Source organism: Actinoplanes sp. NPDC023801 (assembly GCF_040639655.1).
In the GTDB taxonomy this organism is placed as follows: domain Bacteria; phylum Actinomycetota; class Actinomycetes; order Mycobacteriales; family Micromonosporaceae; genus Actinoplanes.
The window spans coordinates 111,873-169,543 of the sequence record NZ_JBFAAI010000011.1; the positions used below are offsets into that span (position 1 = coordinate 111,873).

At 70.4% G+C, this 57,671-nt stretch carries 52 protein-coding genes, 1 tRNA gene and 1 pseudogene (2 of these 54 cut by a window edge); 34 read left to right on the forward strand and 20 right to left on the reverse strand.

Annotated elements, in window-relative coordinates; translation table 11 throughout:
* The 4 genes from nuoN to AB0G04_RS21040 form a co-directional block, all read left to right on the forward strand.
* On the forward strand, positions 1–87 hold the end of the coding sequence (nuoN, locus tag AB0G04_RS21025) for an NADH-quinone oxidoreductase subunit NuoN (RefSeq protein WP_360984963.1). The gene continues 1,446 nt to the left of window position 1, outside the view; only the last 87 of its 1,533 coding nucleotides appear in the window; its start codon lies beyond the left edge, outside the window; it ends in the stop codon at positions 85–87.
* Between the two features lie 498 nt (positions 88–585).
* Positions 586–1,545, forward strand: coding sequence for a polyprenyl synthetase family protein (locus AB0G04_RS21030; protein WP_360985411.1), 960 nt, complete (start codon positions 586–588; stop codon positions 1,543–1,545).
* A gap of 287 nt (positions 1,546–1,832) precedes the next feature.
* Entirely contained in the window at positions 1,833–2,627 is a 795-nt protein-coding gene (locus tag AB0G04_RS21035) for an IclR family transcriptional regulator C-terminal domain-containing protein (protein ID WP_360984966.1), read from the forward strand.
* Between the two features lie 127 nt (positions 2,628–2,754).
* The gene (locus AB0G04_RS21040) at positions 2,755–3,423 is read left to right on the forward strand and encodes a zf-HC2 domain-containing protein (protein WP_360984969.1); all 669 of its coding nucleotides are present in this window, start codon (positions 2,755–2,757) and stop codon (positions 3,421–3,423) included.
* On the opposite strand, the gene rarD is transcribed toward AB0G04_RS21040, so the two are convergent.
* From rarD to AB0G04_RS21055, 3 genes are all read right to left on the reverse strand, one after another.
* Entirely contained in the window at positions 3,420–4,337 is a 918-nt protein-coding gene (gene rarD, locus AB0G04_RS21045) for an EamA family transporter RarD (protein WP_360984972.1), read from the reverse strand. The two genes, AB0G04_RS21040 and rarD, sit on opposite strands and share 4 nt — an antisense overlap.
* A gap of 93 nt (positions 4,338–4,430) precedes the next feature.
* Positions 4,431–4,805 (reverse strand): phage holin family protein, encoded by a 375-nt coding sequence (locus tag AB0G04_RS21050; RefSeq protein ID WP_360984975.1) that lies wholly within the window; start codon positions 4,803–4,805, stop codon positions 4,431–4,433.
* Between the two features lie 97 nt (positions 4,806–4,902).
* Positions 4,903–6,669, reverse strand: coding sequence for a type VII secretion protein EccE (locus AB0G04_RS21055; protein ID WP_360984978.1), 1,767 nt, complete (start codon positions 6,667–6,669; stop codon positions 4,903–4,905).
* Between the two features lie 264 nt (positions 6,670–6,933).
* On the opposite strand from AB0G04_RS21055, the gene AB0G04_RS21060 reads away from it, so the two are divergent.
* The 4 genes from AB0G04_RS21060 (at position 6,934) to AB0G04_RS21075 (ending at position 11,336) form a co-directional block, all read left to right on the forward strand.
* Entirely contained in the window at positions 6,934–7,251 is a 318-nt protein-coding gene (locus AB0G04_RS21060; protein WP_360984981.1) for a WXG100 family type VII secretion target, read from the forward strand.
* Between the two features lie 16 nt (positions 7,252–7,267).
* The gene (locus AB0G04_RS21065; RefSeq protein WP_360984984.1) at positions 7,268–7,561 is read left to right on the forward strand and encodes a WXG100 family type VII secretion target; all 294 of its coding nucleotides are present in this window, start codon (positions 7,268–7,270) and stop codon (positions 7,559–7,561) included.
* Positions 7,562–7,806: 245 nt separating this feature from the next.
* Positions 7,807–10,974 carry an SseB family protein gene (locus tag AB0G04_RS21070; protein WP_360984987.1) on the forward strand — a complete coding sequence of 1,056 codons (3,168 nt, stop codon included), beginning with the start codon at positions 7,807–7,809 and terminating at the stop codon, positions 10,972–10,974.
* A complete protein-coding gene (locus AB0G04_RS21075) occupies positions 10,971–11,336 on the forward strand; it encodes a hypothetical protein (protein ID WP_360984990.1) in 366 nt (121 codons plus the stop codon). The genes AB0G04_RS21070 and AB0G04_RS21075 overlap by 4 nt, the downstream gene beginning before the upstream one ends.
* A 479-nt stretch (positions 11,337–11,815) precedes the next feature.
* On the opposite strand, the gene AB0G04_RS21080 is transcribed toward AB0G04_RS21075, so the two are convergent.
* The 4 genes from AB0G04_RS21080 to acs form a co-directional block, all read right to left on the reverse strand.
* Positions 11,816–12,742, reverse strand: a complete 927-nt coding sequence (locus AB0G04_RS21080) for an alpha/beta hydrolase (RefSeq protein ID WP_360984993.1) — start codon at positions 12,740–12,742, stop codon at positions 11,816–11,818.
* Between the two features lie 66 nt (positions 12,743–12,808).
* Entirely contained in the window at positions 12,809–13,285 is a 477-nt protein-coding gene (locus AB0G04_RS21085; RefSeq protein WP_360984996.1) for a hypothetical protein, read from the reverse strand.
* A gap of 118 nt (positions 13,286–13,403) precedes the next feature.
* Positions 13,404–15,761, reverse strand: a complete 2,358-nt coding sequence (locus AB0G04_RS21090; RefSeq protein ID WP_360985414.1) for an immune inhibitor A domain-containing protein — start codon at positions 15,759–15,761, stop codon at positions 13,404–13,406.
* 290 nt (positions 15,762–16,051) lie between these two features.
* Positions 16,052–18,043 (reverse strand): acetate--CoA ligase, encoded by a 1,992-nt coding sequence (gene acs, locus AB0G04_RS21095; RefSeq protein ID WP_360984999.1) that lies wholly within the window; start codon positions 18,041–18,043, stop codon positions 16,052–16,054.
* A 223-nt stretch (positions 18,044–18,266) separates the two neighbouring features.
* On the opposite strand from acs, the gene AB0G04_RS21100 reads away from it, so the two are divergent.
* Complete coding sequence (locus AB0G04_RS21100) at positions 18,267–18,998, forward strand: oxidoreductase (RefSeq protein WP_360985002.1); 732 nt, start codon at positions 18,267–18,269, stop codon at positions 18,996–18,998.
* A gap of 18 nt (positions 18,999–19,016) precedes the next feature.
* Positions 19,017–19,493: a PH domain-containing protein gene (locus AB0G04_RS21105; RefSeq protein WP_360985005.1), complete on the forward strand. Its 477-nt coding sequence runs from the start codon at positions 19,017–19,019 to the stop codon at positions 19,491–19,493.
* A gap of 498 nt (positions 19,494–19,991) precedes the next feature.
* On the opposite strand, the gene AB0G04_RS21110 is transcribed toward AB0G04_RS21105, so the two are convergent.
* On the reverse strand, positions 19,992–20,792 hold the full coding sequence (locus AB0G04_RS21110; protein ID WP_360985008.1) for an HAD-IB family hydrolase: 801 nt from the start codon (positions 20,790–20,792) through the stop codon (positions 19,992–19,994).
* 323 nt (positions 20,793–21,115) lie between these two features.
* Positions 21,116–21,484, reverse strand: coding sequence for an STAS domain-containing protein (locus tag AB0G04_RS21115; protein ID WP_360985011.1), 369 nt, complete (start codon positions 21,482–21,484; stop codon positions 21,116–21,118).
* A 230-nt stretch (positions 21,485–21,714) separates the two neighbouring features.
* Between AB0G04_RS21115 and ssd the strand changes: the two genes are divergently transcribed.
* From ssd to AB0G04_RS21155, 8 genes are all read left to right on the forward strand, one after another.
* Positions 21,715–22,770: a septum site-determining protein Ssd gene (gene ssd / locus AB0G04_RS21120; RefSeq protein ID WP_360985418.1), complete on the forward strand. Its 1,056-nt coding sequence runs from the start codon at positions 21,715–21,717 to the stop codon at positions 22,768–22,770.
* Positions 22,767–23,948, forward strand: coding sequence for a TadA family conjugal transfer-associated ATPase (locus AB0G04_RS21125; protein ID WP_360985014.1), 1,182 nt, complete (start codon positions 22,767–22,769; stop codon positions 23,946–23,948). The genes ssd and AB0G04_RS21125 overlap by 4 nt, the downstream gene beginning before the upstream one ends.
* On the forward strand, positions 23,945–24,724 hold the full coding sequence (locus AB0G04_RS21130) for a hypothetical protein (RefSeq protein WP_360985017.1): 780 nt from the start codon (positions 23,945–23,947) through the stop codon (positions 24,722–24,724). The genes AB0G04_RS21125 and AB0G04_RS21130 overlap by 4 nt, the downstream gene beginning before the upstream one ends.
* On the forward strand, positions 24,721–24,894 hold the full coding sequence (locus AB0G04_RS21135; RefSeq protein WP_360985020.1) for a hypothetical protein: 174 nt from the start codon (positions 24,721–24,723) through the stop codon (positions 24,892–24,894). Before AB0G04_RS21130 ends, AB0G04_RS21135 begins: the two co-directional genes overlap by 4 nt.
* Positions 24,891–25,589 (forward strand): type II secretion system F family protein, encoded by a 699-nt coding sequence (locus AB0G04_RS21140; RefSeq protein WP_360985023.1) that lies wholly within the window; start codon positions 24,891–24,893, stop codon positions 25,587–25,589. Before AB0G04_RS21135 ends, AB0G04_RS21140 begins: the two co-directional genes overlap by 4 nt.
* Before the next feature lie 141 nt (positions 25,590–25,730).
* Positions 25,731–25,859: a DUF4244 domain-containing protein gene (locus AB0G04_RS21145; RefSeq protein ID WP_360985420.1), complete on the forward strand. Its 129-nt coding sequence runs from the start codon at positions 25,731–25,733 to the stop codon at positions 25,857–25,859.
* Positions 25,856–26,221, forward strand: a complete 366-nt coding sequence (locus AB0G04_RS21150) for a TadE family type IV pilus minor pilin (protein WP_360985026.1) — start codon at positions 25,856–25,858, stop codon at positions 26,219–26,221. The genes AB0G04_RS21145 and AB0G04_RS21150 overlap by 4 nt, the downstream gene beginning before the upstream one ends.
* Positions 26,218–26,583: an Rv3654c family TadE-like protein gene (locus tag AB0G04_RS21155; RefSeq protein WP_360985029.1), complete on the forward strand. Its 366-nt coding sequence runs from the start codon at positions 26,218–26,220 to the stop codon at positions 26,581–26,583. Before AB0G04_RS21150 ends, AB0G04_RS21155 begins: the two co-directional genes overlap by 4 nt.
* 12 nt (positions 26,584–26,595) lie before the next feature.
* Here AB0G04_RS21155 and AB0G04_RS21160 read toward each other — a convergent pair whose 3' ends face one another.
* Entirely contained in the window at positions 26,596–27,885 is a 1,290-nt protein-coding gene (locus AB0G04_RS21160) for an acyltransferase (RefSeq protein WP_360985032.1), read from the reverse strand.
* A 70-nt stretch (positions 27,886–27,955) separates the two neighbouring features.
* The gene (locus AB0G04_RS21165) at positions 27,956–30,295 is read right to left on the reverse strand and encodes a DEAD/DEAH box helicase (protein WP_360985035.1); all 2,340 of its coding nucleotides are present in this window, start codon (positions 30,293–30,295) and stop codon (positions 27,956–27,958) included.
* 112 nt (positions 30,296–30,407) lie between these two features.
* Between AB0G04_RS21165 and AB0G04_RS21170 the strand changes: the two genes are divergently transcribed.
* The 6 genes and pseudogenes from AB0G04_RS21170 to topA all read left to right on the forward strand — a co-directional run bounded on the left by AB0G04_RS21170 (position 30,408) and on the right by topA (position 38,523).
* Positions 30,408–30,764: an STAS domain-containing protein gene (locus AB0G04_RS21170; RefSeq protein WP_360985038.1), complete on the forward strand. Its 357-nt coding sequence runs from the start codon at positions 30,408–30,410 to the stop codon at positions 30,762–30,764.
* A complete protein-coding gene (locus tag AB0G04_RS21175) occupies positions 30,761–31,201 on the forward strand; it encodes an ATP-binding protein (protein ID WP_360985041.1) in 441 nt (146 codons plus the stop codon). Before AB0G04_RS21170 ends, AB0G04_RS21175 begins: the two co-directional genes overlap by 4 nt.
* Positions 31,202–31,547: 346 nt before the next feature.
* On the forward strand, positions 31,548–33,959 hold the full coding sequence (locus AB0G04_RS21180; protein ID WP_360985044.1) for a sodium-translocating pyrophosphatase: 2,412 nt from the start codon (positions 31,548–31,550) through the stop codon (positions 33,957–33,959).
* Positions 33,960–34,076: 117 nt separating this feature from the next.
* Positions 34,077–34,607 (forward strand): hypothetical protein, encoded by a 531-nt coding sequence (locus AB0G04_RS21185; protein WP_360985047.1) that lies wholly within the window; start codon positions 34,077–34,079, stop codon positions 34,605–34,607.
* 4 nt (positions 34,608–34,611) lie between these two features.
* Positions 34,612–34,905: pseudogene (locus tag AB0G04_RS21190) on the forward strand (hypothetical protein); the annotation flags it as partial.
* 786 nt (positions 34,906–35,691) lie between these two features.
* Entirely contained in the window at positions 35,692–38,523 is a 2,832-nt protein-coding gene (gene topA, locus AB0G04_RS21195; RefSeq protein ID WP_360985050.1) for a type I DNA topoisomerase, read from the forward strand.
* A 68-nt stretch (positions 38,524–38,591) separates the two neighbouring features.
* On the opposite strand, the gene AB0G04_RS21200 is transcribed toward topA, so the two are convergent.
* Positions 38,592–39,890: a D-arabinono-1,4-lactone oxidase gene (locus AB0G04_RS21200; protein ID WP_360985053.1), complete on the reverse strand. Its 1,299-nt coding sequence runs from the start codon at positions 39,888–39,890 to the stop codon at positions 38,592–38,594.
* Between the two features lie 116 nt (positions 39,891–40,006).
* Between AB0G04_RS21200 and AB0G04_RS21205 the strand changes: the two genes are divergently transcribed.
* Entirely contained in the window at positions 40,007–40,636 is a 630-nt protein-coding gene (locus AB0G04_RS21205) for a TetR family transcriptional regulator (RefSeq protein WP_360985056.1), read from the forward strand.
* Between the two features lie 7 nt (positions 40,637–40,643).
* Here the strand turns inward: AB0G04_RS21205 and AB0G04_RS21210 are convergent, their stop codons facing one another.
* Positions 40,644–41,849 (reverse strand): amino acid deaminase/aldolase, encoded by a 1,206-nt coding sequence (locus tag AB0G04_RS21210; RefSeq protein ID WP_360985059.1) that lies wholly within the window; start codon positions 41,847–41,849, stop codon positions 40,644–40,646.
* A gap of 206 nt (positions 41,850–42,055) precedes the next feature.
* Here AB0G04_RS21210 and tmk point away from each other — a divergent pair, with 206 nt between their 5' ends.
* Positions 42,056–44,062, forward strand: a complete 2,007-nt coding sequence (gene tmk, locus AB0G04_RS21215) for a dTMP kinase (protein ID WP_360985423.1) — start codon at positions 42,056–42,058, stop codon at positions 44,060–44,062.
* Here tmk and AB0G04_RS21220 read toward each other — a convergent pair.
* Complete coding sequence (locus AB0G04_RS21220; RefSeq protein ID WP_360985062.1) at positions 44,055–45,320, reverse strand: SGNH/GDSL hydrolase family protein; 1,266 nt, start codon at positions 45,318–45,320, stop codon at positions 44,055–44,057. The genes tmk and AB0G04_RS21220 overlap by 8 nt on opposite strands.
* A gap of 245 nt (positions 45,321–45,565) precedes the next feature.
* Complete coding sequence (locus AB0G04_RS21225; RefSeq protein ID WP_360985065.1) at positions 45,566–46,762, reverse strand: DNA polymerase III subunit delta'; 1,197 nt, start codon at positions 46,760–46,762, stop codon at positions 45,566–45,568.
* 211 nt (positions 46,763–46,973) lie between these two features.
* On the opposite strand from AB0G04_RS21225, the gene AB0G04_RS21230 reads away from it, so the two are divergent.
* Genes AB0G04_RS21230 through AB0G04_RS21240 form a run of 3 tightly spaced genes read left to right on the forward strand, consistent with a single transcriptional unit; the run spans position 46,974 to position 48,212 of the window.
* Positions 46,974–47,300, forward strand: a complete 327-nt coding sequence (locus tag AB0G04_RS21230) for a YbaB/EbfC family DNA-binding protein (RefSeq protein ID WP_360985068.1) — start codon at positions 46,974–46,976, stop codon at positions 47,298–47,300.
* A 1-nt stretch (position 47,301) separates the two neighbouring features.
* Positions 47,302–47,598, forward strand: a complete 297-nt coding sequence (locus AB0G04_RS21235; protein WP_360985071.1) for a hypothetical protein — start codon at positions 47,302–47,304, stop codon at positions 47,596–47,598.
* Positions 47,598–48,212 carry a hypothetical protein gene (locus AB0G04_RS21240; protein ID WP_360985074.1) on the forward strand — a complete coding sequence of 205 codons (615 nt, stop codon included), beginning with the start codon at positions 47,598–47,600 and terminating at the stop codon, positions 48,210–48,212. The genes AB0G04_RS21235 and AB0G04_RS21240 overlap by 1 nt, the downstream gene beginning before the upstream one ends.
* A 465-nt stretch (positions 48,213–48,677) precedes the next feature.
* Here the strand turns inward: AB0G04_RS21240 and AB0G04_RS21245 are convergent, their stop codons facing one another.
* A complete protein-coding gene (locus AB0G04_RS21245; RefSeq protein ID WP_360985077.1) occupies positions 48,678–50,780 on the reverse strand; it encodes a hypothetical protein in 2,103 nt (700 codons plus the stop codon).
* A gap of 147 nt (positions 50,781–50,927) precedes the next feature.
* On the opposite strand from AB0G04_RS21245, the gene ricT reads away from it, so the two are divergent.
* The gene (gene ricT, locus AB0G04_RS21250) at positions 50,928–51,767 is read left to right on the forward strand and encodes a regulatory iron-sulfur-containing complex subunit RicT (RefSeq protein ID WP_360985080.1); all 840 of its coding nucleotides are present in this window, start codon (positions 50,928–50,930) and stop codon (positions 51,765–51,767) included.
* Between the two features lie 177 nt (positions 51,768–51,944).
* On the opposite strand, the gene AB0G04_RS21255 is transcribed toward ricT, so the two are convergent.
* Entirely contained in the window at positions 51,945–52,376 is a 432-nt protein-coding gene (locus tag AB0G04_RS21255; RefSeq protein ID WP_360985083.1) for a MarR family transcriptional regulator, read from the reverse strand.
* Between the two features lie 63 nt (positions 52,377–52,439).
* Here AB0G04_RS21255 and AB0G04_RS21260 point away from each other — a divergent pair, with 63 nt between their 5' ends.
* Entirely contained in the window at positions 52,440–52,979 is a 540-nt protein-coding gene (locus AB0G04_RS21260) for a hypothetical protein (RefSeq protein ID WP_360985086.1), read from the forward strand.
* Here AB0G04_RS21260 and AB0G04_RS21265 read toward each other — a convergent pair.
* Positions 52,946–54,655, reverse strand: a complete 1,710-nt coding sequence (locus AB0G04_RS21265) for a metallophosphoesterase (protein WP_360985089.1) — start codon at positions 54,653–54,655, stop codon at positions 52,946–52,948. The two genes, AB0G04_RS21260 and AB0G04_RS21265, sit on opposite strands and share 34 nt — an antisense overlap.
* 57 nt (positions 54,656–54,712) lie before the next feature.
* Here AB0G04_RS21265 and AB0G04_RS21270 point away from each other — a divergent pair.
* The 3 genes from AB0G04_RS21270 to AB0G04_RS21280 all read left to right on the forward strand — a co-directional run bounded on the left by AB0G04_RS21270 (position 54,713) and on the right by AB0G04_RS21280 (position 56,014).
* Positions 54,713–54,786: transfer RNA gene (locus AB0G04_RS21270), tRNA-Thr, on the forward strand.
* Between the two features lie 242 nt (positions 54,787–55,028).
* A complete protein-coding gene (locus tag AB0G04_RS21275) occupies positions 55,029–55,679 on the forward strand; it encodes a hypothetical protein (protein WP_360985092.1) in 651 nt (216 codons plus the stop codon).
* Between the two features lie 50 nt (positions 55,680–55,729).
* Positions 55,730–56,014, forward strand: a complete 285-nt coding sequence (locus AB0G04_RS21280; protein ID WP_360985094.1) for a hypothetical protein — start codon at positions 55,730–55,732, stop codon at positions 56,012–56,014.
* 66 nt (positions 56,015–56,080) lie between these two features.
* On the opposite strand, the gene AB0G04_RS21285 is transcribed toward AB0G04_RS21280, so the two are convergent.
* Positions 56,081–57,256, reverse strand: a complete 1,176-nt coding sequence (locus AB0G04_RS21285) for an MFS transporter (RefSeq protein WP_360985097.1) — start codon at positions 57,254–57,256, stop codon at positions 56,081–56,083.
* 56 nt (positions 57,257–57,312) lie between these two features.
* Positions 57,313–57,671 carry the 3' portion of a DUF6226 family protein gene (locus AB0G04_RS21290; protein ID WP_360985099.1) on the reverse strand. Its footprint extends 163 nt past the window's final position, so 359 of the gene's 522 nt are visible here — the last part of the coding sequence; its start codon lies beyond the right edge, outside the window — the gene reads right to left on this strand; its stop codon occupies positions 57,313–57,315.

Consider the following 57,671-nt stretch of genomic DNA (forward strand, 5'->3'; position numbering starts at 1 on the left):
CTGGGCCTGATCGTGACGGTGGCGCTGGGTGTCGCACCGGCGCCGCTGATCGAGCTGACCCAGCAGGCGGCGGAATTCGTCCGCTGATTCTGATCAGTGCGTGAAGGCCCCGGCATCCCTCGGGTTCAGGGATGCCGGGGCCTTCGTCGTTGCCGGGTTCCGCCACGGGTTTCTCAGCGACCGGTTCGAGCAGATCGGCGAGGTCCGGGTGCGGCTGTCCTACCTGGACTTGTCGATGACTCCAGTGACCGATTCCTACCACCCCACGACTGAACGTCACGACCACTCCGCCGGGTGCGGCGCCACAGCCCGCAAGAGCCGAGGGCCACTACGAGGCGATGCCCGCAAGGCCACGGAGCCGGCTCCTCCGGCCGTCCCGCACGCCGGGTGCCGGGCGGTCCGTTCCAGGGCTCGTGAGCGCCGCTGCGGCCGTACCGCTGGTGTCGGATTTTTGATCTTGTCGCGTGCCACCCTGGGACTGAAAGCGACAGACCGGTATGGCAAGGTGAAAGCGTGGTGAGCACCGGTGATTCGACCCCGCGCGAACTCGCGCTCTCATCGCTGGGCCTCGACGTCGATCCCGTGATGGACGAGTCGGTGTCTGCGACGCTGGCCGCTGTGGAGGTTGCCCTCCGCGGCCATGTGGCCAGCGCCGATCCGTTGGTGGCCGAGGCTGCCAGGCATCTGGCCGACGCCGGTGGCAAGCGGTTCCGGCCCTTGCTCGTCGCGCTCGGGGCGCAGTTCGGGGACCCGTCCTCATCCCGGATCGTCGATGCGGCGAACGTGGTGGAACTGACCCACCTGGCGACCCTCTACCACGACGACGTCATGGATGAGGCGCTCGTCCGGCGCGGGGCGCCCAGCGCGAACGCGCGCTGGGGCAACTCGGTGGCCATCCTGGTCGGCGACTACCTCTTCGCCCAGGCCGCGGACCTGGCCGCGACGCTCGGGACCGAGGCGGTCCACCTGCAGGCGCAGACGTTCGCACGGCTGGTGCACGGCCAGATCGCCGAGACGGTGGGTCCGCGCGGCACCGATCCGATCGATCACCACCTGCACGTCATCACCGAGAAGACCGCTTCCCTGATCGCGACGGCGGCCCGCTTCGGCGGCCTCTTCTCCGGCGCCCGGCCGGAGTACGTGGAGGCGCTCGCGGGTTACGGCGAGGCGATCGGCATCGCCTTCCAGCTCTCCGACGACCTGTTGGACATCGCGAGCGAGTCGGTGCAGTCCGGCAAGACGCCCGGTACCGATCTGCGCGAGGGCATCCCGACATTGCCGGTGCTCTACGCGCTGGCCGGCGACGACACCGACGCCTCCGCGGTCCGGCTGCGGGAACTGCTGTCGGCCGGCCCGCTCACCGACGACAGCCTGCACGCCGAGGCGCTCACGTTGCTGCGCGAATCCGCGGCGCTGAAGCGGGCCCGCGAGACCGTGCGGAGCTACGCCGAGGACGCCAGGGCCCGTCTGGCACCGCTGCCCGCCGGCGAGGCGAAACGGACGATGGAGGCGCTCTGCAACTTCATCGCCGACCGGACCGGCTGAGTCCGCGACCTGACCGGCTGAGTCCGCGGGCCGGCTTCGCTGCGTAAGCCCGGCGGACCGGCCGGGTGCCGGGAAGACGGATATCGAAGCAACCTCCACCGTGGTAGGCATTTGCAGCATTTTCCCTGGTGGAGTCGATGTTGCGTGTCCGGGACCATCCGGGTCCCGATGCGGACAGTCCCATTGATCACACGCGCTGTGTAAATCGACCGTGATCCACTCCTGTTTGGCATTCCTTCCGAGGCCGATTGTTCATATGGTGTAAGTCCCTGGCCTCGGAGGTAGCTGTGCGTGACCCCCTAGCGGAGCCGTCAGATCTCATCCGGAGCGTGTCGCGTGCCCTGCGCGTGCTGGAGTCCGTGGGCCGGGCTCCGCGCGGGCTGACCGTGAAGCAGATCGCTCGCCGATGCGAGTTGACCGTCGCCACGACGTATCACCTCGTCCGGACCCTCGCCTACGAGGGCTACGTGATCCGTCGGGAGGACGGCACGTACATCGTCGGGCTGGAGATCGCCGATCGGTACCGCGAACTGGTCTCGGCCTTCCGCGGCCCGCCCGCCGTCGGTGAGGCGCTGCGCCGGGCTGCCGTCGACAGTGGATACAGCCACTACCTGGGCCGGTTCGTCGGCGGGCGGATAGCCGTCACCGCGTCCGCCGAGGGCGCCCGGTCCCCTTTCATGGACGACGTGGCACCCGGCTTCGACGAGGGCGGACACGCCACCGCACTCGGCAAGGCACTGCTCGCCACGCTCACCCCGGACCAGCGGTCGCGTTATCTGCGTGACTACGGGATGCGCGCCTTCACCCCGGCCACCCTGACCACGCCCGAGGCGCTGGAGGCCGACCTGACCGCCGGCGAACGGCGCGGCATGCAGATCGAGATGGGCCAGTTCCGGCAGGGCCTGGCCTCCGCCGCGGTGGTCGTCGTCTCCGACCGCGACATGGAACGACGCCTGGTTTTGGCCTGCTCGATGCCGGCCGCGGAGATGCTGACCTCGGCACGTGTGGTCCGGGCCAAGCTCACCGCGGCCGCCCGCAACGTGGCGGAAGCCCTGTCCGGCGGGGAGTCGGCAACCGCCTGAACGGATGGTCGCTCTCCGGATCCGGGCCGCCACGGCATGAGGTGGGGGTTCAAGGAGTCGTTGAACCTTAGAGCCTGATGCCGCGTACCAGAGACCGGGAGCAGTAATCCGGTGGGAGGCGGTACGGATGCGTTGCGAGGACGGGCACGACGACGCCGCCTACGTCCTCGGCGCGCTGTCGCCGATCGAACGGGCCGCGTACGAACGGCACCTGGCGGCATGCTCGTTCTGCCGTGAGGCGGTCGCCGATCTGGCCCTCGTGCCGGACATGCTCGACCGGCTCGACGCGGAAGAGTTCGCCAAGCTGCTCGACCCCAGCCTGTCGTCGCTGTCCCGGCCGGCGCACGCACCCTCGCTGAAGAAGGTGCGGGCGCGTCCGATCCGGATCGTCAGCTCGGCCGTGGCGCTCGTGCTGTTCCTGATGATCGGGGGCGGGCTGGCGTACTGGGGGTTCACCGCGGGGGAGACGTCCGCCCCACCGCCCGGACCCGCGGTCGCCATGACCCGGGTCGACCCGGGCTCGCCGATCTCCGCCACCATCCGGATCACCAGCACCGGTGCCGGCAGCCGGGTCGAGATGGAGTGCGCCTACTCGCCGACGGCCAAGCCGTACACGTTCCGGCTCGTCGCCTACGGACCCGACGAGCAGACCGAACAGCTCGGCTCCTGGCTGGCCCAGCCGGGCAAGGAGTTCCTGCTTCCGGCCGCCACCCACTTCACCGAGGGCAGCCTGTCCCGGCTCGAACTCGTCCGATCCGACGACCGGGTGATGCTCGCCTACGAGCCGCCCAGCTAGACGGTCTGGGGCGTCGCGTTCGCCGCCCGGATGCGGGCCGCGGCCCGGGCATTGCGGATGCCGTCCCCGGTGAACAGGATCAGAGCGAGCCAGACCAGACCGAAACCGGCGAGCCGGGCCGGCGGCATCGGCTCGTGGTAGATCAACACGCCCACCGCGAGCTGGAGGATCGGCGCCACGTACTGGAGGATGCCGAGACCGGCCATCGGCACCCGGTTGGCGGCGCCGGCGAACAGCAGCAGCGGGATGGCGGTGAGGACTCCGGCCACCAGCATCAACACCGTGTGCAGCACCGACACGTGGCCGAACTCGGCGCCGCCGGACAGGTTGAGCCACGTCAGGAACACCAGCGCGGGCAGCATCAGCACCGCCGACTCGACGAACAGGCCCTCGGCCGGGGGCAGCGACATCCGCTTCTTGATCAAACCGTAGCTGCCGAACGAGGCGGCCAGGATGAGAGCGATGTACGGCAGCCGCCCGTAGTCGACGGTCAGGATCGCCACGGCCAGCGCGCCGATCCCCACCGCGGCCCACTGCAGCGGCCGGAGTCGTTCACCCAGCACCGTCACACCGAGCAGGATGACCAGCAGCGGGGTGATGAAGTAGCCGAGAGCCGTCTCCACCACGCGGGACGAGTTCACCCCGTAGATGTAGGTGCCCCAGTTGACGCCGATCAGGACGGCGGCAAGTGTGACACCACCGAGCAGCCGGGGCGTACGGATCAGGCGCCACAGGAAACGCCAGTTGCGTGCCACGGTCAGCAGCAGTGCCACGAAGACGACCGACCAGACGACCCGGTGCGCCAGGATCTCGAGCGGCGGGGACGGACGCAGGTGCTTGAAGTAGATGGGAAAGAAGCCCCACATGACGTACGCCGTGAGGCCGTACACGTACCCGCGCCGCTCGTCACTCATGCCCCTACGGTAAGGGGAGGAGCGTGATCCGGTCCTTGCGACTATGAAGCAGGTCACGAGGCCAATTCCGCCTCACTGGTCTGCTTCAGGCTGTCAGTCGTTGTCGGGGACCAGCATGTTGAGCAGCCAGCTCACAACGCCGACGAGCAGTGCACCGAGCACCGCGGGCAGCACCCCGTCCACGTGGAACGCCAGGTCCAGCTGATCGGCGATCCAGCTCGTCAGCAGCAGGAGCAGGCCGTTGACCAGAATCGCGACCAGGCCCAGCGTGAAGACGTACAGGCCGCAGCCGATGGTTTTGATGATCGGTCGCAGAACCGCGTTGACCAGTCCGAAGATCACCGCGACGGCGAGCAGCGTCCCCGCCTTGGTGGTCGTGGATTCGGAGTTCAGCTCGATGCCGTCGATGACCAGAGTCGCGATCCACAGCGAGACGGCCGTGATCACCAGCCGGATGAGGATGCCCATGGCCGGGAATGGTGCCATGGCCCGTCCACCAGTGGAAACGACACCCCGCGATCTTTTTGAGATCTATGCCGGAGTTAAGGATCAGTGACGGGCGGAATCAGCGGCGAACCGGCTCACCGATCAGGCTCTGCTCGATCGGGGTCTGTGAGAACACCGCCCAGCGGACCGCCCGCCGGTTGATCACCGCAACCATGTCGGTACGCATCCGCGGGAAGTACGTCGCGGTCTCGCCCAGGCCCAGGGTGCCGCCGAGCAGGGTCGCCTCGGCCTGCGTCAGCCGCTGCAGCACCACCACGTCGGCCTCGGTGGCGTGCGGCAGATCGGCGGCGCCGAACTCATCCCTGACCACCAGGGTCGTCTGCCAGCCCGCATCCCTGGCCGGCTCCGGTCCGCCGGGCGCCGATCCGGTGTCGAGAACCGTCAGGGTCGGCTGCCGCACCGATCCGGCCGGAGCGTCGAACGGCCGGCCCGGTGGCAGGATAGTGATCGCCTCACCCGGATTGGCCGCGCCCCGCACGAACGGTTCCCACGCGTGCGGCCGGGTGGTCCGGACCAGGACCCGGGCCCCGGTCGCCATCGCCCGGAACACCAGCAGCTGAGCCCCCGGCAGCCCACCGACCAGCAGCGCCCGCGTCGGCTCCGGCCGGAACAGGCGGATCAGAACCGGCGCACCGCTCTGGTTGCGGCCGATCATCAGGCCGGCCGGGCTGAGGGGCAGCTCGGGAGCGCCGATGGCCCGGCCGTCCATGGCCTGCCCGCCGAGCGGCAGGGTCGCGGCCAGGCTCGGCAGCTGCGCGCCGTCCTGCCGGCTGATCCGGATCCGGTCGGCGGAGAGCTGGCTGCGCAGCGCCCGGATCGCCGTCTCCAGCCCGGTGGCGTCGGGGGCGGCGAGACGCACGAACAGACCCTCCGGGGTCAGGGAGATCGTGGTGGCGGCCGCCGGCAGATGCAGGATCCGGGTGATCAGATTGCCGTTGAGATCGGCATCGGACGCCGGGCGGCACCGGAAGGTGGCCTGCACCAGACCGCCCAGGCGCAGGCCGGACCAGCTTTCCTGGGCGCTGTCGGTGCCGCTGCCAGTGTCCGCGTTCGCCAGGTCGGCGATCGCCCGGAGGGCGGCGACGTCACCCAGCGGGCGCGCCATCGACGGCCCGAGCCGGCGGGTCAGGCGACGGGTCAGGCCGGCCAGGCTGCGGTGCAGCTCCTCGTCCGACCAGCCGCCGGCACGGGAGACCCGCAGCGCCAGCACGGCGCGGAGATGGCCGAGCGAGCTGCCCTCGGCGAGGGTGCGGTAGGAGCTCTGCGCCGGGCCGGTACCACCGCGGGAGGTCGGCGCGGACACCGCGCTCAGCACCAGCTGGACCCGCAGCCGGGGCTGGTCGCCGACAGCCTGGTCGCGGCCGGTGGCGTGCAGCAGGGCCGCGAACGAAGGGATCCGGGACGCCTCGTCGGCCGGATCGCCGAGCTCGATCAGGACCGTCAGGCCCGAGTCGTCGGCGAGTGCCGCCGCGGTGCCACCGGGCAGATCCAGGGGCGTCAGGCGGACCCGGGGCGCCGCGTAGACGAGCAGGGCGGTGGGACTGTTGATCGTGGCGCTCCGGCGACGACCGGCATAACGGACCGCGACCCCGAGCCACTCGAAGGCCCATCGGCCGCGCAGCCGGAGCCAGGTCAGCGCGAGCAGAACGGCCGCACCCGCCACGGCCGGGACCAGAGCCAGTCCGCCGACCGCCAGGCCGGTCAGGATCAGAACCGCCGCGACCTGGGTGGCGACGATCTGCTCCGGACGGGCGCCGAGCAGCCGGCCGCCCCGGCGCGGGCGGATCAGGGACTCGGCCATCGGGACCGCGACCTCGGTGCTCACGATCCGCCCCTCTCCGTCACCCGGGTCCATTCACGCTCATGCGCGGCTCATCGTAGGGCAGTTATCCACAGCTCGGCTGCCCGGACCGGACAGTTATCCACAGGTTGCCGGTGCGGGGCAGACGAGGCTCGTACCGGACGGCTAACGTCGTCGCTGTTGTGTCGCGGCGGGCGGTGTGCCCGATCGTGAGCGGCTAACCTGGTGGCCCGCGTCGATGCGTGCGTGGTCTACAACGGATCAGATTGCGAAAGGGGTGACGTCCAGATGTCGCAGACTGAGAGCCAGTCCGCACAGATGGCGAGTACCGCCAACGAGTTCGACCGGATCAACGGCTCGCTGCAGAACATGCTCAGTCAGCTGATGACCGAGTTGTCGATGCTCAGCGGGGCCTGGAAGGGTCAGGGTGCCAGGGCGTTCGATGACGTCAAGATCCGCTATGCGAACGACCTGAAGCGGCTCAACGAAGCCCTCGCCGAGACCGCGCAGGGTATCCGCACCTCCGGTGCGAGCTACGAGCGTTCCGACGCCGAGGCCGCGTCCAGCATCGGCCGGACCGGCGGCCAGTTCACCCTGCCGCTCTGACCTACCGGAGGAAGTCATGAACGACGGTCACCTGCTCGTCAACTTCAACGCGCTCGACCAGGCCCGCATGGAAATCGCCAAGGCGGTGAACAAGCTCACCGCGGACCTGGAATACCTCGAGGGTGAGGGCAAGAAGCTCCTTGGGACCTGGTCCGGCACGGCTCAGCAGTCCTACGAGGCCCGCCAGAAGCAGTGGCAGGCCGCCTCCCAGGATCTGCAGATCATCCTGACGGAGATCGGGTCGGCGCTCGAGCGGTCGAAGGACGACTACCACGACACCGAGCGGGCCGCGGCCCAGCGGTTCCAGTAACCCGATACGCGAGCCGGGTCGCCCGTTCGCGTAGATGGCTTCGCCGGTTCCCGCGGTTACCATCGGTTGTTTGGTGATCACATCTAGCTATCGGTGCCTGCCCGCGGGGCCCGGACGGCCTCTCCTCATAGGTGCCGTCGGTCCAACCTTACGGTCAGCATGCCGCCGCCCATTGTGATTGTGGCCTGACCTTGTAGGTTATACGCGTTGAGTAGGCTCGTTGACACGCGTGGGGAGAGGTGGACGTGTCCGAGTGGGAACCGGCTACGGACGCCGAGGTTGCGATGCGCGATGCGTTGCGCACCGACGACCAGGAGTCCTACTTCCGCATTCTCGCCGGTGTCGACCTTCTGTTACCGGTTTCCGCTGACGTCCTGGCCGGCACCGCGCCGATGGGCTGGGGAACGTGGAGCACCGGCGGTCGCACCCACGTGCTGGCGTTCACGTCGAACGCGGCGCTGCAAGCGTGTCTTGCCGACTATTCGGGTTCGGCGCGCCGCGTGCCGTATTCGGAGCTCGCGAACACCTGGCCGAACCTCGAGTGGTGGCTTGCCGTCAACCCCGGGCTCCCGATCGAGGGATATCTACCGGCCTGGTTCGTCGCTCAGCTCGCCCGTGGTGACCTGAGGCTGCCAACCCGCGGTCCCGGTCGTGAGCCCCACGGCGCCTCCAAGATCCAGGAGCTCGGTGCGGCCGCCCTCGCGGCGAGCCGGAACGGTGACAGTGCAGTGGGTGGCCCTACCTACGACCCGGCCACGGCCGGTGCGCCGGCTGCCGCGGCCGCCCGGCCGCTCTCCCCGGCCCCGGCGGCGGTTCCTGCGCCGGCTCCGCAACCGGCTGCCCCGGTCGCGCCCGCTGTCGCTCCGATCCCGCCGGTCGGCAACACGCCACCGATGGGTCCCGGTGGCCTGCCGATCCGTACCCCGAGCGGCACCTCGCCGAGCGGCCTGCCGGTCCGGAGCCCGGTCGCCCCGGCCGCGTCCTCCGCGTACCAGCCCCCGACTCCGGCCGCCTACGCTCCTCCGGCGATTCCGTCCGCCGATGTTCCGCGCAGCCCGGCTGCCCCGCCCGCTCCGGCCGCGCCTCCGCTGCCGAGCCGGGGCAGCGGCGCCGGTTCCGCGATGGCGACTCCCGGGTGGGACAAGCCGGTTGTGCCCTTCCGTCCGGAGGAGGACCCCCGCGGCCCGCTTCAGGACCTGAGGGCGCCGCTGCCGGTCCGCACCCCGATGGCGAACACGCCGCCGGTGCCGGAGCACGTCGCCCCGTACAACCCGGCCGAGGCCCTCGTCGACCCGAACTGGGCCGGCAAGCAGAGCCGGAAGCCGGCCGGTGCCCCGCCCGCTCCGCCCGCCGCATCTGCCCCGCCTGCTCCGCCCGTCGCGCCGGCCGGCCCGGTCTCCAGCGGCGCTCTGCCCCGGCGGCAGCCGGGTCAATCCACCGGCGGCGGATCGATGTCGAGCATGGCGGGATTCGTGCCGGCCGCGACCAACGCGGCGAACACCGGCGGCAACGCCACCCCGCCGCCGCCCGCCATCCGCCCCGCCACTCCGGCGCCCGGTGCTCCGGGCAGTGGGTTCGACACTCCGGCAGCGGCGCCGGTGTCCGGGTACGGTGGTCCGTCCTCGGCCCCGGTGTCCGGTTTCAGCGGTCAGTCCTCGGCTCCCGTCTCCGGTCTCGGTAGTCCCTCCCCGGCTCAGGAGTCCGGGTTCGGTGGTCCCTCTCCGGCTCAGGGATCCGGGTTCGGTGGGCCGGCGCCCGTTTCGGGCCTCGGCGGCCACAGCGGCCAGCCGGTGAGTCCCGCCGTGCCGCCGGTACCGTCCGCGCCTCCGCTCGCCGCCGCACCGCCGCCCGTGCCCCCGCTCTCCGCCGGCCCTCCGCTCTCCGCCTCCGGTTCCGGTGGGCCCGCCGGCACCCTGCCGCGTCGCCAGGTGACCCCGCCGTCGGAGCGTCCGCCGTCGATGGCCGCCGCCGCCCAGGCGCTCGGCGCCCGGCCTCCGGCGACCGAGCAGGCCCCGCCTGCCTGGGACCGTGCGGCGCCGCCGCCGAGCGCCGACCGCTTCGGCCCGTCCGGGCCCGCACCGTCGATAGCCCCGCGCACCGAGGCCGACTCTCCCGCCGCGACGACCATGACGAACCTGCTGCCCCCGGTGATCCCGGGTACCTCCGGTGCCGGCCGTGGCGCGGAGCCCTACCCGTCCGGCCCGGGCTACGGCTCGGCGGTGCCGACGTCGTCCGCGGCCCCGGCCGCTCCTGCGCTGCCCGCTCCGGGCCCGTCCTACGGCCTTCCGCCGCAGGGCAGCCCCGCGTCGGCGTACGCGACACAGTCGCTGGCCGGCTCACCCTTCGCCACCCAGGTACTGCCCGTGGCGACCGGCGGTTACACCCCGGCGGGAGCGACCAACCTCGGTGTCTCCGGCTCGGCCACCGGTTCGCGCGGTCCGGCCTCCGAGGAGTTCGTCCCGGCCAACGATGTCGAGCGCGAGCTGCAGGACGCTGCGGACACCGGCAACAACGACGTCTTCCTCTCCACGCTGCTGCTGGCACAGGTCCTGGTGCCGGTCGCCAGCCACTCCCGTCCGGGCAGCGCCCCCGGCGAGTCCGGCTTCGCCTTCCTGCCCGAAGACTTCGGCGGCGAGCGCTTCCTCATCGTCTTCACCAGCAAGGACCGGCTGTCCGAGCACTTCGGCGAGCCGACCCGGACGGTCGGGGTCCGCTTCTACGAGCTGATCCGTAACTGGCCCGACCCGGCCTGGTCGTTCGCGGTGAACCCGGGCACACCTGTCGGCGCGAAGTACCCGGGCGCCCAGATCATCGCTCTGGCCAACTGGGCCACCGAGGCCGGTCTCGGCGCTGAGCCCGTCGAAGCGCCCGCTTCCGACGCGCAGGTCACCCCGGTGCCGGCGCCCGAGCCGGCCAGCGACGAGGCCCAGCAGGCCACCGTCATGCAGAAGACGATCGCCGCCGAGCAGGTCGACTACTACCTGGAACGGGGTTACGACCGGGTCGCCGGATTCGTGCACCGGGCCTCCGAGGTCGAGCACCTGCGCACCCCTGGCGAGCTGTTCGGTGCCCTCGGGCTCTACTTCGACTCGTCGCCGTTCCAGCCGGACGCCAAGGAAGCGTTCGTGCTGCGCTGGCCGGCGTACCGGCCGAGCCTCTACCGCATCCCCTACGGCGGGCAGAACGAGCAGGCCCTGCGTGCCATGGACGGCTGGGTGATAGAGCGTCCGCCGTTCCGCGGCAACGGTTTCGCGCCTGGCGAGGGTCGTGACGTCATCGCGGAGTTCAAGGTGGACAGTGTCCGGTTGCCGCACGGCGCCCAGCTGTGGAGGATCGACGCGGACGGCAACGAGCGGATGATGGCGATCTTCAACGCGGACGGCCCGCAGTGGCGCCGGGTGGGTGAGCAGTGATGCGCGACGGTTACGTGGTCACCTGGCAGGGCCGGGAGTACGACGCGGCTCCCGACGGCGACAAGGTCCGCATCTACGCCGGCAGTCCCGCCGAGGGCTTCCACGAGGCGAAGCCGGGCCGTTACGTCCGGGTGCTCGAACCCGACGAATACGACGACATGGCGTACGTCCGCACTCTCTGCACCTGGCGTGGGGAGCCGTTCATCATCCTCGCCGAGGCTGACTCCTGGCTGCGGCTCGAGTACACCGGCGGACGAGCGCCGGTGGCCCGGCAGTTGGGCCTCGAGGAGTTCGACTATGGCGTCTACCAGGGATGGGCACCGGCCCACGAGGTTCGCGACCGCTACGAACACCGGATCTGACTCTCCCGACCGCCCGGCCGGGTGGATGACGCCCGCGGTCCGGGCAGTGGACGGTGGCTGTGGGAAGGGCTCCCCGCCCAGTGGGCGGGGAGCCCTTCGGCCGTCCTGGTGCCCGGTGGCCTGGAGGAGAGAAGGGATGGCCTCCCGGGCGCCGGTGCGGCCGGACCGGTCGTCGTTCGCGGCGGGGCAGGGAAACGTTCCGGAGCGACGAGTTGGCTGTGCCGGGTGCCGGGGCCGGCCGCGAAAGGGGTTCGAGGGCCGGCCCCGGCATCCGGAGATCGTGACCGGCTGACGGCGGGGGATGTCAGCCGGCTGGATCCGGTGGGGAAGGGTGGGTGAGGGACGGGTGGAACAGCAGTGCAATGACTACGCCTGGTTACGGTCCGGCCGGGGTTGCCGTGACCAAACGTGATATTAGGACAGATCCAAGGCGCAGTTGATCTAGATAAAGATCACTTAAGGCGACGGTAAGGCGAAGATCAGGAAGGTGTCTTCAGCCAGCGGAGGATCTCGCCGGTCACCACGTCCGGTGCTTCCTGGTGAAGGAAGTGACCGGTCTCGGGGATGAGCCGCCACTCGTACGGGGCGGTCACATAGCGTCCCGAGCCCTGCGCGGTCCGGGGCAGCACGGCCGTGTCCAGGGCGCCGTGCAGCTGCAGGGTCGGCACGCTCGACGGGCGCTGCATCAGCTTGACGAACCGGTAACCCTGCAGGCGCAGCGCACTACGGGCCACCCATCGGTACGCCTCCAGGGCACAGAACGACGCCTGCGGGATCTGCATGGCCTCCCGGCAGCGTGCCGAGTACTCCGCGAACTCACGGGTGGCCGCCCACCGCGGGCTGCTCCACCGGGTCATCAGTTCACCGACGAGGGCGGCATCGTCACGGGTCAGCTTGTGCTCGAACCGCGGCACCTGGAATCGGACCACGGTGGACGAGGCGGAGAGCTGGCCGCGCGGGTCGGCGAAGACGGCCGCCCGCAACCGCAGCGGATGCGCCGCCCCGAGCACGACCAGGCGGTTCACCAGTTTGGGATGGAACGACGCCGCGGCCCACCCGACCATGCCGCCCGCCCCGGCGCCGACCACGGTCGCCGAGCGTTCGCCGAGAGCCCGGATGAGACCGGTGACGTCGGCGGCCATCGTGTAGCCGTCGTACCCCCGGGGTGGTTTGTCGCTCGCGCCGTAACCACGCAGGTCCATCGCGGCGGCCCGGAAGCCCGCGTCGGCGACGCGGAGCATGATGTCGTTCCAGGCCCACCAGAACTCGGGAAAGCCGTGCAGGAACAGCACGAGCGGGCCGGTGCCGACCTCAGCGACGTGGAAACGGCTGCCGTTGGCGCCGACGAAACGGTGACTCCACGGTCCCTCCGTCAGCACGCACGACTCGTCCACCCGACCGCCCATGCCGTCAGCCTAGGCGGCGCTGTCACACATGCAGCCGGGCAGTGGCGAAATGGAGCCGCACCGTGATCATTTGATGGTCTCGGCGTCGGTCATCGACATCAGGTCGCCGGGGCCGCAGTAGATCCGCAGGGGAGAGGCCTCCAGCTGCACCTTCACCCGGTCGCCCTCCTTCAGGTCGATGCCGGCGGTGGAGTAGAGGGCGTACCGGTTGCCGTCGTCGGCGATCAGGCCGTAGCAGGGGCCGGTACCCCCTCGGGTGACCATGCCGGCCACCCAGCCGGTGGCCGGCAGCTTGTCGGTGGGCTCCTTGGGCGGCTTGTCGGTCAGCGTGATCGTCGGCAGCGGCTTGTCAGGCCGCGTGGCGGGGCTGCTCGGGGTGCTGCCGCTCTCCGGGGACGGACTGGTTGCCGACGGCTCGGGAGCGACGGAGGCGGAGGGCGCCGGGGACGACGCGGGGGGCGCCTCCGCTCCGTTCGCACAGCCGGCGATCACGGCTCCGGCCGCTACGGCCAGACCGATTCGGAACGTTGCTCGAGTGCGCATGGAGCTGATCCTTCCCGCTTGGGGCGTCAGAGATTGGACGAATCGCAGGGCGGTTCGGTTCCGTACACACGAACGGCGCCCGGGTTGCCCCGGGCGCCGTCCTGGTGTCGTGCGTGGATCAGTACACGGCCACGCTCATCGAGGTGCCGATCTGGCTCAGCACCGCGATCTTGACGCCGACCGCGGGGAGCTTGACGCCGTGGTTCGGCAGCTCCTCGTAGAAGTACTTGCCCTTGTCGTTGAAGACCGGGTTGCCCAGCTGCGGCTTGATGACCGACTCCGCACCGTTGAGGTGCAGCTTCATGCCATCGGTCGGCAGGAAGCCGAACGGGGCGTCGTACACCTGGACCCGCGAGCGCCACGGAACCCCGGCCGGGTTCAGGAACGGCTTCGGGTGGGCGTCGATGTAGAGGTTGCGGCCCTCACCGGGGTGCTCGTTGGTGTTGTTGTCCACCTGCGAGGTGTCCCAGTAGGAGATCAGCAGACCGGTCTGGTAGTTGTAGTGCTCCACCCAGTCCGGCTTGGTGTTCGCCCAGCCGAAGTTGTACGGGCCGGTCGCCAGGTACTTGTCGTACGAGGTGTAGCTGCGGTACCCGGCGATGTAGTAGTGCGGGAAGAGCTGGGTGACGGTGGCGCCCACGATCTTGAACCCGTCCAGGGTCCAGGTCGAGGTGCCCTCGGCGCCCTCGGTCGAGACGACCGCGCCGTCGGCGGTGACGGTCAGGTCGTCACCGAAGAAGCCACCCTCCGACACACCACCGTCGGTCACGTAGTGCAGGCGGAAGTCGACCTTCTGGCCGGCGTACGCGTTGAGCGGCACGTTGATGTCGACCCAGGCGCCGGCGGTGGTGCCGCTGATCGCCGGGTTGCCCGCGCCGTCCTTGACGAACGGAGCGCCGGCGGCGGTGCCGTCGAGCTTCGTCCAGTTGGCGCCGCCGTCGGTGGAGACCTCGGCGTACAGGTAGTCGTAGTCGGCCTCGATGGCGTACCGGCCCTTGAGCGAGACGCTCGCGGAGGTCTTGCCGGTCAGGTCGATCGCCTTCGACAGCGAGACGTTCAGGTCGTCGGCGTTGCCGGAGAAGAACTGCTTGCTGCCGGCGAACGGCGCACCCAGGTCCTGGGTGACCTGCTTGTCCGGGAGGTTCACCACCAGAGCCTGCTTCTTCTTGGTGTTGTACTCCTCCGGACCGAGGTTGACGACCTTCTTGGCACCGGCCTTGACGGACTCGTAGTTCAGCCAGCCGAGCTGAAGCTTGTTCCACGCGCCGAGGTCGCCCGGACGCGTACCGATGCCCTGGTCGTTCTTGGCGCTGAGACGGCTCTGCGCCATGAGGGTCCAGTACTCGCTGTTGTTGTCGCCGAGACCACTGGTGTCGTAGTCGTCCGGCAGACCGAGGTCGTGGGCGTACTCGTGAACGAAGACGGCGAGGCCGCCGTTCTCGGGCTGGACGGTGTAGTCACCGACCCACAGGTCGCTGTTGCCGACCTTGGCGCCGCCGAGCTTGTTGTTCGCCGGGCCGGTCGCGCCGGCGCTGTTGACGAACGCGTACCAGCGGTGGCTCCAGATCGCGTCCTCACCCTGGTGCGGGTCACCGTCGGCCTGGTCGCCGCCGGAGTGGACGATCTGGAAGTGGTCCAGGTAGCCGTCACGCTCGTTGAAGTTGCCGTCACCGTCGAAGTCGTAACGGTCGTAGACGTCGTACTCCGCGAGCGCGGCGTTGATCTCGGCCTCGGTCTTGCCGGCCGCCTTCTGGTCCGCGTACCACTGGTTCACGCCGTCCTTGACCAGCTCCCACACGTTGGTGCAGTTGCTGCTCGCGCAGACGGCGGGGTCGTCACCGTTGGCGTCGGTCGGGTTGTCGCTCGACCGGCCGTACCGGGCCTCGTTGTAGGGCACCTTGACCCAGTCGGAGACCTGGCCGTCGACGCTGTAGCGGCCGGACGACTGCTCTTCGAAGTAGGTCTTGACCGACTCGACGTTCTTGCCGGTGCCGAAGTACAGCTTCTTGAAGTACGCGGGCGAGTAGTCCGCCTGCCAGATGGTGGAGTTGTCCACCGACCGGTCCGGCTCCGGGATCGCGTTGTGCAGCGGGCCCTCGAAGGTGGAGGGGCCGGCGAACTGCGGTGTCGTGTCCTGGTCCGGGAACGACGGGTGACGCTGGTTACCGAACTCGGTGAGGATGACGAAGATCTTGTCCGTCTTCTCGCGCTGGAGCTCGACGTACTGGTTCTTGCCCGGGTGCCCGAAGCCGCCGTTGCCATAGGTCTTGCCGAGGTTGACAACCCGGCTTCCGTTCACCGTCTCGACCTTGGCCTTGCCACTGACCACCTCGGAGACCGCCTGCTCGCGCAGGGCGCGGCGCTTCTCCTCGAGCGGGTTGGGCATGTCATGGTCGTCGAGGTGAGCGGATTCGCTAGCGGGCGCAGCCGGGGCTGAGTCCGAGGGTGGCGCCGCCACGGCCATCATCGGTGCCATTGCACCGACGCTGGTCACAACCGCGGCGCCGAGCAGTCCTGCGACCACCTTGCGCACTACGTTTACCTCCGCTTTCGCCAGCCGGATCACAGGGGTTACGGGCGTCCGGCGTGAAACGGTCCCGTCGTTCGGGACTCAGGTGAACGTATGCAAACCAAACGATGTTCGGGGATCGTCGAGGATATTGATGGCCAACGGTTATTCGATATGGTCCGGCCATAACACGAGGACCGGCAAATACGACAAAAGGCTGGTGGCACAAAGGTGCCACCAGCCTTTATTAATATTCGTCAGTCTTCGGGCTTGGCCGTCTTCAGCCCCGACGAGATGAGGTCCATGACCGTCGAGTCCTGAAGGGTCGTGACGTCGCCGAGTGACCGGTTCTCCGCCACGTCACGCAGCAGCCGCCGCATGATCTTCCCGGATCGGGTCTTCGGAAGCTCGGCGACGAGCATGATCTGACGCGGCTTGGCGATCGGGCCGAGCGTCTTGGCGACATGATTGCGCAGATCCTTGATCAGCGCCTCGCCCGCATCGCCCGCGGTGTCCACATTGCCCCGGGGGATGGTGAATGCGACGATCGCCTGACCGGTCGTCGGGTCGGTCGCGCCGACCACCGCCGCCTCGGCCACCGACGGGTGCGACACCAGCGCCGACTCCACCTCGGTGGTCGAGATGTTATGACCGGAGACCAGCATGACGTCGTCGACCCGGCCGAGCAGCCAGAGCGCGCCGTCCTCGTCCTTCTTTGCCCCGTCACCGGCGAAATAGATCCACTCGTCCGAAGTACCGGAGTCCGAGCCGGCGCCGAACCGGGACCAGTACGTGTCCAGGAAGCGCTGGTCGTCGCCCCAGATCGTACGTAGCATCGACGGCCACGGGTCGCGCAGCACCAGGAAGCCGCCGCCGCCGTTCGGCACCGACTGCGCCTGGTCGTCGACCACGTCGGCGCCGATGCCGGGCAGCGCCGTCATCGCGGAACCGGGCTTCGCGGCGGTCACACCGGGCAGTGGCGAGATCATGATCGCGCCAGTTTCGGTCTGCCACCAGGTGTCCACGATCGGGGTGCGCTCGCGGCCGACGTGCTCCCGGTACCAGATCCAGGCCTCCGGGTTGATCGGCTCGCCGACGCTGCCGAGAACCCGCAGCGACGACAGGTCGTACTTGGCGGGGATGTCGTCGCCCCACTTCATCATGGTGCGGATCAGCGTCGGCGCGGTGTAGAGGATCGACACCTTGTACTTGTCGACGATCTGCCAGAACCGGCCGCGGTCCGGAGTGTCCGGCGTGCCCTCGTACATCACCTGGGTCGCGCCGTTGGAGAGCGGACCGTAGACGATGTACGAGTGACCGGTCACCCAGCCGATGTCGGCGGTGCACCAGTAGACGTCGGTCTCCGGCTTGAGGTCGAAGACCGCGTGATGCGTGTACGACGTCTGGGTCAGGTAGCCGCCGGTGGTGTGCAGGATGCCCTTCGGCTTACCGGTGGTGCCCGAGGTGTAGAGGATGAAGAGCGGGTGCTCCGAGTCGAACGCCTGCGCCTCGTGGTCGGGGCTGGCCTGCTCGACCGTCTCGTGCCACCACTTGTCCTTGTCGGTCCAGTCGACGTCCTGGCCGGTACGCCGTACCACCAGCACGTGCTCGATACGTCCGGTCCGGGCCACCGCCTCGTCGACGGTCGGCTTGAGCGCCGACGGCTTGCCCCGGCGGTAGCCGCCGTCCGCGGTGATCACCACCTTGGCGTCGGCGTCGTCGATCCGGGTGGCCAGCGCGTCGACCGAGAAGCCGCCGAACACGACACTGTGCGTCGCGCCGATCCGGGCGCAGGCGAGCATCGCCACCGCGGCCTCGGGGATCATCGGCATGTAGATCATCACGCGGTCGCCCGCGGTCACACCGAGATCGGTCAGTGTGTTGGCGGCCTGGCTGACCAGCTTCAACAGGTCGGCGTACGTGACCGTGCGGGTGTCGCCCGGCTCGCCCTCCCAGTGGATCGCCACCTTGTCGCCGTGGCCGGCCTCGACATGACGGTCCACGCAGTTGTACGCGATGTTCAGCTCGCCGCCGACGAACCACTTCGCGAACGGCGGGTTCGACCAGTCCAGGATCTGATCCCAGGGCTTGGTCCAGGCCAGCCGCTCGGCCTGCTTCGCCCAGAAGGCCAGCCGGTCACCGGCGGCCTCCTCGTAGGCGTCGGCCTTGACGTTCGCGTTCGCCGCGAGGTCGGCGGGCGGCGGGAACTGCCGCGTCTCCGACGACAGGTTCTCCAATGTCTCGCTCATGAGGGCGGCTCCTCTGCCGTGACCGGGGTCTCTTCAACTGCACACTAGTTGCGCCGGTAAGCCCGGCGAAGGTTTGCGTGCCAGCCCGCGCCCGATGGTGTGGTGCGCGCGCCGACTGGTGAATCGATGCTCACTACTGCGCGAATCTTGCCAGTTCCAAGCTCATTTGTGCACCCCGTGTTTCCGCTGTTTTACCGTCGGCCGCGTTCACTACCGTGGTCATGTGGATCCACTGGCACCCCTGCTTGATCTCGCCGACATCGCGCCCGCCTTCGCCGACGCCCGGCACGCCGTCGACGCCGCCCACCGGCACCGCGCACTGCGCCGGCACGGCGGCCAGGTCGCGGCCGAGGCGAGCCTCCGGGCCGCCGTCGCCAGCGCCGCCCTCGAAGGCAGCGCCTACGACCTCGAGGAGGTACGCGGCGGCACCGTCACCGATCCGGTCGTGCAGGGAGCCCTCCGGGTCGCCGAGTCGCTGCCCGGCCTGGTCGACCTCTGGTCCCGCGCGCCCCGGCAGGTACTGGCGAAGCTGCATGTGCTCGCGGCCCGCGGTGTCGTCCACGACCACGACCTCGGGCGGCTCACCGGCGGCGCCGAACGTATCGACGCCCTCGCCGGGCTCGTCGCCGGCAACGAGACCACCCCGCCGATGCTGCTCGCCGCGATCGTGCACGCCGAACTGCTCACCCTCCAGCCCTTCGCCGGGCCGTCCGGCGTCGTGGCCCGGGCCGCCGCCCGTCTCACCCTCATCGGGCGCGGCTTCGACCCGCGCGGTCTGGTCACCGTCGAGGTCGGTCACCATTCCCGCGAGCCGGAGTACGTCGGGTCGGCCGGCGCCTACGCGACCGGAACCACCGACGGGGTGCGGTCCTGGCTGCGGCATTACGCGGCGGCGATCACGACGGGTGCCGAGGAGATCACCGTCATCGGAGACGGCGTACTGGCCGCCGCCTGACGCCTGCATACTTTGAACGTGGGTTCGTACTGGGTCCGTCCCTATCCGCCCGGCACCGGGCGCTGGCTCGTGATCGCCTGGGAGGCCGCCGCGCTGCTGTTCCTCACCTGGGCAACCGTCCGGCAGTTCGACCTGATCGGCCACGGGATACGCGCGGTCGCCGGCACCGGTGCGGCGGTCTGGGTGATCGGCGCCTGGCGGATCATCCAGCACGGTGTCTACGTCAGCCCCGACGGTGTGCTGATCCGCGGCCTGGTCCGCTCCCGGACCATGCGCTGGCGTGACATCGCGGGCGTCCGCCTGCACCACACCATCCACCGCCTGGGCCGGTGGGAATTGCAGCGGGACATGACCGTGGTGATCGAACGACACGACGGAGCCGCGGTCGGGACCGAGATGTGGGCGCAGGGCGTCGACTTCCACGCCCGGCCGAAGCTCTTCCGAGCTGTCTACGAGGAGATCCGCCGCCGTCACCGGGCCGCTGCGGACGGGTGAGGCGAAACGCGCAGCCGCCGGTGGCAGGAGGCGGGAGGCGGGCAGGCCTGAGGACAGGAAGAGCCGGCGTCCCGCGCGGGGGCGCCGGCTGTGCGCGTCCGGACCGGGTTATCAGGCGTGCACCTGAGTTCGTTGTCGACGGTCCAGGCCCTCGCGGGCGGAGGTCCCGTCGCAACGTGCCTGCCGTGGCTGATCGCGCGTGGGTTCCCGGTGGCCGTGCACGGTGCCCGATGTTCCGGGCCCGCAAATCATTTCTACGCCGTGCCCGGCTTGATCGCCAGCCATCCGGCGGAAACGCCACCGAAAGCTAAAAGATCAGACCAAATCCGGCACGCCCGGGTACGTGCAGTCGGGCACCGCCGGCCGCGCACCGCCGCATCTCACCGCGCGGGTCGGTGAGGCTCGCACGAGCCCGGCGGCGGCGCTGCGACCTTGCCGTCGCCGCCACGTCGCATCGATGCCACGGGGCTTACGCAGCCGTACGAAAGGAGAGGTTTTTCAGGCGACCGCGGCGCGGGTGCGGCGATGGCGGCCGTAGAGCGCGAATCCGATGGCCACGCCGACGCCCACACTGATCGCCGCGGCGACCGGGACCGCCGGGCGGTCGCGGAGACGCCGGCCGAGCGGAACCGGGTGCCGGAACTCGAGAACCGGCCAGGAGCGCAGCGACGCGACACGACGCAGTGTCCGATCAGGATTGACCGCGCTCGGGTGGCCCACCGCCTCGAGCAGCGGAAGATCGCTGCTGGAGTCCGAGTAGGCGTAGCACTCGGTGAGGTCGTAACCGCGTTCCTCGGCGAGCCGCCGCACCCCGATGACCTTGGCCGCGCCGGCCGAGTAGAACTCCACCGCACCGCTGTAACGCCCGTCGACGATGGCCATCCGTGTCGCGATGACGTCGGTGATGCCGAGCAGCGCCCCGATCGGGCGGACCATCTCGTCACCGGAGGCTGAGACCAGCACCACATCGCGGCCGGCCGCCTGGTGCTCGGCGATCAGCGCGGCCGCCTCGGCATAGACGTACGGGTTGATCAGATCGTTGAGTGTCTCCGCGACGATCTGCTGCACCTGCTCCACGCGCCAGCCCTTGCAGAGGGCGGCCATGTAGTCGCGGGTCCGGGCCATGGACTGTTCATCGGTGCCGCCGCCGAGCCGGAACATCAACTGGGCATAGGCGGTCTTCACCACATCGCGGCGGCTGATCAGGCCATCCCGATAGAAGGGCCGTCCGAAGGCCAGTGCACTGGACTTGGCGATGACGGTCTTGTCGAGGTCGAAAAATGCGGCGCTCAGGCCCACGGGCCGAAAGTGTAGCCGCAACACGCTCGCGACGGTTGCCCCGTGCAGCCGACCCACCCGGCGGTGACGCGGCGTGAAATCGGGCACACGGGTATGAGGTACCCAGTGACGTGACAATCGGTACTCGACGGGGGCAGTGATTCTGAGGCAAACTTGTGTTTGTTACGAGGTGTGTGTTGTTCCCGCTTCACTCAGTTACCCAGCCCCCGGGCTGCAAGCCTCGGTGATCGCGCCCCCCGCGGTTGCCGAGCGATTCGGCTCGACCCCCCCGGAGCCGAATCCCAGGACGGCCCCCGTCGCCCCCCGGCGGGGGTCGTTCCCTTTCAGGTGCCGGTCGCCTGACTTGCCGCACTGTCACGCGCGGACACGTCGCCCGCGTCGATCAGCCCGAAGAAGTCGGAGAGACCGGTCACCGTCAGCACCCGGCGGAACGTCTCGCTCGGGTTGATCACCCGGAAGGCGACGCCCGCCGCGGTGGCCACACGGTATCCCTCGATCAGCGCGCCGAGGCCGGTGGAGTCGATGAACGTGGCGGCACTCAGATCGACCTCGACGGCCGGCGGTGCCCAGTCGGTGACCGCGTCACGGAGTCGCCGGGCGACCTCGTCCGAGTTCGAGTAGTCGACCTCGCCCGACACCATCACGATGACCGTGCCGCCGTCAGCGAGCGTCGTACGGATCGAACTCTGCATGCGAACTCCAGCGCTTGACCAGAATCACCAACATACCCAATCGGGCCGGAGACATGCCCGCGCCCGTAGCAGATCATCACCGCGGCCGGCGCGTTGTCCACGATTCCACGTTGTCCACAGCCCGGAAGCGGCGGGGTTTGGCCGTGCCGGAGCGGCCCGGCCACGGTAGGCGCCTCAACCCGCCGTCCCGCTGGAGGTCAGCGATGCCTGCCCCGCGTCGTCCCCTGATCGTGACCGCCGACCCGGACCTGCTCGACGAACTGCTACGTCTCGCCGCGGTGAGCGGCGTCGAGGCCGAGGTGTCACCCGATCCGCCCGGTGCCCGCGCCCGCTGGTCCACCGCGCCACTCGTGCTCATCGGCGCCGATCAGGCCGTTGCCTGCCTGCGGGCCCGCCTGCCGCGCCGGCCCAGAGTGGTCCTCATCGGGTTCGCCGGCGCCACCGATCCCGCGTTCAACGTGGCCGACCTGATCGGCGCCGAGAACGTGGCGGTCCTGCCCGACGCCGAACCGTGGGTCGTCGACCATCTCGCCACCGATGGACCGTCCGCCCCACGAGGTGACGGCCGGACCCTGGCGGTGATCGGCGGACGGGGCGGCGCCGGAGCCAGCATCCTCGCCGCGGGGCTGGCCACCACCGCGGTCCGCACCGGCCACCGGACACTGCTCATCGACGCCGACCCGCTCGGCGGTGGCCTCGACCTGGTGCTCGGCTGGGAACAGGTCGGCGGACTGCGCTGGCCCGCCCTCGCCGGCGCCGACGGCCGCGTCGACCCGCCCACCCTGCTCAGCGCACTTCCGCACCGCGGCGACCTGGTGCTGCTCTCGTTCGACCGGGACGAACTGCCCGGTGTGCCGATCGAGGCGATGGCCGCCACCCTCGACGCGGCCCGCCGAGGCCGTGACGTCATCGTCGCCGACCTGCCCCGGCAACTCGACGACGCGGCCGTCCTCGCACTCCAGGCGGCCGAACGAACGCTGCTCGTCGTCCCGGCCGAGTTGCGGGCCACCGCGTCCGCGGCACGGACCGCGGCCACCGTCGCGGCGCACTGCGAGAACATCGCCGTGGTGGTGCGCGGCCCGGCACCCGGCAAACTGCGGGCCCGCGAGATCGCCCGTGCGCTGGGGCTGCCACTCGCCGGGACCCTCCGTCCCGAGACCTCGGTCTGCCAGGGCATCGAACGCGGCACGGCGCCCACCGCCGACGGCAAGGGGGCGCTGGCCGGGCTCTGTCGCCGGTTGGTCGACGACCTCATGGGTACGACCTCGAAAGCGGCCGCGGCATGACGGTCGCCGATCGGGTGCGCAGGCAGTTCGCGTACGACGGGCTGGACGCGACACCGGCCGCCGTCGTCAGTGCCGTCCGCCGGGAGAACGCGGTACTCGGCGACACGGCCGTGCTGCGGCTCGCCGGCCGGGTCCGGGACGAGCTGATCGGGGCCGGGCCGCTCGCCCCGCTGCTCGCGGATCCGCTGGTGACCGACGTACTCGTCAACAATTTGCAGGTCTGGATCGACCGGGGCGCGGGGCTGGAACGGGCACCGGTCCGGTTCACCGACGCCGCCGAGGTGCGGCGGCTCGCCCAGCGACTGGTCGCGGCCTGCGGGCGGCGGCTCGACGACGGGCAGCCCTACGCCGACGCCCGGCTCCCCGACGGCACCCGCCTGCACGCGGTGCTGCCGCCGGTCGCGACGAACGGACCGTATCTTTCCCTGCGGACCTTCCGGCAGCGGCCGTTCACCCTCGATGACCTGGTCGAACACGGGACGATCCCGCCCGTGGCCGCGCCGGTGCTGGCCGCTGTCGTGGCGGCCCGGCTGGCGTACCTGGTCACCGGCGGCACCGGCAGCGGCAAGACCACCCTGCTCGCGACGCTGCTCGGGCTGGTGCCGCCGGACGAGCGGATCGTGCTGGTCGAGGACGCCGCCGAACTGCGGCCCCTGCATCCGCACGTGGTGGCGCTCCAGGCGCGTACCGCCAATGTGGAGGGTGCCGGCGCTGTCGGCCTGAGCGACCTGGTGCGGCAGGCGCTGCGGATGCGCCCGGACCGGCTGGTCATCGGCGAGTGCCGGGGAGCCGAGATCGTGGACCTCCTCGGCGCACTGAACACCGGTCACGACGGTGGAGCCGGGACGCTGCACGCCAATGCGCCCGGTGACGTGCCGGCCCGGCTGGAGGCGCTCGGACTGCTGGGCGGCCTGCCGCGGGCAGCGTTGCACGCCCAGGTGGTTGCCGCGCTTCAGGTGGTTCTTCAGGTCCGGCGTACGGGTGAGGGCCGCACCCTCGAGTCGATAAGCGTCCTGGTGCCCTCCGGCGAGCGGAGCCTGGCCACCGTGGTGCCGGCGTGGCTGCGCGATCGCGGCCCCGGGCCGGGCGCCGCGACGCTGGCGCGGCTGCTGACCGACCGCGGTGTTCCGGCGCCGGCGGTCCTGCAGCCGCCGGCGGACCCTGGACGGCCGTCGTGACGTGGTTGCTGGCGACGCTGCTGATCGCCGGGGCGGCGCTTGTCGCACGGCCGGGGGAGTCGGCACGTGACCGGCTGCCCGGCCGGCGGCGAGCGGCATTCGATCCGGCCCGGCTGCGGCGTGCGGGCTCCCTGCTCGTCGGTGGACCGGTGTGGCGGACCGCTCTCGTGGCGGCCGCACTGACCGGTGTGCCCGCGGGCCTGAACAGCGGACCCGTCGCCGCCGCGGTGGCGGTGGTCTACACCGTGGTGGTCGTGCACGAATGGCGCCGCCGTGCCGCCCGCAAACTGGCCGCGGCCGCCCGCGCCGCCGGCCTGGACGAGTTGTCCACGCTGGTCGCCGATCTGCGGGCGGGAATCCCGGCAGCGGTCCTGGCCGCCGAACGTCCGGGACACGCCGGGCCCGCCGAAGCCGGCCGTCGTCGCGGCAGTGCCGGGGCCGGGCGACTCGGCCACCTCACCGAGGCGGTGTGGGGCCTGGCCGAACGCACCGGGGCACCCGCCGCCGACCTGCTCGAACGGATCGAGTCCGACGCCCGCTCGGCGGACCGTTCGGCGAAGACCGCGGTCGCGCAGGCGTCCGGTGCGCAGACCACGGCGCTGCTGCTCGCGGCCCTGCCGCTGGCCGGGATCGCGCTGGGGCACGGGATCGGCGCCGATCCGCTGGCCGTGCTGCTGGGCACCCCGCTGGGCGCGGCCGCTCTGGCCGCCGCGGTGCTCCTGCAGTGCGCCGGCCTGAAATGGGCACAGCGGCTCTCCGAGAGGGCGGTCCCGTGACATCGGTGTGCGGGGTGGCCGCTCTGCTGCGGCCCGGTGGACCGGTCCGGGTCCCGTTGCGCGAATGCTGTGTGGCGGCCCTGGTCGGAGCCGACGGAGTGGTCACCAGATGTGCGGCCGCGCGGGAGTCGCCGCCGCGCCGGGACGAACCGGTCGAGGCAGCGCGATGAGCGGGACCGTCGTGGCGCTGTGCACCGTGATGGCCGCGATCCTTCTCGTGCTGCCGGCGAGCCGATTACGGTTGCCCAGGCCGAAAGCGCGGGACGACTCCGGTCCACGGACCCGGCTGCTGCTCTCCGGGCTGGCCGGGCTGGCGGTCGGCGGCCTGATCGGTTCCGGCTGGGGCGTTCCGGCCGGGCTCGCCGTGGCCGTCGGCACGGACCGTTTCCTGCGGGGGCGCGAACCCGCCGCCGTACGCCGGGAACGCCAGGAGGCCTTCGCCGACCTGCCGCTCGGCGCCGACCTGCTGGCGGCGTCTCTTAAGGGCGGGACCGCGGTGGACCGGTCGATCGGCGCGGTCGCCGAGGCACTGGGTGGACCGCTCGGTGAGCGGCTTCAACGGACCGCCCGTTCGTTGCGGCTCGGTGCGGACCCGGCCGAGGCGTGGGCCCACCTGACCGGCGTGCCGGACGCCGAGCGGCTGATCGCTGCGGCGGTCCGGTCCAGCGCGAGCGGCGGAGCCCTGGCCGGAGCCCTGGAACGCCTCGCCGGTGACCTGCGTGCCGACCGTGCGGTGGCGATCGAGGCCGCGGCCCAGCGGGCGGGCGTCCTGATCGTGCTGCCACTCGGCCTCTGCTTCCTGCCCGCCTTCGTACTGGCCGGCCTCGTCCCGACCGTGATCGCCCTGCTGAGCCGGGTGCTCTGAGACCTCGCCACCTTCCGGGTGGCGTGCTGTGTGAAATCCGGTGCGGCGTGCCCTGCGCCGCACCACCGGAACCTAGGAGGTCCTGTGTTCAAACTGATCGCCCGCTACCGGCGGCTCCAGGCTGAGGCTGCGGACGCCGGCATGAGCACCGCCGAGTACGCCATCGGCACGCTCGCCGCGGTCGCCTTTGCCGGGGTGCTGCTCAAGGTCGTGACGAGCGGGGCGGTCCAGTCGGCGCTCAGCGCGGTCATCGGCCGGGCGCTGAAGTGAGCCGGCGCCGGTGGCCCGGCCACGATCGGGGCTCTTTCACCGCCGAGCTCGCGGCCGGGCTGCCGGCGCTCATGCTTCTGCTCGGGTTCGGCATCACGGCGGTCACCGCGGTGGCGGCGCGGATGCAGTGCCTCGACGCGGCCCGTGAGGCGGTCCTGGCGGCCTCCCGCGGTGAGGACGGCACCGCCGCGGCGACCCGGCTGGCTCCGGAGGGCGCCACCATCCGGGTCGGCGGGAGCGGCGACAGCGTGACGGCGCAGGTGTCCGCCCGGATCCGGATGTTCGGTACCGACCTGCCGGGCATCGTGGTGCGCGGCGACGCGGTGGCGGCCCGCGAGCCCGAGGAGGTGGCGATCCCGTGAACCGGCTCCGGGACGATCGCGGGGCCGCGTCGATCTTTGTGCTGGCCGTCGGACTGGTGCTGGTCTCGGTGGGAGCGGCCGGCGCCACCGTGGGCGCGGCCCGGGTGGCGAGGCACCAGGCGAAGGTGGCGGCGGACTTCGGTGCCCTGGCCGGTGGGCCGCGGGCGATCGAGGGCGAGGCCGCCGCGTGTGCCGAGGCGCAGCGTTACGTGGCGGCCAATCACGCCCGCATGACGGCCTGCACCATCACCGGCCTGGACATCGTGGTCCGGACCGAGGTCCCGCTCCGGATCGTCCCGGCGAGCGCCGAGGCGGCATCCCGGGCGGGCCCGATCTCGGGGGCGGCGGAGGCCGAGCCGTGACGAGGCGCGGAGTCAGCGTGTGACGTTCTGCAGCCGCGAGGACGACGGCTGCCGCTGCGCCGGGCTGACGCCCGGCGCGGGGTCGGCCTCCGGTGCGGGGCCGGCGTCCGGCCGTCGTGCCTGCTCGAGTCCTTCGCTGTGCCCGGTCCGGGCGGCGTCGCGGGAGGACGTGCCGGCCTCGGCGGCGGAGTCCCGGCGTACATCGGCGATGGCTTGCCGCAGCACCCGGCGCAGCAGGCGTCCCAGCGGCCGCTCGGCCAGCCGGTGCACCAGCCAGGCCATCGCCAGCACCACCGCGATCGCCCCCGCGATCAGCAGCCAGGCCGGCAGCCCGGTGCGTTCGTGGGCGGGCCGGATGAGGCTGTACCCGATGCGCTGGTGCAGCAGGTAGAAGGGATAGGTGAGGGCACCCGCGGTGGTGAGCCACGACCACCGGATGCGGTCGGTCCAGCCCAGCGCGATGACGAGAACGACCAGATAGGACAGTGTCACGATGACGATGCCGGGCCACACCGGCACCTCGAATCCGGGGTTGACGCCGGCTACCCGGTCCGCCACCCGGTTGACGCTGACCAGCCAGGAGAATCCGACGATCGCGAACAGCAGCGGCGACCGGCCGAACCGGTGGATCAGGAACATGGCGATCCCGGCGATGAAATAGGGCGCGTACTGCGGGACGGCGAGGATCTCGACGAGCCGGCTGTCCAGCGACGGCCCGATCACCGCGACGACCATCCAGGCGGCGCAGAAGATCACCGTCCGGCGGTACGTCAGCCCGAACGCCACGAGCGCGGCGAACAACAGATAGAACCGCAGTTCGACGAAGAGGGTCCAGTAAACCGTGTCGACCGCGGGAATGCCCAGCGGCTCCTGGAGCATGGTCAGGTTGGCCGCGATCTGCGGCAGATCAGGGGTGCCGGTGACGGGCACGCCTCCGGTCACCGGTGCGATCGTCACCACCGCCGCGGTGATCAGGACGCATACCCAGTACGCCGGATAGAGCCGGCTCGCCCGGGACACGAAGAAGTCGCCGAGCCCCCGCCTCCAGCTGCTCATCCCGATGACGAAGCCACTGATCAGGAAGAACAGTTCGACACCGAGGAAGCCGTAGACGGCGGCCTGGGTGAGGTCGGGCAGGAAGTGGTTCGGTGGGCTGCTGCCGTCGATGCGCCACGAGACGCTGAGGTGGAACACGGCGACCGCCAGCGCGGCTATCAGGCGCAGGCCGTCGAGTGCCGCCAGGCGGGGCCCGGCGGTCCGGGTGCGGTCGTCGGTCTCGGTGCGTTCGTCGTGTCGAATCATCGGTGAGGCAGGCTACCGGTTCCATATCCGGAGATCGTCGGGTATCGGCCAAGATCTGCACATTCCCTGATCATGAGATCGACAACGATCGTTGGCTGCCGCCGAGCGCGGCCAGTACCGTGTCGAGGACCTTCACTGCGTCCTCCTTGTTCAGTGGATTGTTTCCGTTCCCGCACTTGGGTGACTGCACGCAGGACGGGCAGCCGGCATCGCATCCGCAGGACGCGATGGCCTCGCGGGTGGCCCGCAGCCACTCCGGGGCGGTGCCGTAGGCGCGCTCGGCGAACCCGGCGCCACCGGGATGCCCGTCGTAGACGAAGACGGTCGGCGCCTCGGTGTCGGCGTGGTTGGCCGTGGACAGCCCGCCGATGTCCCAGCGGTCGCAGGTGGCGATCAGTGGCAGCAGGCCGATCCCGGCGTGCTCGGCAGCGTGCAGTGCGCCCGGGAACTCGCTCGCCTCCACCCCGGCGGCGGTCAGCGCCTTCGGCGACACGGTGAACCAGACGGCGACGGTACGGAGTTCGCGTACCGGCAGGTCGAGGGGCCGGGTGTCGATGACCTCGCCGCTGCCGATGCGCCGCCGCTGGTAGGAGACGACCTGGTTGGTGACGTCGACCTCGCCGAGGAACAGCCCGACCGGTCCGGCGTCCACATAGGACCGGACGTTCACCACCGACAGGTTGGTGACGTCCCGCGCGTGGGTGGTCCAGTCCGGCTCCTCCTGGTGCACGAGCGCGATGGCGTCCTCGAGGTCGAGGTCGTCCACCAGATAGCTGACGCCCTGGTGCAGGTAGACCGCTCCGGGGTGCAGCATCGCGTGCGACGAGCCGTGGTCGACGGTTCCGAGCAGCCGTCCGGTGGCGGCCTCGACCACGGAGACCGGCGCTCCGCCGGTGCCGCGCAGGTCGACCTCGGGCCGTCCCCGATGAATCCAGTAGTAGCCGGACGGCCGCCGCCGCAGCACGCCCTCGGCGACGAGCTGTCTCGCGATCTCACCCGCCGGATCGCCGAAGAGTTCCAGGTCGGCGTCGGTCAGCGGAGCCTCGGAGGCGGCGGAGCACAGCTGTGGCCCGAGTACGTACGGGTTGCCCGGATCCAGCACGGTGGCCTCGACCGGCCGCCCGAACACCGCCTCCGGGTGGTGCACCAGGTAGGTGTCGAGCGGGTCGTCGCGGGCCACGAGCACGGCGAGTGCCTCGTCGCCGCCCCGCCCGGCCCGCCCGGCCTGCTGCCAGAGCGACGCCCGGGTGCCGGGGTAGCCGCAGATCAGGACGGCGTCGAGCCCGGTCAGGTCGACGCCGAGCTCGAGCGCGTTGGTCGACGCGAGTCCGAGCAGTTCGCCGGAGAGCAGCGCCCGTTCGATCGCCCGCCGGTCCTCCCGGAGGTAGCCGCCCCGGTAGGCCGCGACCCGGTCGCCGAGGCCGGGAACGGCTTCGTCGAGTGACTGCCGTGCGGCGGAGGCGATGACCTCGGCTCCACGCCGGGAGCGTACGAACGCGATGGTCCGGGTGCCGGCGACCACGGCGTCGGTGAGCAGGTCGGCGGTTTCGCGCAGGGCTGACCGCCGGATCGGGGAGGCGTCCTCGGAGACCGGTTCCAGCAGCGGGGGTTCCCACAGGGCGAAGGTGATCGCACCCCGCGGCGAAGCATCCGAAGTGATCTCTGTCACGGGCAGGCCCGTCAGCCGGGATGCCGAGCCGGCCGGATCTCCCGAGGTGGCGGACGCCAGGACGAACGTGGGGGAGGCGCCGTACCGCGCGGTGGCCCGCCGCAGCCGCCGCAGCACGTGCGCCACGTGCGAGCCGAAGACGCCGCGATAGGTGTGGCACTCGTCGATCACCACGTACCGCAGCCTGCGCAGGAAGACTCCCCAGCGGCCGTGCCCCGGCAGGATGCTGTGGTGCAGCATGTCGGGGTTGGTGAGCACGAAGCGGGAGTGCTGCCGGATCCATTCGCGCTCCTCGCGCGGGGTGTCACCGTCGTACGTGGCCGGCCGTACCCCGTCCAGCCCGAGCCGGACCAGATTGCGCAGCTGGTCGGCCGCGAGCGCCTTGGTGGGCGACAGGTAGAGCACGGTCGCTCGCGGGTCGGTGACGAGCGCGTCGAGCGCCGGCAGCTGGTACGCCAGTGACTTGCCCGAGGCGGTGCCGGTGGCCAGCACGACGTGCGTGCCCTCCCGGGCGAGGGTGGCCGCGGCCGCCTGGTGCTCCCACGGCGCGCTGATCCCCTGTGCGGCGAACGCGGCACGCACCACGGGGTCGGTCCATGCCGGCCACGGCGCCGTGCGACCCTCACGGGCGGGCACCCGCTCGATATGTGTGACCGGCGACACGGTCGCTCCGCCGCCGCGCGCCCGCAGCCGGTGCAGCAGCTCGGCAGGGCCGAAGGCGGTGGAGGTCACGCATTGCACTGTGACACCGGTGTGCCCCGAACCTCAAACGGGTAGGACGGTGGGTGCCACGCGTCGCCCCCTTCCCGTCGGTGGTTAGATTTCGCGGGGGAGAGATCAGGGAGGAGGACCGATGGAGCTGTCACTCACGACCCGGACCGTCGCCGGGCACACCGTGCTGGAGGTCGGCGGTGAGGTCGACGTTTACACCGCCCCCCGGCTGCGCGAGCGCCTCATCGAGCTGGTGGATGCGGGTGCGCGCGACGTGGTGGTCGATCTGGAGCGGGTCGACTTCCTCGACTCCACCGGGCTCGGTGTGCTGGTCGGCGCCCTGAAGCGGCTGCGGACGGCACACGGCACCTTCGGGCTGGTCTGCTCCAAAGAGCCACTTCTCAAGATCTTCCGGATCACCGCGCTGGATCAGGTCTTCCCGATCTTCCCGACGGTCGATGCGGCGACGGAACGCGACGGCAGCGGTTCCGCTTCGTGATGGCTACCGTCCGACTCTCCTTCTCACCGGCCCCGGTGCACGTGCGCACCGCCCGGCTCGTCGGCGTCGCCGTCGCGCGGCGTGCCGGGGTCGCGGAGGAGTTGCTCGACGAGGTCCGGCTCGCGATCGGTGAGGCGTGCACCCGGGCGGTGACCCTGCACCGGCAGTACGGCCTCACCGACCTCGTCACGGTCGAGATGTCCGACTCGGACTCGTACATGGTCCGGGTCATCGACCATGCCCCGATCGAGGCGAGCGTGGGTCTGACGAAACTGCCTCCGGACGAGCTGGCCGCCGAGTCGCTGACCGACGACGCGCTCACCACCGGCGTGGGCTTCGCGCTGCTCGCCGGTTTCGTCGACGACCTCCAGGTGCGGCCGGTGGATGACGGCCCGGGCACCGAGGTCCGGATGGTCTGGCCGGTCACCCGCCGCTGACGCGGCAATCTCAAAAAGATCAACCGACGGGTGTACGGTCATCCGCCGCGCCCACTTAGTGGCGATATTTCCTGAAATAGTGGACTCACCGAGGCCAGAATCCAGACACTCGCGGCTACCCGTCTGCCCGAGATCGACTCCGGATTAACACAGCGGTGATCATCACCGCGACACGGCTGGTGCTAGATGTGACGACCGACACGTAAGCCCTATACAGTACGCGAGCTGTCAGCTACTGCTGGTCCCGCGTCCGCGGGTCCGGCCGGTCGTTCCCCGTCTCCCCGGGGAATGCGTCCGGGGGCTTCGTCCGCCGTCCGGGCGCCATCGGTGCACAGGAGGACTTTGGATGGCCGGGACCTCGATAGACCTCGCCGCCGAGGGCGGCGGAGCGTCCCTCAGCGGGTCGAACATCACATTCGTCGTCGTCGCGTTGGTCTTCGCCCTGGTGGCGCTGGGCTTCGCGGCGGCGTTCGTGCAATCGGTGCTGCGTAACGCACGCGGCACACCGAAGATGCAGGAGATCGCGGGCGCCGTGCAGGAGGGCGCCTCGGCGTACCTGTTCCGCCAGTTCAAGACTCTCGCAATCTTCGTCGTCATCGCGGTCGTCCTGCTGTATCTCCTGCCGGTGCACGAGACCGACAACGAGACCCTGGTCAAGATCGGTCGCTCGCTGTTCTTCATCGTGGGCGCGGTGTTCAGCGCGTTCATCGGCGGTGCCGGCATGGCGCTCGCCACCCGGGCGAACCTGAGGGTCGCGGCGGCCGCCGGCGAGGAGGGCGGCCGGGAGAAGGCGATGGGCATCGCCTTCCGTACCGGTGGCGTGGTCGGCTTCCTCACCGTCGGCCTCGGCCTGTTCGGTGGCGCGCTGGTCGTGCTGATCTTCCGCGGTGACGCTCCGACGGTCCTGGAGGGCTTCGGCTTCGGCGCCGCCCTGCTGGCCATGTTCATGCGGGTCGGCGGCGGCATCTTCACCAAGGCCGCGGACGTCGGCGCGGACCTGGTCGGCAAGGTCGAGCAGGGCATCCCGGAGGACGACCCGCGCAACGCGGCGACCATCGCCGACAACGTGGGCGACAACGTCGGTGACTGTGCCGGTATGGCCGCCGACCTGTTCGAGTCGTACGCGGTGACCCTGGTCGCGGCGCTGATCCTGGGCTCGGCCGCGTTTGGCCAGGACGGTCTGATCTTCCCGCTGATCGTCTCCACGATCGGTGTACTGATCGCGATCATCGGGGTCTTCATCACCCGGCTGCGGGCCAGTGACCGCAACGGCCTCACCGCTATCAACCGGGCCTTCTACATCTCGGCGGCGATCTCCGCGATCGCGGTGGCCGTGGTGAGCTTCCTCTACCTGCCGAACAGCTTCGCCGGGTTCGGCGACGCGGGCATCGCCGAGGACATCCTGAACAGCGGCCAGAACCCGCAGTGGGTCGCCGTCGGCGCGGTCGTGATCGGTATCGTGCTGGCCGCCGCCATCCAGGCGCTGACCGGCTACTTCACCGAGACCAACCGGCGCCCGGTGCAGGACATCGGCAAGTCGTCGCAGACCGGTGCGGCCACCGTCATCCTGGCCGGCATCAGCGTCGGCCTGGAGTCGGCGGTCTACTCGGCGATCCTGCTCGGGGCGGGCGTCTTCGGCGCCTTCCTGCTCGGCGGCTCGTCGCTGACCCTGTCGCTGTTCGCGGTAGCGCTGGCCGGAACCGGCCTGCTCACCACGGTCGGCGTCATCGTGGCGATGGACACCTTCGGCCCGATCTCGGACAACGCGCAGGGCATCGCCGAGATGTCCGGTGACGTCGACGAGCGCGGCGCGCAGATCCTGACCGAGCTGGACGCGGTCGGCAACACCACGAAGGCGATCACCAAGGGCATCGCGATCGCGACCGCGGTCCTGGCGGCCACGGCGCTGTTCGGGTCGTACACGAACAGTCTCGCCAGCGCGCTGACCGAGGCCGGCGTGACGAACGTCGGCAACGAGATCCTGCAGCAGCTGAACATCTCCAACCCGCGCAGCCTGGTCGGCCTGCTGATCGGCGCGGCCGTGGTGTTCCTCTTCTCCGGCCTGGCGATCAACGCGGTCTCCCGGTCGGCCGGCGCGGTCGTGATGGAGGTCCGCCGCCAGTTCCGGGAGTTCCCGGGGATCATGGACGGCACGCAGCGTCCGGAGTACGGCCGGGTCGTCGACATCTGCACCCGGGACGCGCAGCGTGAGCTGCTCACCCCCGGTCTGCTGGCAATCATGGCGCCGATCGCGGTGGGCTTCGGCCTGGGCCCGGGCGCGCTCGCGGCCTACCTGGCCGGTGCGATCGGCACCGGCACGCTGATGGCGGTCTTCCTGTCCAACTCCGGCGGCGCGTGGGACAACGCGAAGAAGCTGGTGGAGGACGGGTCGTACGGCGGCAAGGGCTCCGAGGCGCATGCCGCCACGGTCATCGGCGACACCGTCGGTGACCCGTTCAAGGACACCGCCGGCCCGGCGATCAACCCGCTGCTCAAGGTGATGAACCTGGTCTCACTGCTGATCGCTCCGGCCGTGGTGACCTGGAGCTACGGCAGTGACGCGAACCCGGCTCTGCGGATCGGCGTCGCGGTCCTCGCGGTGCTGATCGTGACCGCCGCGGTGGTCTGGAGCAAGCGCAAGCCGATCTCGATGGGTGACGACAGCTCCACGGCGGCCGCCGCCGGTGCCGCCGACACCGGCCGGGCGGTGCAGGACGCCCGTACGTCCGAGACGAGCCGGATCAAGGACAACGTCTGATTTTCCCGTCCGAGCAGCACGAAAGGCACCCGGTTCGCCGGGTGCCTTTCGCTTGGGGCGGCAGCAAGACTCGATCGAGGCGTGTGGACTGTCCGCCGGTAGTCGTACCCTGCTTCCATGCGCGCGGTCCGACCGATCTCCCTGACTCTCGTCCTGGTGCTCGCCGCACCGCTGACCGCCTGCTCCAGCAAGCCCGGCGCGCAGGCCTGGGCGGCGGTGGTCTGCACCACGCTCAGTCCCTGGCGCAGCGAGATCGACACGCTGACCAGCCGCACCCAGCAGCAGATGACCGCGGAGACCACACCCTTCCAAGCGAAGGAGAACCTGGCGAGGCTCTTCGACGGCGCCGCGACGGCGAGCGAGACGGCACGGGCCGGGGTGGAGAAGGCAGGTGTCCCCGACGTGACGAACGGGGAGGCCATCGCCGACGGCTTCCTCAGTTCACTCGCCGGCATCCGGGACGCGTACGGCCATGCGCGCAACGGCATCCAGGCGCTCGCCACGAATCCGCCGACCAACTTCTACACCGAGGTCGGCAAGGTCGTGGAGCAGCTGTCCGTGGAATACCGGCGCAGCGACCTGGACACCACGAACCTGGAGTCGGTGGAGCTGAGACAGGCCTTCGACTCCCTACCCGAATGCCAGTGACCCGATGAGCGAGACCGGCTGGCCGCTGATCCCGCGCGAGGTGCTGCCTCCGCCGGTCCCGGTGGCGAAGAGGGCGGTTCCGCGGAGCGCACCCGCGAGCGCGGCCGGCCGCCAGCTGTCGATGTTCGGCGCGGAGACGACCGAGCCCTCACCCGCCGACCTCGCCGGTCTGCTGGCCGGTCCCGGCCGTCTGGGCCGGATGGGCGGCACGGCCCGCGTGACGGTCCGGGTGGATGCGGCCTGGCGGGTGCACGTCCTGGTCAGCGAGCTGGTCACCCGCGGCCTCACGGCCTCGTGGGAGCCGATCGAGACCCACGATGTCGTACGGGTGAACGAGCCGGCCGACGCTGATGAGGCGATCGTCACGCCGGAACACCCGTCGACGGACGACGTGCCGGGCCCCACGGAGCCACCCGGCGGCCCCGAGGACGACGCCCCGTCCGACGGTGACGCAGCCGACAGTGACCCGGCCGACAGTGGCCCGTCCGACAGTGAGCCGGACGCGACTGCCGGGGATGAGGATCACACCCCGGAGCCACCCCGCCAGTTCTTCGAGGTGCGTACCGCGTACTCCCGGAGGTTGAACGGTCTTGCCCGGGCCTGGCCGGAGGCATCCGCACAGCTCTTCCTCTCCGGCCCGCGGCTGCGGCTCTGGGTGGCCGCCGCGGGCGCCCCGCGGCCCGGCGGCTGGATGCTCGGACTGGACCCCGGGAAGGACCGGCACGCGGTGGAAGCCGCACTGGTCCGGGCCGGTCTGGCGGGCCGGGTGTCGGATGACGGACGGCGATACCTGATCTCCGGCGCCAAGCGGCTGCGCCGGCTCGCTGAACTGGTCGGAGAACGTCCGGCCGCGGCACCGGAGGAATTCTGGCCCGGCGGCATGGTCGCGTGATCTTCCTGGATTGTGTCCGACATTACAGTCACTTCCCGGTGTACGGTGTCGCGGTCAGACGCATGCGGTGGCCGGACCGTTACCATCCGACTGCGGGGTGACCCGGGAATGTGGGCTTGTCCGGCGCGTTACGTTGAACGTCTGTGCTCCGCCGGACGGGGCAGGGAGCATTGAAGGTCAATAAGGAGTGCCGTGCCGAGTGAAACCAGGACGACCCGTCTGGTCATCGTCGAGTCCCCGTCGAAGGCCAAGACGATCGCCGGTTACCTGGGCCCCGACTATCTGGTCGAGGCCTCCGTCGGCCATATCCGCGATCTGCCGCGCAACGCCGACGAGGTGCCCGAGGAGTTCAAGGGCCAGCCGTGGGCACGGCTCGGCGTCGACGTCGACAACGGCTTCCACGCTCTCTATGTGATCTCCGAGGGCCGCAGGCAGCAGGTGGCCAAGCTGAAGCGGCTGGCCAAGGAGGTCGACGAGATCCTCCTCGCCACCGATGAGGACCGCGAGGGCGAGGCCATCGCCTGGCACCTGGTCGAGACGATCAAGCCCAAGGTCCCGATCAAGCGGATGGTCTTCCACGAGATCACCAAGCCGGCCATCCAGGCCGCGGTGGCCAACCCTCGTGACATCGACCGCTCGCTCGTGGACGCGCAGGAGGCCCGCCGCATCCTGGACCGGCTGTACGGCTACGAGGTGAGCCCGGTCCTGTGGAAGAAGGTGATGCGCGGCCTCTCGGCAGGCCGTGTGCAGTCGGTCGCCACCCGCATCGTCGTCGAGCGTGAGCGCCAGCGGATGGCGTTCCGCTCCGCCGAGTACTGGGACATCCAGGCCCACCTGGCCGTACAGGGCCAGGTCGAGGGGCCGCGCGCCTTCCAGGCCACGCTGATCGCGCTGGACGGCGACCGGATCGCCACCGGCAAGGACTTCGAGCCGACCACCGGGCAGCTCAAGGCCGGTTCCACCACGGTGCAGCTGGACGGCGACGGCGCCCGCGGGCTGGCCGCGCGGCTGGAGGGCCGCCCGTTCACCGTCACCCGGGTCGAGGAGAAGCCGTACCGCCGCCGGCCGTACGCGCCGTTCATCACCTCCACGCTTCAGCAGGAAGCGGCCCGCAAGATGCGCTACTCCTCGCAGCAGACGATGCGCACCGCGCAGAGCCTGTACGAGAAGGGCTACATCACCTACATGCGTACGGACTCGGTGAACCTCTCCGAGACCGCGGTCGCCGCCGCCCGCCGGCAGATCGCCGAGCTCTACGGCGCGAACAACGTGCCGCCGCAGCCGCGCAAGTACACGACCAAGGCCAAGGGCGCGCAGGAGGCGCACGAGGCGATCCGCCCGGCCGGGGACAACTTCCGTACCCCCGGTGAGGTGGCCAAGGAGCTGAGCAGCGACGAGTTCCGGCTGTACGAGCTGATCTGGCGGCGGACGATCGCGTCGCAGATGACCGACGCGATCGGTAACTCGATCAGTGTCCGGATCCGCGCGGTCTCGACGGCGAACGAGGAGGCCGACTTCGCCGCCTCCGGCAAGACGATCACCGACCCCGGCTTCCTGCGTGCCTACGTGGAGTCCTCGGACGACGAGAACGCCGAGGCCGAGGATGCCGAACGCCGCCTGCCGAACCTGGTGAAGGACCAGCCGCTGACCGCCGACGCGCTGAACGCGACCGGTCACCACACCTCGCCGCCGCCGCGGTACACGGAGGCGTCGCTGGTCAAGGCGCTCGAGGAGCTCGGCATCGGCCGCCCCTCCACGTACTCGTCGATCATGCAGACGATCCAGGACCGCGGCTATGTCGAGAAGCGCGGCCAGGCGATGATCCCGTCGTTCCTGGCGTTCGCGGTGATCGGCCTGCTCGAGGGGCACTATCCGCGGCTGGTGGACTACAACTTCACCGCCGCCATGGAGGGCCAGCTCGACGACATCGCGGCCGGTGACGGCACCCAGCTCGCGTTCCTGACCTCCTTCTACTTCGGCAGCCAGGACGCCGGGGCGGACGCCGAGATCGCCAGGGCCGGTGGCCTGAAGAAGATGGTGACCGAGAACCTCAGCGCGATCGACGCCCGCGAGGTCAACTCGATCCCGCTCTTCGTCGACGAGGAGAACCGCCGGGTCGTCGTCCGGGTCGGCAAGTTCGGCCCCTACCTGCAGCGCAGGGTGGTCGACGCCGGCGACGACGCCCCCGAGGACAAGGCGTCGCTGCCGGACGGCATCGCCCCCGACGAGCTGACTCCCGAGCGGGTCGAAGAACTCTTCCTGGCCGGCAACGGCGACCGGGTGCTGGGCCAGGACCCGGCCACCGGCGACGAGGTCACCGTGAAATCGGGACGGTTCGGGCCGTACGTCTCGGCCGGCGAGCGCAAGTCGTCGCTGTTCAAGAGCCAGTCGCCGCAGACGCTCACCCTGGAGGAGGCGCTCGACCTGCTCAAACTGCCGCGGGTGGTCGGTAAGGACGCCGACGGCAACGAGATCGTGGCGCGTAACGGCAAGTTCGGGCCGTACATCTCCCGGGAGAAGGACTCGCGCTCGCTGGCCAGCGAGGACCAGCTGCTCACGATCACTCTGGAGGAGGCTCTCGCGCTGCTCGCGCAGCCGAAGACCCGCCAGGCCCGGACCGCCAAGCCGCCGCTGCGTGAGCTGGGTCCCGACCCGGTCAGCCAGAAGCCGCTAGTGGTCAAGGAGGGCCGGTTCGGCGCCTACGTGACCGACGGGGAGTTCAACGCCACACTCCGCCGCGATCAGACGCCGGAGGAGCTCACCCTGGAGCAGGCCTCCCAGATGATCGCCGACAAGCGGGCCAAGGGGCCGGTGGCGAAGAAGACCGCGCCTCGGAAGGCCCCGGCCAAGAAGGCCACCGCGAAGGCCGCCGCGGGCGAGGACGGCGCGACGCCGGCCAAGAAGGCGCCGGCCAAGCGGGCGGTGGCCGCGAAGAAGACGACGGCCGCCAAGACGACCGCCGCCAAGAAGGCCGCACCGGCGAAGCGGGCCGCTCCGCGCAAGGCGACCACCGCCGCCGAGTAGAACCCAGCTGGCTCTCACCGCTGTCTCAGTCATGCTGAGACAGCGGTGAGAGCCAGCCGGTTCGGGGTTCAGGGACCGAGGACGCGGTTCAGGTAGTCGTTGGTGAAGACCCGGTTCGGGTCGAGGCGATCCCGTACGGCGAGGAAGTCGTCGAAGCGGGGGTACGCGCCACGCAGCGACTCCGCGTCCCGGTAGTGCAGCTTCCCCCAGTGCGGCCGCCCGTCCAGCGCCGAGCAGACCTCCTCGACGGCCCGGAAGTACGGCTCGTACGGGACGCCGATGTACTGGTGCACCGCGATGTAGGCGGACTCGCGCCCGTACCCGTGCGACAGCCACACGTCGTCGGCTCCGGTGAACCGCACCTCGACCGGGAACTGCACCCGGAACGGCAGCCGGTCGAAGATCTTGGGGAGCGCGTCGAGGACCTCGGGCAGGGCGGCGCGCGGTACCTCGTACTCCATCTCGGTGAATTTGACCCTGCGGCTGGAGCAGAAGACCTCGTGGGAGGGCCCGGTGTAGGTGCGCGGGCTCAAGGCGCGGGCCGAGACGGCGCTGATCGTGGGAACGACAGCCGGGAAGCGCCGCCCGAGCGCGCAGACGCCCTGCCAGACGGTGTTGGACAGGAATTCGTCGTCGAACCAGCCGCGGAACCGTGACAGCGGCTTGTCGTCGGTGGGAACCCGCCGGTTGCGCTTCACCGACGCCCGGTCGGTGTAGGGGTACCAGAAGAACTCGACGTGATCGTTCTCCGGCAGCCACTCGTCGAGCCCGGCCAGCACGTCGGTGAGCGGCATCGGCCGTTCATCGGCGAGCAGGGTGAACGCCGGCACGGATCGCAGGGTGACCTCGACAAGGACGCCGAGCGCACCGAGCCCGAGCCGCACGGCCGGGAAGTCCGGGTCCCCGATGGTGTGACGCTCCACTTTGCCGCCGGCGGTGACCATCGTCACCGCCTCGACGCAGGACGCCAGCGTGGAGTGGCCGAGTCCGGTGCCGTGCGTGCCGGTGGAGATGGCCCCGGCGACGGTCTGCGCGTCGATGTCGCCGAGATTGGGCATGGCCAGGCCATGCCTGGCCAGCAGCGCGTTCAGGGCGGACAGGGTCATTCCGGCCTGGACGGTGACGAGCGGGCCGTCCACCGCGACCAGCCCGTTGAGCCGGTGCACGAACATCCGGCGATCGTCGGCGACCGCGATGGCGGTGAACGAGTGGCCGCTGCCGACCACCTTTATCCGGTGCCCGCTTTCCACGGCCTGATTCACTTGAGCGGCTACCTCGTCGACGGTGCCGGGGGTCAGGACCTCGGCGATCGACTCCTGATTGCGTCCCCAGTTGGCCCAACGGCGGGCGTTGACGGGCGTAGTCATTCCGGCCTTTGTCCTCCGTCCGAGCGGACACCGTGACCCGGCGTCCCGTCGATGCGCCTCGCTCGTTGATCCGAGTAACGTTCCTTTTTAATACTGCTGAGAGGGAGTGGCGACGCGTGTCGACACCAACCGTCAGCACCGGACCGCTGAGGCGGGTTCCGGTGCAGGGCAGAAGCGTTGCCCGGGTGCAACGCATGCTCGACGCATGCGCTGAGCTGGTGGACGAGGTCGGTTATGAGGGCTTGACCACGACGCTGCTCGCCGAGCGCGCCGAGGTCGCCATCGGCTCGGTCTACCAGTTCTTCCCGGACAAGCGAGCCATCGTCCAGGCGCTTGCGCTGCGCAACATGGACGCGTACCTGCAGAGTCTTTCCGACCGTTTCGCCAGTGAGGTGTTCACCCATTGGTGGGACGCGGTCGATGCGGCGATCGACGCCTACATTCACATGCACCGCAGCGTGCCGGGTTTCCGGACGCTGCACTTCGGTGATGTGGTCGACCTGCATCTGCTGGACTCCGACCGGGACAACAACGCGGTCATCGCGGAGCGTCTGGCCGAGCTGCTGATCGAGCAGTTCAAGCTCTCCGACCGGGGCCGGCTGAGGTTCGCGCTGCAGATCTCGGTCGAGGCCGCGGACGCGCTGATCAAGCTGGCGTTCCGCCGCGACAACGGTGGCGACGAATCCGTCCTCACCGAGGCGAAAGCTTTGATAAGAGAATATCTGCACCGGCACGTCTCGGCCTGAGACCGGTTCATCCGAGAAAAGCACGGCCTTCTCCGCGGTACGTGAGAGCCGGCGCGCTCGTCTCGCCGTCGACCAGTTGCAACTCGTTGACGTGCTCGCACAGCTCGCCGGCCTTGGCATGCCGGAACCACACCCGGTCGCCCGGGCGCAGCTGCTCGGCGGCGGCGCCCATCAGCGGTGTCTGCACCTCGCCGGCTCCCTCGTCCGGCTTGAACCGCAGGCCCTCCGGCAGCCATGGCACCGGCAGACGTGACGGCTCGGCGGCGCCGGAGGCGACCCAGCCACCGCCGAGCACCGTGGCGATCCGCGGCGCTGGGCGGCGCACCACGCTCAGGGCGAAGAACGCCGCCGGGGTGGGCCGCCAGCTGCGGTAACCGTCGAACAGGGCGGGCCCGTAAAGACCCGAACCCGCGGTCACCTCGGTGACCGCGGGATCGCCGCTGGTTGCCGAGAGGCTCCCGGTGCCGCCCCCGTTCACGAATTCGAGGTCGGCGTGCTCCCGGACCGCACGGACGGCGGCCGCCCGCCGGGTGAGCAGCTCGGGGAAGGCACGGCTCTGCATCAGCCGGATGGCCCGCGCCCGCAGCGCCTGTCCGGGCGGATCGTCACCGACGCCGGCGATGTGCGCCTCGTAACACATCAGCCCGACCAGGCGGAAACCCTTGCGGCTGGTCACTGTCCTGGCCAGGGCACCGGCCTGGGCGGCGGAATGCACCGGCGAACGACGCACACCCACGTGCAACGGACCGGCGGGACGCCAGGACGCATCAAGATCAATACAGAGGCGTACGGCCGGACGCCCCTCCGGCGAGGTGATGTGGTCCACGAGGTCGAGCTGCGACGGATGGTCCACCATGAGGGTCACGGCGGCGGCCAGGTCCGCGTCGGCGCTGAGTTCGGCAAGTGCGGCACGATCGGCCGTGGGGTACGCCACCAGGACGTCATCGGTCACGCCGGAGCGCACCAGCCAGATCGCCTCGGGCAGTGTGTAGGCCATCACGCCGTGCCAGCCGGGCCGTGCCAGTACCCGTTCCAGCAGCGTGCGGCAGCGGACCGATTTGCTCGCCACCCGGATCGGCTTGCCGGCCGCCCGGGCGCTCAGGTGCTCCGCGTTGTCGTCGAAGGCGGCCAGGTCGATCACCGCGACGGGGGTCTCCAGATGATCGGTGACCCGGTCGAGCCGCCGGCGCAGGGCGATGCGGTCAGTGAGCACGCGAGCACGGTATCCCGTGACACGGGTAACACGAAAGACATTCATCTCTGCTCCACCCGATCGTGCTTGCCCCTCACACGTGGGGATGGCCGGTTACAGTGCTCCGAGCACTGACCACGGGAGGTAGGGCCATCAACACCGACACGCAGCAGGACGCGGCGCCCGTTGACCTCTCCGGTGTGGCGGCGTTGCGCTCGGTCCTGCGCCTGCGCGGCTTCCGGCGCCTCTGGCTGGTGCTGGCGGCCGCCTCCTTCGGCGACTGGATCGGCATCCTCGCGACCGCCCTGTTCGCGTCCGCCCAGTTCGAGAACACCGCGGCCCAGGGCGCCGCGTTCGGTGGCACCATCGCCGTACGCCTGCTCCCCGCCCTTGTCCTCGGGCCGATTGCGGGCGTTCTCGCCGACCGGTTCGACCGCCGCTACACGATGGTGATCGTCGACCTCCTGCGATTCGTCATCTACGGATCGATCCCGCTCGCCCCCGTCTTCGGCGCGACCCCGGCCCAGACCGTCGCCTGGGCCACCATCGCCACCCTCATCGGTGAGGCGATCACACTGATCTGGATCCCGGCCAAGGAGGCCGCGGTTCCCAACCTGATCCCGAAGTCGCAGATCGAGATCTCCAACCAGCTCACGCTGATCACCACCTACGGCGTCACGCCGATCCTCGCGGCGCTCACGCTCTCCGCGCTGACAGCCGGGGTCCAGCAGTCCGGTGTCTCGTTGCCCAGCTGGGCACAGCCGGTGCAGATCGCCCTCTACATCAACGCGTTCTCCCGCCTGGCCACCGCGCTCGTCGTCTTCTTCGGCATCAAGGAGATCGGCGGCAAGAGCGAGGAACGGCAGCGGGCCGCCCAGCAGAGCATGACCCACCAGTTCCTCGACGGCTGGAAGTACCTGGGCAGCACCCCGCTGGTCCGCGGCCTGGTGCTGGGCATCTTCGGCGCTTTCGCGGCCGGCGGTGTGGTGATCGGCGCGGCCCGCACCTTCGCCTACTCACTGGGTGCCGGTGAGGCCGCGTTCTCCCTGCTGTTCGGCTTCATCTTCATGGGCCTGGCACTCGGCATCGGTCTCGGCCCGATGATCGTCAAGGAGCTGTCCCGGCGCCGCTGGTTCGGTATGAGCATCGTGCTGGCCAGCGGTTCCGTCATGTTCCTCGGCTTCGCGTTCCACCTCTCCATGGCGTTGATCGGAGCCCTGATGGTGGGTGCCGGCGCGGGCATGGCGTTCCTGGCCGGCACCACCCTGCTCTACGGCGAGATCGAGGACGCCGTACGGGGGCGGGTCTTCGCCGTCGTGCAGATCGGCGTCCGCACCGTGCTGCTGCTGGCCATCACCCTGGCCGGGGTGCTCGTCGGCCTCGGCAGCTCCCGCCGGGTCCAGTTCGGGCCGATCGGCTTCGACGTCTCCTCCACCCGGATCCTGCTGCTCGTCGCCGGCGCGATCGGGATCTGGGTCGGCATCGGCGCCTTCCGGCAGATGGACGACAAACGGGGCGTGCCCGTGCTGGCCGACCTGATCGGGTCACTGCGCGGCCGGCCACTGTCACCGCCGGAGGAGTTCGCCCGCTCCGGGCTGTTCATCGTCTTCGAGGGCGGCGAGGGCGCCGGCAAGTCGACGCAGGTCAACCGGCTCGCCGACGCGCTCAAGGCGGAGGGTCGCGACGTGGTCGTCACCCGCGAGCCGGGAGCCACCGACATCGGCGCCCGGATCCGCGGGCTGGTGCTCGACCGGGACTCCACCGAGGCGCCGTCACCGCGGGCGGAGGCGCTGCTCTACGCCGCCGACCGGGCACACCACGTCGCCACGGTGGTCCGGCCGGCCCTGACCCGCGGTGCCGTCGTGATCAGCGATCGGTACGTCGACTCCTCGCTGGCCTACCAGGGCGCCGGGCGTACCCTGCCGGTCCAGGAAGTCTCCTGGCTCTCCGCCTGGGCCACCGGCGGCCTCAAGCCCGACCTCGTCGTCCTGCTCGACGTGGACCCCGGCGTCGGGCTGACCCGGGTCGACTCCCGCGGCGCCGGCACCGACCGGCTGGAGAGCGAGTCCCGGGCCTTCCACGAGCGGGTCCGTTACGCCTTTCTCGACCTGGCCGCGTCCGACCCCAAGCGGTACCTGGTACTCGACGCGTCCCGCCCGGTCGACGAGATCGCCGACGCGGTCACTCAGCGGTTGTCCAGTTTGCTCAGCCCGGCCGAGACGCCCGTCACCTGAAGAATCGCAGCGGGACGGCGGCGGCCATCGCGGCCATCCCGGCGTCGTTCGGGTGCAGGTGGTCTCCGCTGTCGTAGGTAGCGGCCAGCCGCTCGGGGTCGGCGGTGTCGCGGACTGCCGCGTCGAAATCGATCACCCCGTCGTACTCGCCCGAGGTTCGGATCCAGCGGTTCAGGGCGGACCGCTTCCGCTCGTTCTCCGGGTTGAAGAAGCCCAGGGTGTCGCCCTTGAACGGCAGGATTGTCGCACCGTACGCCCTGTGTCCCGCCTGCCGTGCCCGGGTGATCAGCTGCCGGTGCCCCCAGATCAGGTCGTCCGCCCCGACCGTCTCGCTCAACGGCGCGACCGTACCCGGGTGACCGAGATCGTTCACGCCGAGCAGCACCACCAGGTGGGTGGCACCGGGCTGGGCCACCACATCCCGGTCGAACCGTCGCAGGGCGCTCTGTGCGAAGTACGCCGCGAACGTCTCGGCCGGGCTGCCCGGCGCGGGGTTCGGGTCGTGCAGCAGCCGGTTGCCGGCGACCCCCACGTTGGCCACCCCGCGCCGGATCCCCGCGGCCCGGAACCGGGCGGCCAGCAGGTCGGGCCAGCGGTGGTTCGCGTTCGTCGCGGTGTTGGCCCCGTTGGTGATCGAGTCGCCGAGCGTGACGACCGCGCCCGCGCCGGCCTGCACGCTCACGCCGGACAGGAACGGGTTCTGCGTGATCGTGCCGGCCGGGGTGATGTGCGCGTCCCCGGTGACGTTGCCCGCGGCGAACACGTTCTCCTGGAAGGCGAACGCCGCAAGCGTGGTGACCGGGGTGCGTTCCGGCAGGTAGATGCTGATCACCAGATCGGCACCGGCCGGCACCGTCAGCCGGACCGGGTCACTGACCAGCGGCGCACCGGCCGGTACGGTCACCGACTCGCGTCCGCCGAAGGTGACCCGCCGATCGGTTCCCGGGCGGGCGTCGGTGCTGGCGCCAGCACCGGCCCGGATCGCCACGTGCACCTCGCCGACACGCAGGCCGGTGGCACCGAACTCGTTGGTCAGGCGGAGCCGGAGCCGGTCGCCGCCGAGGCTGGTGTGCACCACCTGCCGGACGGTCTGGCCGGTCAGCTCGAGTGGGGGTCCGGGCGGGACGGTCGTGGGCGCCGCGGCCCACGTCGCGGTCCAGCCGTCGTCACGGCCACCCGCGTACGCCGGAGCAGGAAAGGCAGCGGCGGTGACCGCGGCACCGGAAGCCAGCGCCAGGACCTCGCGGCGAGTTGACATGCGAACTCCGAAATTTTCGGAAACAGGACGATCGGGCTCCCGTAACGTATGGTCACCCTGATCGCCTCGTCAAGCATCGATGCATGCTGCTGAACGAACCGAGTCACTGCACGTTTGTCTATGTCAACGTGTTGACCGCGCACGCCGTCTGTGGTTAGCGTCTCACCGGACATCGGATCTTGAATCGGAACTTCCGGGCCGGGGTCTCGGCCGTGCCGGTACCGTCCGCCGGCACGGCCGCACCGTCACCCTTTCCAGAGGGTGACCATCATCGCCTCCAGGGCGATCTGCGGCTTCACGTTCCGGTCGATCGCGTCACGGCAGGTGAGCACCGCCTCCAGGCGGCGCAGTGTGCTCTCCGGTGACCACTTCTCCGCTGCCGCGGCCGACACCGCCGCCAGATCACCGTGCACCACCGGGACCGGCGCCCGCATCGAGGTGACCAGCACGTCCCGGTAGAAACCGATCAGGTCCTGAAGCGCCCGGTCCAACGCGTCCCGCTGCGCTCGGGTGGCCCGCAGTTTCTGATTGCGCTCCAGCTCCTTCAGCTGGCCGGCGGCTCCCCGCATCGCCGTGGTCGCCCCCCGGCCGGTGCCGCCCGCGCCGAGCGCCCGCTCCAGCGCCGCCCGCTCCGCCACGTCCAGCTCGGCGACCGCGTTCGCCGCCTCCAGTTTCGTGGCCGTCTCCAGTTTCGCCGCGACGTCGAAACAGGCCCCGATGTTGGAGAGCTTGCGCGGCACGGAGAGAACCTCCTCGCGGCGGATCCGTGCCTCCGGATCGGCGGCCAGCTGACGCGCCCGCTCCACGTCACCCTGCGACGCGGCGGCCGCCCACCCCGCCTGCTCCGGCGCGATGCCGAACCGCTGGACCAGGAAGTCGGCGACCGCCGACGAAGGTGGCTGACGCAGCGACACCAGGCGGCACCGGGACCGGATCGTCACCAGGATGTCGTCCGGATGGACCGACGGCGTGCACAGCAGGAAGACCGTCCGCGGTGCCGGCTCCTCGATCGCCTTGAGCAGCGCGTTGCTGGCTCGCTCGTGGAGCCGGTCGGCCGCCTCGATGATCACCACCTGCCACCGGCCGCCGGTCGGTGCGCTCGCCGACCGCAGCACCACCGCGCGCGTCTCCTCGGTCTTGATGGTCAGACCCTCGGTCGTCACCACCTGCACATCGGCATGGGTACCGGTCAGCGTGGTGTGGCAGCCATGGCACTCACCGCAGCCCGCGCCGTCCCGCACGCACTGCAGCGCCGCGGCGAAGACCCGTGCCGCGACCGTGCGCCGCGACCCGGGTGGACCCGTGAAAATCCACGCATGGGTCATGCCACCACCGTCCGGCTCGCCGGCCACGATGCGGGCGGCCGCGGCGGCGGCCCGGCGCAGAGTCTCGGCCGGCTCGTCCTGGCCGACCAGCTCCGAGAAGACGTCTTGGTGACTCACCCGACGATGGTATGGCGAGCCGCCTACAGAAACCGCCACCGGTTCGAGTTGATCACTCAAGGTAGTCCCTTCGTGTCGTTCAGGTGACGCTGCGTACTGCCGCCCCTGGTTATCCACAGGGGACGGACAGCCGTAGCGACGCGGTCACCCGAGGGGGTACGGTCTCAACCCGGAACGCGACGGCGACATGACGCGCGGTGAGGAGCCATGGATGGCCCGCGAGATCGACGAGGCGTGGATCGACGAGGCGATCAACCGATATCGGCACATCGAGGAGCTACGTGCCGACTTCGATAAAGCGGTGGCCGCGCACACCGTCTCGGTGCACTCGCCGGACCAGTCGATCGAAGTGGTCGTCACCGCTGCGGGAGACATTGTGGACGTGCGGATGCACGGCGGCCTGCACCATCGTCAGCCGGCCGAGTTCGCCCGGGAGATCCGTTCCGTCGTGACCAGTGCGGCCGAGGCCGCACGGTGGGCGCGGGAGAAATTGCACGCTGAGGTGTTCGGATCGTTCCGCACGCTGGAGGAGCACTGACGTGGACCGAGTCGCCGACCAGATCGACCATGCCGCCGCGGCGCTGGCCATCATGGACCGACGGGTGCCAGAGCTGGTCCCAGGAGCCGCCGACTTCGGCGCCGACGATGCCGGCCGCCCCGGGCGGATCGGCCGTGCCCTCTACGCCGGCTGGTCGGCGGTGCTCGCCGCCCGCGCCCGCGAGGCCGCCGACGCCTCCGCCAAGCTGAGCGAGATGGCCCACTCCGTCCGGGCCGGAGCCCGGGACTACAACGAGACCGACGACCTGGTCCGCCGCAGACTTCAGCGAGGCGTGTGATGGGCCGGCCGGACCAGCTGGACCAGCTGCTGGCCGCCGCGACGCCGTTGCTGAGCCGCGTCGACGAGGCCCTGTCCGGCGTCGGGGCACCCGGCGGCCACGACGTCTGGCGAGAGCTGCGCCGGGTGCGCCTGCTCCCCGGTGACGCGGCCCGGGCGGTCGCCGCCCTGCACCCGGCGGCCATCCGGGACGCCACCGTCGAGCTGCGTGCGGACGCCCGCGCCTACGCTGACCTGGCCGACGCGTTACCGCTGGCCGGCGGCTGGTCCGGAGAGGCCGCCGAAGCGTACGAACAGGCCCGCCGAGGCGCCGCCGAACACCTCAACGGCGGCCCCGACAGCCTGGGCAGCCGGATGGAGGCGACCGCCGACCTGGCCGACGCCCTGACCGGTTGGATGCTGCGAGCACGCGGCGACCTGGCAGCCACCCTGGCGGAGGTGATGCTCTCCACCGAGGCGATGAACCTCCTGGCCGACGACCACCCACCCACGGGCCGTGCGGCCGCGGCAGCGACGATCGGCGCCCGCCTCCTCCAAACCGTCGCCGACAGCTACGACGAGGCCGAGGCCCTGATGGCCGGCGCCACGCACCTGCAGTCCCCGCTGACCGTCTGACTCCCAGTCCGGCCACGCCAGCCGGGCCGCGTCAGCCCGACCACGCCACGCCAGCCACGCCACGCCAGCCACGCCACGCCAGCCACGCCACGCCAGTCACGCCACGCCAGTCACGCCACGCCAGTCACGCCACGCCAGCCCGGCCACGCCAGCCACGCCACGCCAGCCCGGCCACGCCAGCCACGCCACGCCAGCCCGGCCACGCCAGCCCGGCCACACCAGCCCGGCCACACCAGCCCGGCCACACCGCGCCACGCCAGCTGGCCGCCGCCGCGCGGCCATGCCCGCCGGCCGCTCTAACTCAGCCACGCCTGGCATCGGTGCCGGGCGTGGCGGGGCCGCGTCGGGCCGCCACGTCATCGCAACGGGCCCGACGTGGCCTCATTTGGACTGACCTCCGCCCAGCGGTCCCGCGTCAGGACATATTGGGATGCGGGATAGGCGAGTTCGAGCGCCCGCCGCTGGTCAGGGTTCATTTCGGCGGCGGCGGCTTGTCAGGGCGATCGCGCAAGCACCGCCGATGATCAGGCCTACTCCGGTGATCAGCAGCGGGACGAGGCCGGGGCCGGTGATCGGCAGTCCCGCCGCGCCGGACCCGGGGCCGGCCGGAGAGACACCCTGGTTGGCGGAACCGCCCTGCTGAGCCCCACCATGCTGAGCCCCACCTTGCTGAGCCGAACCGCCTTGCTGAGCCCCGCCCTGCTGAGCCGAACCGCCTTGCTGAGCCCCGCCCTGCTGAGCCGAACCGCCCTGCCGGGACGCAGTGCCACCGCCTTGCCGGCCGGCGATGCCGTTGGGCGCCACGGCTGCGGCTTCGAGCATGCCGATCCCGAAATCGGCGACCAGACCGGACGGCGCGCCGTCCGCCTTGTCCACATTGCGCCGCACGGTGACCCGGATGGCGGTCGCGCGGGCCGCGATCGCGTTGCCCTTGGTCGCCTGGCGTACGTCGCCGAGTCCGATTCGGAGGGTCGCGCCCGGCTTGTCACCCGAATCGGGGGTGTGTTCGAGTTCGCCGATACGAGGCAGACCGGTGACCTTCGGCAGCGGAATGTCGCTGATCGGGTCCAGTCGTGGCGGCAACGACTCGAGCGGGCGCATGTCATCACTGAGCGTGATGTCAAGGTAGTCACCGGGTGTGCTGAGCCGGGTCTGTCTGCCGTTCTTGCCGGAGATCTCCACGACGGCGGGCTGGTAATCGACCCGGCTCTTGCCGCGCGCGGTCATGCTGACGCGCAGCTCCGGGGCTCGCAGCACGCGGATTCGAACCTCGTTGTCGGCCAGGCTGATCCGGCCCGCGGTGATCGTCGCGGACGCCACCGACTGCGGTTCGCCTCCGCGCCTGCGCAGGGCGGTGCCGCTGCGGCTGGCGATCTTCTCGGGTACGCGGACGAGCGCCGCACCGCCTCCGCCGGCGATGGTGGCCCGGCTGATCTCGGCCGTTGCCGAGGACGTGTCGCCGGTGGCGTTTCCGCAGGCCATGGCGGGTGCCCAGATCGCGCGGGCGCTGAGTTTGCCGGCGCCCACCTTCATCGGCCCGTACTTCTTCGACCCGGTCCGTCGCGTGTTCGCCCTCGGGCTGACCGGGGGCGCCTGCTGGACCACCAGTTCGTCACGTTCCTTCGAGCCGGCGACCTTCCCGTTCAGCAGACGTGCCGCTCCGGCCGAGTTGACCGGCCCGTCGGAGATCAGTACGCTGCGTGCCTCCCCGAGTCCCACGCCGCCGACGACCGGGTCGGCCCCGCCGCCACCCTGTCCGCCGCTCGCCCGCTCGAACGCGGGCAATGTCCGGGCATCGTGCGCAGTCCCGGAGTCCGCCCCGATGGCGAGCCCTGCCAGCGCATCGGCCGCAGTGGACCTGTCGATGACGGTAGAAGATCCAGCATCCCCGAGGCCCGAAGAGCCGGTGCCACCACTGGTCACCCCGGCGCTGGGGCCTGTCCCGCTGATCGCGGTGCCGCCGCCTGTCCCGCCGGTCCCCGAACCGCCGCCGGTACCGGCGATCCCCATGCGGTCGCCGGCTCCGCGAGTTGCCGAGCCGCTCCCGATACCGCTGGTCCCGGAGGTGCCGCCCGTTCCGGAGGTGCCGCCCGCCCCGGAGGGTCCCAGCTGGTCGCCGGTCTCGGATCCGCCCGCGGTTCCACCGGTCCCCGGCGCGCCACCCGTGCTGGCCGAGCCAGGTCCGCCGACGGCGGAGGGAGATCCTGCCGTACCCGGGCGACCGGGAGATCCGGACCCGCCGCCACCAGCGCTCGGCCCGGACGCGGTGCCGGCTTTCGCCGTACCGGAGGATTTCTTGGTGCCGGGGGAGGGGGAAGCCGAATCGCCGGCCTTGTTCTCCGCCGGCCTCCGATTCGTGATCTTGGCGGCCGGACCGAGGTCGAGCCGATCGATGTGGAGCAGCTCGGCGCCGGACTGTGCGGCATAGTGCTGAGGCCGATCGCAGGTCGGCGCCGCCGCGAGGGCCGACATCGAGGCCGGTGCCGCGAAGGCCGGGGCCGGGGCGGTCAGCGTGCCCGCCAACCCGAGTGCTACGACGCCGGCGGCCACCGAGCGGGCGGGAGTCATGTCAGGTCCTTTCGAGGCGTGGAGCGTCTACGGGACTGGCCAACGACGGTCGATTGGGCCGGTTGCGCGGCATCTATGCGACAACCCTCGCGGGTAGTTCAAATCCGGCATTTGGTGCGGCTTGCCAATCGTCGTAGGGTTGGTCGCATGGGCATGCTGTGCGCGGTCAGCTTCAACCGGTACGGCCGCCTCTACTACCTCGATCCGGCCGGTTTCACCCCGGCCGTCGGCGACCGTGTGCTGGTGCCGACCGACGACGGACCCGAGGTGGCGGAGTGCGTCTGGGCGCCGCAATGGGTCGACGAGGACACCTCGGGTTTCCCCAAGGTCGCCGGGCTGGCGGACGACACCGATGTGCGCCGCGACGAGACGCTGCGCAAACGGAAAGCGGAGGCGAAAGTCGCCGCCAAGAAGCTGATCAAGGCACACGAGCTGCCGATGAAGGTCGTCGCCGTCGACCACGTGCTGGACTCGCCCGGTAACGGCGGCGCGCGCACGACGATCTATTTCACGGCACCGCACCGTGTCGACTTCCGATCACTGGTCCGCGACCTCGGCGCCACCCTGCACTGCCGGGTTGAGCTGCGCCAGCTCTCCGCCCGCGACTCGGCCCGGGTCCAAGGCGGCATCGGATCGTGCGGCCGTGACCTGTGCTGCGCCACCTTCCTGACCGATTTTGAACCGGTCACCATCCGCATGGCGAAAGATCAGGACTTGCCGCTCAACCCTCTGCGCATCTCCGGAGCGTGCGGGCGGCTGATGTGCTGCCTCAAGTACGAGCACCCGCTCTACCAGCAGTTCCAGGCCTCGGCTCCGTCGATCGGCTCCCGCGTCACGACCCCGGAGGGTGACGGACGCGTGGTGGCGCACAGCGTTCCCAAGGACTCGGTCGTCGTCCGCCTCGACGCCGACGGGTCCCGCTGCTCGTGCAGCCGGGCCTCGGTCTGCGCCCCGCGCCAGGCTCACGACACCCACTACAACAGCTGATCAAGACCTTTTCTGGTACGGGCCACAACAGCCCCAACCGCACTCGAACACTCCCGTGCCTGCACCGCGACGCAGGCCCGGCGCGGGGGCCCAACGCGGCCGCCGGACTGCTGCGTGGTCACCAGCTGTCGCGCACCGCTGTCTATTGCGCCCTGAGCCGACGGTGTGACAGCCGGTTCAGGTTGTGGTCAGTTTGGTGACCTGGTCGCGGAGAACGCGGATGGTGTTGTCGAGATAGTCGGTGATGACGGCCATCTCCCGTTCGTCGTAGCGGCTCTGGAACTCGGCCATGGCCCGTCCCAGGTCGGCGAAGATGCCGCCGAGGTCCGGCGTTCTCGACGGATTCGCCACGAGCAGCGTGCGGCGGCGGTCGGCCGGATCGGGCTGTCGTAGCACGTAACCTGCCTTCTCCAGCCGGTCGACGATGCCGGTGAGTGCGGTCGCACCGACCCCGAGCTCAGGCGCCAGGGCCCCGATCGGCATCGGTCCGGCGCGCAGGATGACCCCCAGGGCCTTGTGCTCGGCCGCGCTGAGCCCGAGCCGGCGGGCGACCGCCTCGTGGAAGAGCACGACCGCGGTGCTCAACTCCCACCCGTAATCGCGTGGCACGACCTCACCCCTTTACTTCGCCGCTCTGGATAGTCCATCGTAGTGGAATATCTGGAGGTTGACTTGAAAACGATCGTGCCACTCGGCCGTGCCGCCGCCGCCTGGGCCGGCGGCTTTTACCTGCACCACTTCGCGCTGGTCTTCGGCCTGTCCCTGATCCCGACGCTGCAGCGGTTCGCCGTCGTCCGCTGGGATACGCCGACCGCCGTCTCGATCACCAGCGAAGTCCTGGTGGCGCTGGTCCGCGTTCTGCTCGTCGTGCTCGCCGTACGACTGATGATCCTCGAGACCGGTTTGCCCGGCCGGGTGGCATGGGCCCGGCTGAAAGCCGGAATCGACGCACACCGGGTCGCCTTCTGGGGCCAGTGGGTGCTGCTCGTTGCCGCTTTCGCAGGGTTCGACCTGGTGCCGAACGTGCTGATCGCCACCGTCGTACCGGAGTCAGCGCGGGACCTGGTGACCGCATGGGTCGTGGCCGCGAAGAATCCGACGATCATCGCCTTCACCATGTTGTGGATGATCGGCATCGCCCGCACCCTGATCATCGGCCCCGATCCGGCGCGCGGGGATCAGACGACGTCGACCGGCGGTTCGATGCGGTGAACGTTCAGCGGGGTGCGCGGCCGCAGCCACGACATGTGCGGGTCACCATCGGGGTCGGGCACCCAGCTCTTGCAGATCCGGTCGATGCCGAGAGCGTGGATCGTGAGCGTGCCGTCAGCGCGGACGTGCATCCGCAGGAAACTCTTCGCGTGCTCGACGCCCTGACCCGCGTACAGTTCGTTGAGGTTCACGTCGAAACGGGCAGCGATCAGCAGATAGAGCGCGAGCAACTGGGTGGAGACGAGCGCTACCAACGGGCCGTATGCGAACGCCGCCACAGCCAGCGGGCCGGGCCACGGCCAGTCCCGGAACGGGAACTGCATCCACAACCACGTGCCGCCGACCGCCAGCCCGATCTGGGCCAGACCGTGCGCGGCACCGAGGATCCAGTGGCGGGCCTTCCCGTCCGGCTTGGCGAACAGGACCGTACCCAGCATGATCAGGACCAGCATCAGAACGAGCGGGATGCTGAACAACCGCTGGATGTTGCCGCCCTGGCTGGCCGCGCCGGCCATCGCGAGCATGGTCAGCGTCTGGATGATCCCCAGCATCGTGGCGAACCCGGGATTGCGCCGCGGCACCCGGTAGAAGACTCCCCAGCCCATCCGCCAGGACCTCTTCGGATCCGGGAAGGTCGCCTCCCGCTCGTAACGCCGGCTGCGGCTGCTGCTGCGGGCCAGCGACTCCTTCGGCGGCACCATCAGATGATCCGGCAGGTTCTGGGTGCCGAGCGTGTACGCCCCACCGCCACCGCACGTGATCAGCTCGCGATCGGCGCCCGAGTAACGCGCGTAGTGGTGCAGGTCCCCGGAGACCAGCACCCGCACATGAGCCTGGGTCGGCGCGAGGATGGTCCGGATGAAATAGTCGATCGCGTCGTAGGCATCCGGATTCTGGCGCGCCTTGACCCATGTCGGCGACGGCGTCATCAGGATGATCCGGTCGTCCGGCCCGAGGTGCTCGGCGGCCCGCTCGAAATAGAGCAGCTGCGGGTCGTCGATGTACGCCCCGAACTGCTCGTCCACCGCGAACAGCCACCAGTTGGCCGGGAGCTTGACCGCGAAGTACGACCGCCGCTGCTCGGTCCGCCAGCCGCCGATGTGCCCGTCCTTGCGCCGCGCGAAGAGCCGCAGGAACGCCGTCAGGCCGTCGTACCAGTCATGGTTGCCGGGAAGCGCGAACAACGTGGGCCGCGGCGCCCCTGCCGGAGCCTCCGGCAGGGCGGCGCGGAAGGGTCCCTTCAACCGGTTCTCGTAACCGTCCCCGCTGGCCAGCGGATAGACCTGATCCCCGCCCATCAGCAGGAGCCGGCCACGCGGCAGGCGCTCGCCGTCCACCTCCAGCTCCTCCCGGGCCAGCAGGTAGGCCACCGAGTAGGTGGCGTCGAACCCGTCCCCGAGGTCGGCCACGTAATCCAGCCAGAGATCACCGGTCGCGGTCGCGGAATGATCGAACACGTCGCCGTCGAGCGAGTTCTGCAGCTCCCGCTTGTCGAGGTAGGCCCCGAACAGCACATGCAGAAGGGTCCGCAACCCGGTGCTGAGCAGCAGCAACGGCGCAAGCCAGCCGATCTGCCCTTGCGGGGTGAACCCCAGCTCCTGGGGATCGAGGCTACGTGGCCGATTCGGCACACTCGTCTCGGACTCGGCGGGTCGCTGTCGGGGAACGATGGCCACCGAACGATCCTCCCCCGGTGAGACCGTGTCCGTCTATGCAGTAGAATCAGTCTCGTTGCCGCCTTAGCTCAGTCGGCTAGAGCGACGCACTCGTAATGCGTAGGTCGACGGTTCGATTCCGTCAGGCGGCTCAGAGGGAAGCCCAGGTCAGTGACCTGGGCTTCTTCTATTGATCAGCCCGACGACGGTCCCTCCAGAGGTGCCAGTCCCGCACCCTACTGAGCCGCCCGGTCGCCACGGACCCCTGCCTGGTCCAGTCGTCCAGCGATCGCTGCCGCGCCGCTTCGCGGCTTGCCCTCGGACTACGTGCTCATCGTCGGCGGACTCTGCCGACGAGTGGAGTAGGTCGCCTCGCGTACTCGATACTCGCGGGATGCGCGAAGAGGAGATCTTCCAAGCGATTGCTGACCGCGTGGCCGCCCTCGACTACACCGACGACGTCTTTGTCCGGCCCGGCCACCTCGATGGGGACGGCCGTTGGGTGCTCACTCCGGTGGCCGATGACGTGCGAGGGCTGGAGGAGCGGGGATCACCGGAACACCTTGCCGCACTGGCCGTGGGAGCCGTCGACCCGTTGCCGCCGCTTCAGCCTGCCTCCGCTGAGGCGGTGGAGGACGCCGAACGACGGCTCGGCCACCCGTTGCCACCGTTGCTGCGTCGTCTCTATCTGGAGGTGGCCAACGGCGGCTTCGGCCCCGGTGTGCTCGGTGTCGCCGGCGGCTGCACCGATGACCTGGAGAGGACGGCAGTCGATCGGCTCGACCCACGGGAGCCGTCCGGGCTCTTCCCCGTGGCTTCCTGGGGATGCGCGATCTATTCGTACGTCGATTGCACCGAGCCGTCGGCGATGATGTGGGGCTTCGACCCGAACTCGGGGCTTGCCGAGCAGTCGTTCTTTCCGGAGGGAATTTCGCTGGCCGAGTGGCTGAGCCGCTGGCTCCGGGGCAGCCTCCACCAGCCGATGCTCGTCAGGGATCCGCGAACCGGCGGATGGCGTGGCGTCACTCAGGCCGAACGTGACTGAAGGGATCAACCCGCGGGTCGGAGGACCTGTGTCTGCGCCATGATGATCGCGTGATCCCGCAGCGGTCCTCGTCGATCTGGAAAGTCATCGGGTGCGTGTCGCTGGTCGTGGCCGGCGGACTGCTGCTGTGGCTGCCGTTTCACACGTCCCTGATCCTCGAGGCCTGGAAGGTCGAGCTGAAGGCCACCGGTGTGCCGGCGCAGGCGTTCGTCCATGACCGGATCACGAAGGAGGGCGGCAACCGGGCCAGCGCTTCGACGACGATGTATCTGCGGTATGCGGGCGCGGCGTCGGAGGCCGTGCCGGCCCGTCGCGCCGGCGAGGAGCGGTGGTGAATTCACGAGCCGTTCCAAGCACAAGCGGGACGGCCGGCGCTGAAGTTCCGGAGGGCCGAGCCGGGGTCAGCGGCTCGGTTCGCGCAGTGCCGGGGTCAGGACGATCGACAGCACCAGCAGCATGGCCACCGCGAGCAGGCCGCGGGAGACCGTGAAGTGGTCGCCGAGGAAACCGATCAGCGGCGGCCCGCCCAGGAAGGCGCAGTAGCCGATCGACGCGACGACGCCTACCCGGGCGGATGCCTTCGCGGGTTCGTCGGCGGCGGCGCTCATGCCGACCGGGAAGCCGAGTGAGGCGCCGAGCCCCCAGAGCAGGGCGCCGACGAAGGCGATCGCCGGGTTCGGGCCGAAGACGAAGATCAGCAGACCGGCGAGCCCGGTGACGGCCAGTAGTCGCAGTACCGGTACCCGGCCGTAACGGTCCAGCAGGTTGGGGCCGAACCAGCGGCCTACGGTCATCGCGGCCAGGAACAGCGCGAAGCCGAGGGTGCCGGTGAAGGCCTCGGTGCCCTGGTCGTCGATCAGCGCGATGCTGATCCAGTCGATCCCGGCGCCTTCGGTGAGCGCGAACGCCAGCACGAAGAGGCCGATCAGGAGCGTTCGAGGTTCCTTCCAAGCGGCCAGAGCGCCACCGCCGGACTTGCCCGTCTCGTTCTCGGGTTCGGTCTCGTCGGCCACGAAGCCGCGGACCGCGAGAACCACGGCCACGGTGACGAGCACGCAGGCGATCACCACGTGCTGGGTGACCGGGAGCCCCGCCTTGACGGCGCCGGCGCCGGCGAGTGCGCCCGCGACGGTGCCGACGCTGTAGCCGGCGTGGAACCGGGACATGATCGACCGGCCGAGGCGGCGTTCCACCACGGCGGCCTGGACGTTCATGGCGACGTCCCACGCGCCGGTGGCGAAGCCGTAGACGTAGAGCGCGACGACGACCGGCGCGACCCCGAACTTGTAGCCGACCGCGGTGGCGGCCAGAGCCGCGCCGAGCACGACCGCCATCGTGCCGACCATGGCCCGCGATCCGAAGCGGTGGACCAGGTGGCCGGCCAGGGGCAGCGAGGTGATCGATCCGGCCGCGATGGCGAGCAGCACCAGTCCGAGCTCGGAGGGGGTGAGCCCGAGCTCGTCACGGATCTGCGGGATGCGGGCGGCGAAGCTGGCCATGGCCACGCCGAGGAAGATGAAGGTGACGTAGACCGATCGGGTGGTGGCCCGCAGGTCAGCTGTCTCGACCGTACTCAAACGAGGACTCCGGTGCGACTGTGAGAGCGTTTGCTCTGATCACCGTACCCAGCGCATCAGAGGGGACGACGGGGCCAGGGGGCCCACTGGATCGGTGCGGCGAAACCACCGCGGCGGGCGTCCCGGGCTCCGGCTGCGGACAGCGGCCCCTCCCGGTCGGATTTGACGCCCGCGCCGATCAGCCGGGTCTCGAACCAGGATCCGCTCAGCCCGCGGCGGACCCGTTCCCACAGCCCGCCTTCGACGAGCGCGTCGGCGTGCGTACGCAACTGGTCGGCGAGGATTTTGGGATCCTCGTCGCAGATGCCGCAGAGGCAGGCCGGATACGCCTCGGCCCACCAGCGCCCGAACCGGACCATCAGGCCGCGGTCGGTGAAGTGGATCGCCATCGGTGCGCCGGTGGGCATGCGGGGGA

What these genes read in the sequence shown, in the direction of transcription:
- AB0G04_RS21030 (WP_360985411.1), top strand. Translation starts at nt 586, where the DNA reads ATGGACGAGTCGGTGTCTGCGACGCTGGCCGCTGTGGAGGTTGCCCTC.
- AB0G04_RS21040 (WP_360984969.1), top strand. Translation starts at nt 2,755, where the DNA reads ATGCGTTGCGAGGACGGGCACGACGACGCCGCCTACGTCCTCGGCGCG.
- rarD (WP_360984972.1), bottom strand. Translation starts at nt 4,337, where the DNA reads ATGAGTGACGAGCGGCGCGGGTACGTGTACGGCCTCACGGCGTACGTC.
- AB0G04_RS21050 (WP_360984975.1), bottom strand. Translation starts at nt 4,805, where the DNA reads ATGGGCATCCTCATCCGGCTGGTGATCACGGCCGTCTCGCTGTGGATC.
- AB0G04_RS21060 (WP_360984981.1), top strand. Translation starts at nt 6,934, where the DNA reads ATGTCGCAGACTGAGAGCCAGTCCGCACAGATGGCGAGTACCGCCAAC.
- AB0G04_RS21065 (WP_360984984.1), top strand. Translation starts at nt 7,268, where the DNA reads ATGAACGACGGTCACCTGCTCGTCAACTTCAACGCGCTCGACCAGGCC.
- AB0G04_RS21080 (WP_360984993.1), bottom strand. Translation starts at nt 12,742, where the DNA reads ATGGGCGGTCGGGTGGACGAGTCGTGCGTGCTGACGGAGGGACCGTGG.
- AB0G04_RS21085 (WP_360984996.1), bottom strand. Translation starts at nt 13,285, where the DNA reads ATGCGCACTCGAGCAACGTTCCGAATCGGTCTGGCCGTAGCGGCCGGA.
- AB0G04_RS21090 (WP_360985414.1), bottom strand. Translation starts at nt 15,761, where the DNA reads ATGGCACCGATGATGGCCGTGGCGGCGCCACCCTCGGACTCAGCCCCG.
- acs (WP_360984999.1), bottom strand. Translation starts at nt 18,043, where the DNA reads ATGAGCGAGACATTGGAGAACCTGTCGTCGGAGACGCGGCAGTTCCCG.
- AB0G04_RS21115 (WP_360985011.1), bottom strand. Translation starts at nt 21,484, where the DNA reads ATGCAGAGTTCGATCCGTACGACGCTCGCTGACGGCGGCACGGTCATC.
- AB0G04_RS21125 (WP_360985014.1), top strand. Translation starts at nt 22,767, where the DNA reads ATGACGGTCGCCGATCGGGTGCGCAGGCAGTTCGCGTACGACGGGCTG.
- AB0G04_RS21140 (WP_360985023.1), top strand. Translation starts at nt 24,891, where the DNA reads ATGAGCGGGACCGTCGTGGCGCTGTGCACCGTGATGGCCGCGATCCTT.
- AB0G04_RS21145 (WP_360985420.1), top strand. Translation starts at nt 25,731, where the DNA reads ATGAGCACCGCCGAGTACGCCATCGGCACGCTCGCCGCGGTCGCCTTT.
- AB0G04_RS21160 (WP_360985032.1), bottom strand. Translation starts at nt 27,885, where the DNA reads ATGATTCGACACGACGAACGCACCGAGACCGACGACCGCACCCGGACC.
- AB0G04_RS21170 (WP_360985038.1), top strand. Translation starts at nt 30,408, where the DNA reads ATGGAGCTGTCACTCACGACCCGGACCGTCGCCGGGCACACCGTGCTG.
- AB0G04_RS21180 (WP_360985044.1), top strand. Translation starts at nt 31,548, where the DNA reads ATGGCCGGGACCTCGATAGACCTCGCCGCCGAGGGCGGCGGAGCGTCC.
- AB0G04_RS21185 (WP_360985047.1), top strand. Translation starts at nt 34,077, where the DNA reads ATGCGCGCGGTCCGACCGATCTCCCTGACTCTCGTCCTGGTGCTCGCC.
- AB0G04_RS21200 (WP_360985053.1), bottom strand. Translation starts at nt 39,890, where the DNA reads ATGACTACGCCCGTCAACGCCCGCCGTTGGGCCAACTGGGGACGCAAT.
- AB0G04_RS21220 (WP_360985062.1), bottom strand. Translation starts at nt 45,320, where the DNA reads ATGTCAACTCGCCGCGAGGTCCTGGCGCTGGCTTCCGGTGCCGCGGTC.
- AB0G04_RS21230 (WP_360985068.1), top strand. Translation starts at nt 46,974, where the DNA reads ATGGCCCGCGAGATCGACGAGGCGTGGATCGACGAGGCGATCAACCGA.
- AB0G04_RS21240 (WP_360985074.1), top strand. Translation starts at nt 47,598, where the DNA reads ATGGGCCGGCCGGACCAGCTGGACCAGCTGCTGGCCGCCGCGACGCCG.
- AB0G04_RS21245 (WP_360985077.1), bottom strand. Translation starts at nt 50,780, where the DNA reads ATGACTCCCGCCCGCTCGGTGGCCGCCGGCGTCGTAGCACTCGGGTTG.
- ricT (WP_360985080.1), top strand. Translation starts at nt 50,928, where the DNA reads ATGGGCATGCTGTGCGCGGTCAGCTTCAACCGGTACGGCCGCCTCTAC.
- AB0G04_RS21275 (WP_360985092.1), top strand. Translation starts at nt 55,029, where the DNA reads ATGCGCGAAGAGGAGATCTTCCAAGCGATTGCTGACCGCGTGGCCGCC.